Origin of the sequence: Micromonospora humi, assembly GCF_900090105.1 — a bacterium.
GTDB lineage: Bacteria > Actinomycetota > Actinomycetes > Mycobacteriales > Micromonosporaceae > Micromonospora > Micromonospora humi.
In genome coordinates this window covers 1-56140 of sequence record NZ_FMDM01000011.1, presented here as the reverse complement: position 1 = coordinate 56140, position 56140 = coordinate 1, and the positions used below count along the sequence as shown (strand labels likewise).

General features: G+C 73.9%; 53 protein-coding genes, 1 rRNA gene, 1 pseudogene and 1 riboswitch (1 of these 56 cut by a window edge). Of the genes and pseudogenes, 38 read left to right on the top strand and 17 right to left on the bottom strand.

The genetic code is table 11. From position 1 onward, the window contains the following. Positions 1-1013: the 3' portion of an RsmB/NOP family class I SAM-dependent RNA methyltransferase gene (locus tag GA0070213_RS20565; protein ID WP_091067096.1), read on the top strand. Its footprint begins 532 nt before the window's first position; only the last 1013 of its 1545 coding nucleotides appear in the window; its start codon lies beyond the left edge, outside the window; it ends in the stop codon at positions 1011-1013. 139 nt (positions 1014-1152) lie between these two features. Next, positions 1153-2904 carry a M28 family peptidase gene (locus tag GA0070213_RS20560; RefSeq protein ID WP_091067093.1) on the top strand — a complete coding sequence of 584 codons (1752 nt, stop codon included), beginning with the start codon at positions 1153-1155 and terminating at the stop codon, positions 2902-2904. A 43-nt stretch (positions 2905-2947) separates the two neighbouring features. Here the strand turns inward: GA0070213_RS20560 and GA0070213_RS20555 are convergent, their stop codons facing one another. Both GA0070213_RS20555 and GA0070213_RS20550 read right to left on the bottom strand, forming a co-directional pair. After that, the gene (locus tag GA0070213_RS20555; RefSeq protein WP_091067089.1) at positions 2948-3838 is read right to left on the bottom strand and encodes a septum formation family protein; all 891 of its coding nucleotides are present in this window, start codon (positions 3836-3838) and stop codon (positions 2948-2950) included. 75 nt (positions 3839-3913) lie between these two features. Next, the gene (locus GA0070213_RS20550; RefSeq protein WP_091067086.1) at positions 3914-4801 is read right to left on the bottom strand and encodes a septum formation family protein; all 888 of its coding nucleotides are present in this window, start codon (positions 4799-4801) and stop codon (positions 3914-3916) included. Positions 4802-5064: 263 nt separating this feature from the next. Here GA0070213_RS20550 and rpe point away from each other — a divergent pair, with 263 nt between their 5' ends. The 28 genes and pseudogenes from rpe (at position 5065) to argH (ending at position 34571) form a co-directional block, all read left to right on the top strand. Continuing rightward, positions 5065-5745 (top strand): ribulose-phosphate 3-epimerase, encoded by a 681-nt coding sequence (gene rpe, locus GA0070213_RS20545; protein ID WP_091067083.1) that lies wholly within the window; start codon positions 5065-5067, stop codon positions 5743-5745. Position 5746: 1 nt separating this feature from the next. Beyond that, positions 5747-6703 carry a GGDEF domain-containing response regulator gene (locus GA0070213_RS20540; RefSeq protein WP_091067081.1) on the top strand — a complete coding sequence of 319 codons (957 nt, stop codon included), beginning with the start codon at positions 5747-5749 and terminating at the stop codon, positions 6701-6703. 81 nt (positions 6704-6784) lie between these two features. After that, a riboswitch (FMN riboswitch) is annotated at positions 6785-6957 on the top strand. Positions 6958-7127: 170 nt separating this feature from the next. Next, positions 7128-8189 carry a bifunctional diaminohydroxyphosphoribosylaminopyrimidine deaminase/5-amino-6-(5-phosphoribosylamino)uracil reductase RibD gene (ribD, locus tag GA0070213_RS20535; protein ID WP_091067077.1) on the top strand — a complete coding sequence of 354 codons (1062 nt, stop codon included), beginning with the start codon at positions 7128-7130 and terminating at the stop codon, positions 8187-8189. Positions 8190-8191: 2 nt separating this feature from the next. Continuing rightward, positions 8192-8788, top strand: coding sequence for a riboflavin synthase (locus tag GA0070213_RS20530; protein ID WP_091067073.1), 597 nt, complete (start codon positions 8192-8194; stop codon positions 8786-8788). Next, complete coding sequence (pnuC, locus tag GA0070213_RS20525; RefSeq protein WP_091067070.1) at positions 8785-9483, top strand: nicotinamide riboside transporter PnuC; 699 nt, start codon at positions 8785-8787, stop codon at positions 9481-9483. The genes GA0070213_RS20530 and pnuC overlap by 4 nt, the downstream gene beginning before the upstream one ends. Then, positions 9480-10763, top strand: coding sequence for a bifunctional 3,4-dihydroxy-2-butanone-4-phosphate synthase/GTP cyclohydrolase II (locus tag GA0070213_RS20520; protein ID WP_091067067.1), 1284 nt, complete (start codon positions 9480-9482; stop codon positions 10761-10763). Before pnuC ends, GA0070213_RS20520 begins: the two co-directional genes overlap by 4 nt. Before the next feature lie 4 nt (positions 10764-10767). Then, entirely contained in the window at positions 10768-11265 is a 498-nt protein-coding gene (gene ribH, locus GA0070213_RS20515; RefSeq protein ID WP_091067063.1) for a 6,7-dimethyl-8-ribityllumazine synthase, read from the top strand. Positions 11266-11610: 345 nt separating this feature from the next. Next, positions 11611-11874: a phosphoribosyl-ATP diphosphatase gene (locus GA0070213_RS20510; RefSeq protein WP_043324932.1), complete on the top strand. Its 264-nt coding sequence runs from the start codon at positions 11611-11613 to the stop codon at positions 11872-11874. Between the two features lie 43 nt (positions 11875-11917). Next, positions 11918-12763 carry an ATP phosphoribosyltransferase gene (gene hisG, locus GA0070213_RS20505; RefSeq protein WP_091067059.1) on the top strand — a complete coding sequence of 282 codons (846 nt, stop codon included), beginning with the start codon at positions 11918-11920 and terminating at the stop codon, positions 12761-12763. Continuing rightward, a complete protein-coding gene (locus tag GA0070213_RS20500) occupies positions 12760-13722 on the top strand; it encodes a DMT family transporter (RefSeq protein ID WP_091067056.1) in 963 nt (320 codons plus the stop codon). The genes hisG and GA0070213_RS20500 overlap by 4 nt, the downstream gene beginning before the upstream one ends. Then, the gene (locus tag GA0070213_RS20495; protein WP_175441421.1) at positions 13719-14192 is read left to right on the top strand and encodes a PH domain-containing protein; all 474 of its coding nucleotides are present in this window, start codon (positions 13719-13721) and stop codon (positions 14190-14192) included. The genes GA0070213_RS20500 and GA0070213_RS20495 overlap by 4 nt, the downstream gene beginning before the upstream one ends. Before the next feature lie 325 nt (positions 14193-14517). Beyond that, the gene (infC, locus tag GA0070213_RS20490; RefSeq protein WP_091067051.1) at positions 14518-15168 is read left to right on the top strand and encodes a translation initiation factor IF-3; all 651 of its coding nucleotides are present in this window, start codon (positions 14518-14520) and stop codon (positions 15166-15168) included. Positions 15169-15186: 18 nt separating this feature from the next. Continuing rightward, complete coding sequence (gene rpmI / locus GA0070213_RS20485) at positions 15187-15381, top strand: 50S ribosomal protein L35 (RefSeq protein ID WP_007075851.1); 195 nt, start codon at positions 15187-15189, stop codon at positions 15379-15381. 32 nt (positions 15382-15413) lie between these two features. Next, positions 15414-15806 (top strand): 50S ribosomal protein L20, encoded by a 393-nt coding sequence (gene rplT, locus GA0070213_RS20480; RefSeq protein ID WP_030335718.1) that lies wholly within the window; start codon positions 15414-15416, stop codon positions 15804-15806. A gap of 31 nt (positions 15807-15837) precedes the next feature. Further along, the gene (locus tag GA0070213_RS20475) at positions 15838-16719 is read left to right on the top strand and encodes a TrmH family RNA methyltransferase (protein ID WP_091067048.1); all 882 of its coding nucleotides are present in this window, start codon (positions 15838-15840) and stop codon (positions 16717-16719) included. 174 nt (positions 16720-16893) lie between these two features. Then, a complete protein-coding gene (gene pheS / locus GA0070213_RS20470) occupies positions 16894-17955 on the top strand; it encodes a phenylalanine--tRNA ligase subunit alpha (RefSeq protein ID WP_091067045.1) in 1062 nt (353 codons plus the stop codon). 27 nt (positions 17956-17982) lie between these two features. After that, positions 17983-20532 carry a phenylalanine--tRNA ligase subunit beta gene (gene pheT, locus GA0070213_RS20465; protein WP_091067042.1) on the top strand — a complete coding sequence of 850 codons (2550 nt, stop codon included), beginning with the start codon at positions 17983-17985 and terminating at the stop codon, positions 20530-20532. A 385-nt stretch (positions 20533-20917) separates the two neighbouring features. Further along, complete coding sequence (locus tag GA0070213_RS20460) at positions 20918-21244, top strand: hypothetical protein (RefSeq protein ID WP_091067037.1); 327 nt, start codon at positions 20918-20920, stop codon at positions 21242-21244. Positions 21245-21306: 62 nt separating this feature from the next. Then, positions 21307-23415 carry an NB-ARC domain-containing protein gene (locus tag GA0070213_RS20455; protein ID WP_139128705.1) on the top strand — a complete coding sequence of 703 codons (2109 nt, stop codon included), beginning with the start codon at positions 21307-21309 and terminating at the stop codon, positions 23413-23415. Then, complete coding sequence (locus GA0070213_RS20450) at positions 23412-26357, top strand: hypothetical protein (protein WP_091067029.1); 2946 nt, start codon at positions 23412-23414, stop codon at positions 26355-26357. Before GA0070213_RS20455 ends, GA0070213_RS20450 begins: the two co-directional genes overlap by 4 nt. A gap of 73 nt (positions 26358-26430) precedes the next feature. Then, complete coding sequence (gene argC / locus GA0070213_RS20445; RefSeq protein WP_091067026.1) at positions 26431-27432, top strand: N-acetyl-gamma-glutamyl-phosphate reductase; 1002 nt, start codon at positions 26431-26433, stop codon at positions 27430-27432. Next, positions 27429-28283, top strand: a pseudogene (locus tag GA0070213_RS20440) (bifunctional ornithine acetyltransferase/N-acetylglutamate synthase); the annotation flags it as partial. The gene argC and the pseudogene GA0070213_RS20440, both read left to right, overlap by 4 nt. A gap of 23 nt (positions 28284-28306) precedes the next feature. Continuing rightward, a complete protein-coding gene (gene argB, locus GA0070213_RS20435) occupies positions 28307-29194 on the top strand; it encodes an acetylglutamate kinase (RefSeq protein WP_091067024.1) in 888 nt (295 codons plus the stop codon). Continuing rightward, complete coding sequence (locus GA0070213_RS20430) at positions 29191-30456, top strand: acetylornithine transaminase (protein WP_091067021.1); 1266 nt, start codon at positions 29191-29193, stop codon at positions 30454-30456. The genes argB and GA0070213_RS20430 overlap by 4 nt, the downstream gene beginning before the upstream one ends. Beyond that, positions 30453-31379 (top strand): ornithine carbamoyltransferase, encoded by a 927-nt coding sequence (argF, locus tag GA0070213_RS20425; protein ID WP_091067017.1) that lies wholly within the window; start codon positions 30453-30455, stop codon positions 31377-31379. Before GA0070213_RS20430 ends, argF begins: the two co-directional genes overlap by 4 nt. Beyond that, entirely contained in the window at positions 31376-31891 is a 516-nt protein-coding gene (locus GA0070213_RS20420) for an arginine repressor (protein ID WP_091067013.1), read from the top strand. Before argF ends, GA0070213_RS20420 begins: the two co-directional genes overlap by 4 nt. Beyond that, positions 31888-33099, top strand: coding sequence for an argininosuccinate synthase (locus tag GA0070213_RS20415; RefSeq protein ID WP_091067010.1), 1212 nt, complete (start codon positions 31888-31890; stop codon positions 33097-33099). Before GA0070213_RS20420 ends, GA0070213_RS20415 begins: the two co-directional genes overlap by 4 nt. A gap of 8 nt (positions 33100-33107) precedes the next feature. Next, positions 33108-34571 (top strand): argininosuccinate lyase, encoded by a 1464-nt coding sequence (argH, locus tag GA0070213_RS20410; protein WP_091067007.1) that lies wholly within the window; start codon positions 33108-33110, stop codon positions 34569-34571. Between the two features lie 40 nt (positions 34572-34611). Here argH and GA0070213_RS20405 read toward each other — a convergent pair whose 3' ends face one another. The 3 genes from GA0070213_RS20405 to GA0070213_RS20395 all read right to left on the bottom strand — a co-directional run bounded on the left by GA0070213_RS20405 (position 34612) and on the right by GA0070213_RS20395 (position 36307). Continuing rightward, positions 34612-34965 (bottom strand): MmcQ/YjbR family DNA-binding protein, encoded by a 354-nt coding sequence (locus GA0070213_RS20405; protein WP_091067003.1) that lies wholly within the window; start codon positions 34963-34965, stop codon positions 34612-34614. A gap of 66 nt (positions 34966-35031) precedes the next feature. Continuing rightward, on the bottom strand, positions 35032-35469 hold the full coding sequence (locus tag GA0070213_RS20400; protein ID WP_245716486.1) for a DNA-binding protein: 438 nt from the start codon (positions 35467-35469) through the stop codon (positions 35032-35034). A 223-nt stretch (positions 35470-35692) separates the two neighbouring features. Beyond that, positions 35693-36307: a DNA-3-methyladenine glycosylase gene (locus tag GA0070213_RS20395; protein WP_091066998.1), complete on the bottom strand. Its 615-nt coding sequence runs from the start codon at positions 36305-36307 to the stop codon at positions 35693-35695. Positions 36308-36546: 239 nt separating this feature from the next. On the opposite strand from GA0070213_RS20395, the gene GA0070213_RS20390 reads away from it, so the two are divergent. Together GA0070213_RS20390 and GA0070213_RS20385 are read left to right on the top strand one after the other, a co-directional pair. Beyond that, entirely contained in the window at positions 36547-37650 is a 1104-nt protein-coding gene (locus GA0070213_RS20390) for an LLM class flavin-dependent oxidoreductase (RefSeq protein WP_091066994.1), read from the top strand. Further along, positions 37647-38273, top strand: coding sequence for a CE1759 family FMN reductase (locus GA0070213_RS20385; RefSeq protein WP_091066991.1), 627 nt, complete (start codon positions 37647-37649; stop codon positions 38271-38273). Before GA0070213_RS20390 ends, GA0070213_RS20385 begins: the two co-directional genes overlap by 4 nt. 15 nt (positions 38274-38288) lie before the next feature. On the opposite strand, the gene GA0070213_RS20380 is transcribed toward GA0070213_RS20385, so the two are convergent. Beyond that, positions 38289-39173 carry a universal stress protein gene (locus GA0070213_RS20380; RefSeq protein WP_091066987.1) on the bottom strand — a complete coding sequence of 295 codons (885 nt, stop codon included), beginning with the start codon at positions 39171-39173 and terminating at the stop codon, positions 38289-38291. Positions 39174-39312: 139 nt separating this feature from the next. On the opposite strand from GA0070213_RS20380, the gene GA0070213_RS20375 reads away from it, so the two are divergent. After that, a complete protein-coding gene (locus GA0070213_RS20375; RefSeq protein ID WP_091066984.1) occupies positions 39313-39783 on the top strand; it encodes a cyclic nucleotide-binding domain-containing protein in 471 nt (156 codons plus the stop codon). A gap of 1 nt (position 39784) precedes the next feature. Here the strand turns inward: GA0070213_RS20375 and GA0070213_RS20370 are convergent, their stop codons facing one another. The 5 genes from GA0070213_RS20370 to ppdK form a co-directional block, all read right to left on the bottom strand. Next, the gene (locus tag GA0070213_RS20370; protein WP_091066980.1) at positions 39785-40066 is read right to left on the bottom strand and encodes a hypothetical protein; all 282 of its coding nucleotides are present in this window, start codon (positions 40064-40066) and stop codon (positions 39785-39787) included. A 29-nt stretch (positions 40067-40095) separates the two neighbouring features. After that, positions 40096-40869 carry a pyruvate formate-lyase-activating protein gene (gene pflA / locus GA0070213_RS20365; RefSeq protein ID WP_091066977.1) on the bottom strand — a complete coding sequence of 258 codons (774 nt, stop codon included), beginning with the start codon at positions 40867-40869 and terminating at the stop codon, positions 40096-40098. Then, positions 40866-43124: a formate C-acetyltransferase gene (pflB, locus tag GA0070213_RS20360; protein ID WP_139128704.1), complete on the bottom strand. Its 2259-nt coding sequence runs from the start codon at positions 43122-43124 to the stop codon at positions 40866-40868. Before pflB ends, pflA begins: the two co-directional genes overlap by 4 nt. A 208-nt stretch (positions 43125-43332) precedes the next feature. Further along, positions 43333-43779, bottom strand: a complete 447-nt coding sequence (locus GA0070213_RS20355; protein ID WP_091066971.1) for a hypothetical protein — start codon at positions 43777-43779, stop codon at positions 43333-43335. A gap of 12 nt (positions 43780-43791) precedes the next feature. Further along, on the bottom strand, positions 43792-46452 hold the full coding sequence (gene ppdK / locus GA0070213_RS20350; RefSeq protein WP_091066968.1) for a pyruvate, phosphate dikinase: 2661 nt from the start codon (positions 46450-46452) through the stop codon (positions 43792-43794). Between the two features lie 134 nt (positions 46453-46586). Between ppdK and GA0070213_RS20345 the strand changes: the two genes are divergently transcribed. Both GA0070213_RS20345 and GA0070213_RS20340 read left to right on the top strand, forming a co-directional pair. Further along, complete coding sequence (locus GA0070213_RS20345; protein WP_091066958.1) at positions 46587-47090, top strand: GNAT family N-acetyltransferase; 504 nt, start codon at positions 46587-46589, stop codon at positions 47088-47090. A gap of 10 nt (positions 47091-47100) precedes the next feature. Further along, positions 47101-47727, top strand: coding sequence for a YgjV family protein (locus GA0070213_RS20340; RefSeq protein WP_091066954.1), 627 nt, complete (start codon positions 47101-47103; stop codon positions 47725-47727). A gap of 6 nt (positions 47728-47733) precedes the next feature. On the opposite strand, the gene GA0070213_RS20335 is transcribed toward GA0070213_RS20340, so the two are convergent. Together GA0070213_RS20335 and GA0070213_RS32555 are read right to left on the bottom strand one after the other, a co-directional pair. Further along, on the bottom strand, positions 47734-49242 hold the full coding sequence (locus GA0070213_RS20335; protein WP_281182310.1) for an FAD-dependent monooxygenase: 1509 nt from the start codon (positions 49240-49242) through the stop codon (positions 47734-47736). Positions 49243-49330: 88 nt separating this feature from the next. Continuing rightward, complete coding sequence (locus GA0070213_RS32555) at positions 49331-49945, bottom strand: TetR/AcrR family transcriptional regulator (protein ID WP_217628642.1); 615 nt, start codon at positions 49943-49945, stop codon at positions 49331-49333. Between the two features lie 188 nt (positions 49946-50133). Between GA0070213_RS32555 and GA0070213_RS20325 the strand changes: the two genes are divergently transcribed. After that, positions 50134-51495 (top strand): hemolysin family protein, encoded by a 1362-nt coding sequence (locus tag GA0070213_RS20325; protein ID WP_091066945.1) that lies wholly within the window; start codon positions 50134-50136, stop codon positions 51493-51495. Between the two features lie 82 nt (positions 51496-51577). Here the strand turns inward: GA0070213_RS20325 and GA0070213_RS20320 are convergent, their stop codons facing one another. The 4 genes from GA0070213_RS20320 to GA0070213_RS20305 form a co-directional block, all read right to left on the bottom strand. After that, a complete protein-coding gene (locus GA0070213_RS20320) occupies positions 51578-51895 on the bottom strand; it encodes a hypothetical protein (RefSeq protein WP_091066941.1) in 318 nt (105 codons plus the stop codon). Next, on the bottom strand, positions 51882-52262 hold the full coding sequence (locus GA0070213_RS20315) for a hypothetical protein (protein WP_091066938.1): 381 nt from the start codon (positions 52260-52262) through the stop codon (positions 51882-51884). The genes GA0070213_RS20320 and GA0070213_RS20315 overlap by 14 nt, the downstream gene beginning before the upstream one ends. Beyond that, a complete protein-coding gene (locus GA0070213_RS20310) occupies positions 52259-53485 on the bottom strand; it encodes an NRAMP family divalent metal transporter (protein WP_091066934.1) in 1227 nt (408 codons plus the stop codon). Before GA0070213_RS20310 ends, GA0070213_RS20315 begins: the two co-directional genes overlap by 4 nt. 71 nt (positions 53486-53556) lie before the next feature. Next, entirely contained in the window at positions 53557-53940 is a 384-nt protein-coding gene (locus GA0070213_RS20305) for a PaaI family thioesterase (protein WP_175441427.1), read from the bottom strand. A 109-nt stretch (positions 53941-54049) separates the two neighbouring features. Here GA0070213_RS20305 and tyrS point away from each other — a divergent pair, with 109 nt between their 5' ends. After that, positions 54050-55333, top strand: coding sequence for a tyrosine--tRNA ligase (gene tyrS / locus GA0070213_RS20300; RefSeq protein ID WP_091067651.1), 1284 nt, complete (start codon positions 54050-54052; stop codon positions 55331-55333). A 608-nt stretch (positions 55334-55941) separates the two neighbouring features. Next, a 16S ribosomal RNA gene (locus tag GA0070213_RS20295) occupies positions 55942-56140 on the top strand; the annotation flags it as partial.

Sequence of the window (56140 nt, the reverse complement as noted above, 5' to 3'; positions counted from 1 at the left end):
GGTTCGCCAACGCGGTGCTGCGGGAGATCGCCGGCCGGGACGCCGACGCCTGGGTGGCGAAGCTCGCCCCGGCCGAGGAGACCGACCCGATCGGCCGTCTCGCGTTGACCTTCAGCCATCCGCAGTGGATCGTCCGGGCGTTCGCCGAGGCGCTCGGCGGCGACCTGGGGGAGACCACCCGGCTGCTGATCGAGGACAACGAGCGTCCTCCGGTGCACCTGTGCGCCCGTCCCGGCCTGGCCGACGCGGTGGAGCTGGCCGACGAGGTGGGTGGCGCGCCCGGCGCGTTCTCGCCGTACGCGGTCTACCTGCCCGGTGGCGCCCCGGGTGAGCTGGCGGCGGTGGCCGACGGTCGGGCGCACGTGCAGGACGAGGGCTCCCAGTTGGTGGCGGACGCGCTGGCGAACGCGCCGCTGGACGGTCCGGACGGCCGGTGGCTCGACCTGTGCGCCGGGCCGGGCGGCAAGGCCGGCCTGCTCGGGGCGCTGGCCGCGACGCGCGGGGCGCGGCTGACCGCGGTCGAGGTGGCCGAGCACCGGGCCCGGTTGGTCGAGCGGGCCACCCGGGGCCTGCCGGTGGCCGTGGTGCACGCCGACGGGCGGGCCGTGGGCGATGAGCCGAAGCTGCCGGAGGGTCACTTCGACCGGGTGCTCGTCGACGCGCCGTGCACCGGTCTGGGGTCGCTGCGCCGCCGGCCGGAGTCGCGCTGGCGGCGCCAGCCGTCGGATCTGCCGCCGCTGACCCGGCTGCAGCGGGAGCTGCTCACCGCCGCGTTGCGGGCGGTCCGCCCGGGTGGCCTGGTCGCGTACGTGACCTGCTCGCCGCACGTGGTGGAGACGCACGTGACGGTGACCGAGGCGTCCCGGCGGTGCGGCTTCCCGGTGGACTTCGTCGACGCCCGCCCGTTGCTGCCGGCGGGCATGCCGGGCCTGGGTGACGGGCCGACGGTGCAGCTCTGGCCGCACCGGCACGGCACCGATGCGATGTTCCTGGCGGTGCTGCGCAAGGGGTGACCTCGACGGCGGATGCATCCCTTGCGGGGGAGGGGGTTCGCGGGATGTGACAGCCCGTTGACTGTGCGATCGAGACATGTAACTGTTCCGATCACCGGTCCAACGGTCCGTCACCCCCGCGTTCCCACGAGGAGTCTCCATGAGACGCAGCACGCCGACCACGAGCCTCGCGCTCGCCCTCGTCGCCACCCTGACGACGGCGAGCCTGGCCGGCACCGCCTCCGCCGCTCCCGCTCCCGCCCCCGCCGCTCCCGCACCGGCCGCCGCCGCGCTCGCCGCCCCGGACGTCTCGCTGACCAACGTCCAGGCCCACCTCACCCAGCTCAACTCCATCGCCAGCAGCAACGGCGGCAACCGCCGGGCCGGCTCGGCCGGCTACGCCGCGTCGGTCAGCTACGTCAAGGGCAAGCTCCAGGCGGCCGGCTACACGGTCACCGAGCAGAACTGCACCACCTGCACCTACCCGGGCAGCAACCTGATCGCCGAGTGGCCCCAGGGCCCCGCCGACCAGGTGGTGATGTTCGGCGCCCACCTGGACAGCGTCTCCGCCGGCCCCGGCATCAACGACAACGGCTCCGGCTCGGCCACGCTGCTGGAGAACGCGCTGGTGCTGGCCGCGCAGAACCCGACCATGACCAAGCGGGTCCGGTTCGCCTGGTGGAACGGCGAGGAGCAGGGCCTGCAGGGGTCGAAGCACTACGTCAACCAGCTCAGCACCACCCAGCGGGGCTACATCAAGGGCTACTACAACTTCGACATGGTCGGCTCGCCCAACGGCGGCTACTTCATCAACCGGATCACCTCGGCCACCGCCGCGCCGCTGAAGGCGTACTGGGACACGTTCGGCATCCAGCCGGAGGAGAACACCGAGGGCCAGGGCCGCTCCGACGACTACTCGTTCGCCAACGCCGGCATCCAGACCTCCGGCTACGCCGCCGGCGCCAGCTACACCAAGACCGCGGCGCAGGCCGCGAAGTGGGGCGGCACCTCCGGCGCGGCGTACGACGGCTGCTACCACCGCTCCTGCGACACCACCAGCAACATCAACACGACGGTGCTCAACCGCAGCGCGGACGGCGTCGCGTACGCGATCTGGGCGCTCGCCGTCGGCGGCGGCACCCCGACCAACGACTTCTCCGTCGCGGTGAGCCCCACCTCCGGCAGCGTCGCCCGGGGCGGCTCCACCACCGCCACGGTCAGCACCGCCACCACCGCCGGCAGCGCCCAGACCGTCACGCTGTCGGCCAGCGGGGCGCCGAGCGGGGTCACGGTCGGCTTCAGCCCGTCGTCGGTCACCTCGGGCGGCTCCGCCACCATGACGGTCAGCGCCTCGTCCACGGCGACCACCGGCACGTTCACGATCACCGTCACCGGGACCGGCTCGGTCACCCGCACCGCCAGTTACACGCTGACCGTGACCGGCGGCAGCGGTGGCTGCACCGGCGGGCAGCTCATCGCCAACGGGGGCTTCGAGTCGGGCAACACGTCGTGGACCGCCAGCTCCGGGGTGATCACCAGCGACTCCGGCCAGGCGGCCCGCACCGGGACCTACAAGGCCTGGATGGACGGCTACGGCTCGTCACACACCGACACGCTGTCCCAGTCGGTGACCCTGCCGGCCGGCTGCGCCAGCTACACGCTGTCGTTCTGGCTGCACATCGACTCGGCCGAGACCACCACCACGACCGCGTACGACAAGCTGACCGTGCAGGTCGGGTCGACCACGCTGGCGACGTACTCGAACCTGAACAAGGCCACCGGCTACACCCAGCGCACCTTCAACCTGGCCGGCTACGCGGGCCAGACGGTCACGCTCAAGTGGACCGGCGTCGAGGACGCCTCGTTGCAGACCAGCTTCGTGGTCGACGACGTGACGCTCCAGGTCGGCTGAGCACACCCGGCGGGGCGGGCCGACGCCCGCCCCGCCCGGGGGCTCAGGTGATCGGCAGGGCCTTGCCGCCCGCGCCGCGGACCGAGCGGGTGAGCGTCCGCTCGGAGACCCAGAGGAAGCACTGCACGCCCCGGTCGCCGTCGCGCCACTGCTGCTCGAACGGGTGGTAGATGATCGTGCCGGCCCGGTACTGCATGTTGCCGTCGTTCGGCACCTCGGCGTACTTCGCGATCAGGCCCCGGCACGCCTTGTGCGCCCGCAGCGAGGTGCGCTGGAACTCGGCGTAGCTGATGTCGGGCGCCTGGTAGATCCCGACGAACTCGGCGTGGTGCCTCGTGGTGCAGGCGACCGGCCGCATCGCCTGCACCTCGTCCTTGCTCAGCTTCGGGTTGAAGCAGGCCAGCGCCAGCGGCGAACCGGGTTTCAGGGCGCCGCGCAGGCTGCCGGTGCGGGACGTCACGTTCCCCTCGTCCAGGCCGTTCACCTCGGCGACGTCGCAGCGGTACCAGCGGGCGCCGCCGGACCACGCCAGGGCCGAGGGGAAGACCACCGAGAGCTGCAACCGCCCGGAGCGCCAGTCCGCGCCGACCGCCCGGGTCACCTGCCGGGCGCACTCGGCGTGCGCGGTGCGGATGCCGGCCGAGCCGGCCCGCGGCGGCGCCGACCGTCCGGCGTCCGGGCCGGTCAACGTGCCGACGTGCAGCGTCTCCACCCGGTGCGCGGTGGCACAGTCGACCGGCTGGTAGCCGCTGAGATATCCCACGTCGGCGACGGTGGGGTGGCAGACGTCGGCCTCGGGCACGAAGCCGACCGGGGCGGCGAAGGCCGGCCACTCGTCGGTCAGGTCGCGGTCGACCCCGGCCGGCGCGCTGCAACCGCCGAGCGCCAGCACCGTCACCGCGCCCGCGGCGACCGCCGCCCACCATCGCCGCATCGCGACCGACCTCCCGCCGTCCGGAGCCGCCCGGCCGACCGGTACGCCTCGGCGAGGCAGCATACGGCACCCACATCAGATGACGGGGAGTCCCTCGGGGCCGGCGCCGCGCATCGAGCGGGTCAGTTTGCGGTCGTCGCTCCACAGGAAACACCGCACGCCCCGGTCGCCCTCCTCCCACTCCCGCTGCGACGGCGGATAGAAGATGGACCCGGCGCGGTAGGGCAGCTCGGCATTGTCCGGCACGCTGGCGAACGCGGCGATCAGCCGCATGCACCGCCGGTGCGCCGCCGGTGCGGCCCGGGCGAACTCCGCCCAGCTCATGTCCCGTTCGACGTAGACGCCGACGAACTCGGCCCGGTGCGGCTCGGTGCACAGCACCGGGGCCATGTAGTTGAGGTTCGCGCCGATCAGCTTCGGGTCGAAGCAGCGGTGCACCAGCGGGTTGTCGCCGACCAGCGCGCCGCGCAGGCTGCCCACCCGGTTGACCGGCCGGGTGTTGTCGATGCTGTCGGTCTCGGCCAGGTCGCAGCGGAACCAGCGGGCGCCGGACACCCACGCGGTCGCCGGCGGCAGCGCGATGTTCAGGGTGAGCCGGGCGGCGTGCCAGTCTCCGCCGATCATCTCGCGGGCCCGCTGGTCGCACTCGGCGCGGGCGGTGCGCAGCTCCGGTGACCCGGGCTCGGGGCGGGCGCCGAGCGCCGCCGGCCCGGTGAACGTGCCGACGTGCACCGCCTCGGCCAGGTGGCTGCGCGCGCAGTCCACCGTCTCGTACGTGGCCGCCTGCACCACCGCGGTCAGCCGGGGCAGGCACGCGTCGGTGGCCGGGACGAAGAGCCGGGGCGCCGGCAGCGCCGCCCAGTCGTCGATGAGGTCACCGTCGGCCCGGTGCGCCTGGACGCAGCCGGCGAGCGCCGCCGTCACCGCGCCGGCCAGCGCGAGCGCATGGAGCCACCGTCGCATCGTCCGCTCCTTCGCCGGAGAGATGGCAGCCGGTCGCCGCGGGCCCGTGCGGCGCCCCCCGCGGCCCGGGCGTGCAGCATATGTGACCGTCCCTGTAGGAGTTTCGTCATCTTTCAGTCGATCGGCCAGTGGCGGACGACTATTCGTGTCGATTTCCTGCCCGGACGGGTCGATGCTGCACCGGAGGTGACCGGAGCGTCACCGCCTGTACCTCGTGGTGCCGCGCCGCAGCCGGGAGGTGACCGCGTTCGTACACTGACCCCGTGACCGTACCGCCGCCCGTCGTCGCGCCCAGCATCCTGGCCGCCGATTTCGCCCGCCTCGCCGACGAGGTCCGCGCCGTGGAGTCCGCCGCCGACTGGCTGCACGTGGACGTCATGGACAACCACTTCGTCCCCAACCTCACCATCGGCCTGCCGGTGGTGCAGAGCCTGCTCGCGGCCACCGAGCTGCCGTTCGACGTGCACCTGATGATCGAGGACCCGCGCCGCTGGGCGCCGGGCTACGCCGACGCGGGGGCGTACAACGTGACGTTCCACGCCGAGGCGTGCGACGACCCGGTGGCGCTGGCGAAGGACCTGCGCTCGGCCGGCGCGAAGGCGGGGCTGGCGATCGACCGGGACACCCCGATCGAGCCCTACCTGGAGCTGCTGCCCAGCTTCGACACGCTGCTGATCATGACGATCAAGGCCGGCTTCGGCGGCCAGCGGTTCCTGCCGTCGCTGCTGGACAAGGTGCGTGCCGCCCGCCGGCACGTGGACGGCGGCCACCTGGAGCTGCGCATCGAGGTCGACGGCGGCATCGCCGCGGACACCATCGAGCAGGCCGCCGCCGCCGGGGCCGACGCGTTCGTCGCCGGCACCGCCGTCTACGGCGCCGACGACCCGGCCGAGGCGGTACGCCGCCTGCGCGGCCTGGCGGAACGTGCGATGACCGGGGCCTGAGATGGACCCGGCCGGCGACCGACCCGACGTCATCCTGGTCGTCGACGACGACGAGGACATCGCCCGCTTCGTCGAGTTCAACCTGCGCCTGCACGGCTTCGAGGTGCTGCACGCCGCCGACGGCCAGGAGGCGCTGGAGGTCATCGAGCGGCAACGGCCGGACCTGGCCGTGGTCGACCTGATGATGCCCCGGGTCGACGGCCTGGAGCTGACCCGCCGGCTGCGCGCCGACCCGATGACCTCCGCGCTGCCGGTGATCATGCTGACCGCCAAGGGGATGACCTCCGACAAGGTCAACGGCCTCAGCGCGGGTGCCGACGACTATCTGGTCAAGCCGTTCGACACCGCCGAGCTGGTGGCCCGGGTCAGCTCCACGCTGCGCCGCAACAAGGAGTTCCGGGAGGTGTCCCCGCTGACCGGCCTGCCCGGCAACAGCCGCATCCGGCGGGAGATCACCGACCGGGTGCGCAGCGGCGTCGACTACGCCGTCGGCTACGTCGACATCGACCGGTTCAAGAGCGTCAACGACCGGTACGGCTTCGTCCGCGGGGACGAGTTCATCTCGGCGCTGGCCCGCAGCCTGCACCGGGCGGTGGTGTCGATCGGGCTGCCACCGGCCTTCCTCGGCCACGTCGGCGGCGACGACTTCGTCATCGTCTGCGCACCCACCCAGGTCCGGCCGCTGACCAGCCGGGCGGTGGAGGACTTCGAGAAGGCCGCCGACGCGCTCTACGACCTGATCGACCGGGAGCGCGGCTTCGTCGAGCTGAAGGACCGGCGGGGCAACATCCGCCGGGCCGCGCTGGTCACCCTCTCCATCGGCGTGTCGCTGTCCGACAGCGGCAAGCGGTTCACCGACCCGCTGGAGGCCATCGCCGTGGCCTCCGAGATGAAGACGGTCGCCAAGAGCCAACCCGGTTCGTACGTGGCGGTCGACCGCCGTCGCGGCGTCACCTGATCCGGGGTCCGCGCCTGTGAGGTAGCTCGCCTCTGTGGCGCGCGTCGCGGCGGAACGTGTAAGACTTCCGGGGTACCCACCACGCGCTGGCGGGGCTCGGTGAAATTCCGAACCGGCGGTGATCCACGGTCCGACCGTGGTAAGCCCGCGACCCGGACGGCTTCGGCCGTGCGGTGGACCTGGTGAGAATCCGGGGCCGACGGTTGGGGTGCGGCTCGTCCGCCCCCAGAAAGTCCGGATGGGAGACAGCGCGCGGAACGGGGGAGGCCCCTGCCGGCCGCTGAGCACCCTCAGCCGCCGCGTGGGCTCCTCGGGGCCGGCCATGCCGTTCCCGGGTTCTCCGCCGCCGCGTGTCCGCGGCCACCGTGCCGCCGCTCCCCACCCCGCCCGCGCGTGACCGGCGAGCGGGAGGGCAGGGCAGGTCATGGCGAGCGTCTCCGTCGACGAGGCGATGCGTCGCGCCGTCGAGCTGGCCGCGCGCGGCCTCGGCGCCACCAGCCCCAACCCGGTCGTCGGCTGCCTGCTGCTCGACGCCGACGGCGAGGTCGTCGGCGAGGGCTTCCACGCGTACGCCGGCGGGCCGCACGCGGAGATCGTCGCACTGGCGCAGGCCGGCACGCGCGCCCGTGGCGGCACCGCGGTGGTCACCCTGGAGCCCTGCGACCACACCGGTCGCACCGGCCCCTGCAGCCACGCGTTGATCGCCGCCGGCGTGGCCCGCGTGGTGGTCGCCGTGCCCGACCCCAATCCGGTGGCCTCCGGCGGCGCGGCCACGCTGCGCGCCGCCGGGGTCCAGGTCACCCTCGGGGTACGCGGCGCGGAGGCCGAGGCGGGCAACATCGCCTGGCTCACCTCGATGCGCCGGGGCTGGCCCTACCTGATCTGGAAGTACGCGGCCACGCTCGACGGGCGGTCGGCCGCCGCCGACGGCACCAGCATGTGGATCACCTCGGAGGCGGCCCGGACCGACGTGCACGCGCTGCGCGGCACGGTCGACGCGGTGCTCGCCGGGGTGGGCACCGTGCTCGCCGACGACCCCCGGCTCACCGCCCGCAACCTGCGCGACGGCACGCTCGCCATCCGGCAGCCGCTGCGGGTGGTGGTGGACAGCTCGGGGCGTACCCCCCTCGACGCCCGGGTCCGCGACGGCGCCGCGCGCACCTGGGTGGCCACCGCCGCGGAGGTCGGCGCCGGCCCGGACGGCCGGGTCGACCTGGCGGCGCTGCTCGCCGAGCTGCACCACCGCGGCGTGCGGGCCGCGCTGCTGGAGGGCGGCCCCACGCTGGCCGGCGCGTTCCTCGCCGCCGGCCTGGTCGACCGGATCGTCGGCTACGTCGCGCCGAAGCTGCTCGGCGCCGGCCCCACCGCGCTGCTCGACGCCGGCGTGACGACCATCGCCGACGCCATCGACCTGGAGATCACCGACGTTACGCCGGTCGGTCCCGACCTGCGGATCACCGCGCTGCCCCGGAAGAGGGAGGCCTGAACATGTTCACCGGCATCGTCGAGGAGCTGGGCGAGATCGTCCGGAGCACCGAGACCGGAGGCGACTCGGCACTGGTCGCCATCCGTGGCCCGCTGGTCACCTCGGACGCCCGGCACGGCGACTCCATCGCGGTCAACGGGGTCTGCCTGACCGTGGTCGACGTCGACGGGGGCGTCTTCACCGCCGACGTGATGGGCGAGACGCTGCGCCGCACCGCGCTCGGGGCGCTGCGCCCCGGCGACCCGGTCAACCTGGAGCGGGCCGCCGCGCTGAACAGCCGGCTCGGCGGGCACCTGGTGCAGGGGCACGTCGACGGGGTCGGCGAGGTCGCCGCCCGGGAACCGGCGGCCCAGTGGGAGACGGTCCGGTTCCGGCTGCCGGCCGGGCTGTCCCGCTACGTGGTGGAGAAGGGCTCGATCACCGTCGACGGGGTGTCGCTGACCGTCGCGGAGGTGGGTGACGACTGGTTCTCGGTCGGGCTCATCCCCACCACGCTCACGCTCACCGTGCTCGGCGGCAAGCAGGTCGGCGACCCGGTCAACCTGGAGGTGGACGTGCTCGCCAAGTACGTCGAGCGCCTGATGGGCGGTGCCCGGTGACCGGCCCGCTCGGCTGGCTGCTCGACGCCCAGGTGCACGTCGCCGGCTCGCCGGTGCTGGTCCGGGAGATCGTCGGCAACGTCTTCGGGCTGGCGTCGGCGCTGCTCGGGTTGCGGCGGGTGGTGTGGGCCTGGCCGGTCGGCATGATCGGCAACGGGCTGCTGTTCACCGTGTTCCTCGGCGGCGTCTTCGCCACCCCGCAGGCGCACGACCTCTACGGCCAGGCCGGCCGGCAGGTGTTCTTCTTCGCGGTGAGCGTCTACGGCTGGTGGCGCTGGTCGCGCAACCGCCGCTCGGGTGGCGGCGCGGAGCCGGCCGTGGTGCCGCGCTGGGCCACCTGGCGGGAGCGGCTGGGCCTGCTCGTCGTGGCGGCGGTGGGCACCGCCGCCGCGTACCCGGTGCTGGCCGCGCTGGGCTCGTGGGGTCCGCTGCCGGACGCCTGGATCCTGGTCGGCAGCCTGCTCGCCACCTACGGCATGGCCCGCGGCTGGGTGGAGTTCTGGCTGGTCTGGATCGCCGTCGACGCGGTCGGTGTGCCGCTGCTGCTGCGCGGCGGCTTCTACCCGTCGGCCGCCATGTACCTGGTCTACGGCGCGTTCTGCGCGGCCGGCTTCTACACCTGGTGGCGCACGTCGCGGGCGGCCACGGCCGCGCGCACCCCGATTCCGCCGACATACTCGGAGGTCGTGGCATGACCAGCTTCGGTTCGATCGAACAGGCGGTGGCGGACATCGCCGCCGGGCGGCCCGTGGTCGTGGTCGACGACGAGGACCGGGAGAACGAGGGCGACCTGATCTTCGCGGCCGAGCTGGCCACCCCGGAGCTGGTCGCGTTCATGGTGCGCTACACCTCCGGCTACGTCTGCGTGCCGCTGACCGAGGCCGAGTGCGACCGGCTCGACCTGCCGCCGATGCACCACACCAACCAGGACCGGCGGGGCACCGCCTACACGGTGACCGTGGACGCCCGCGAGGGGGTCGGCACCGGCATCTCGGCCGCCGACCGGTCGCACACCATCCGGCTGCTCGCCGACCCCGGCACCGACCCGACCGACCTGGCCCGCCCGGGGCACGTGGTGCCGCTGCGCGCCCGCGCCGGCGGCGTGCTGCGGCGGCCCGGGCACACCGAGGCGGCGGTGGACCTGACCCGGCTGGCCGGCCTGCGTCCGGCCGGCGTGCTCTGTGAGCTGGTCAACGACGACGGCACCATGATGCGCCTGCCGGACCTGGAGAAGTTCTGCGCCGAGCACGGCCTCACGCTGGTCACCATCGCCGACCTGATCGCGCACCGGCGGCGCACCGAGAAGCAGGTCGAGCTGGCCGCCGAGGCGCGGATGCCCACCCCGTACGGCGTGTTCCGGGCGTACGGCTACCGCGCGGCACACGACCCGGCCGAGCACGTCGCGCTGGTCTTCGGTGACCTCGGCGACGGGCGGGACGTGCTGGTCCGGGTGCACTCCGAGTGCCTCACCGGGGACGTCTTCGGCTCGCTGCGCTGCGACTGCGGCCCGCAGTTGCAGGCCGCGCTGGCCCGGGTCGCCGAGGAGGGGCGCGGCGTGGTGCTCTACGTGCGCGGGCACGAGGGCCGCGGCATCGGCCTGCTGCACAAGCTGCAGGCGTACCAGTTGCAGGACCAGGGGCGCGACACCGTGGACGCGAACCTCGACCTGGGGCTGCCGGCCGACGCGCGCGACTACGGCACCGGCGCGCAGATCCTGTACGACCTCGGCGTCCGCTCGATGCGGCTGCTGACCAACAACCCGGCCAAGCGGGCCGGCTTGGAGGGGTACGGCCTCACCGTGACCGGCCGGGAGGGGCTGCCGGTGCGGTCCAATCCGGAGAACGTGCGCTACCTGCGCACCAAGCGGGACCGGATGGGCCACCTCCTGGACGGGCTGGACGAGGCGGGCGGGGCAGGCGAGGTGACCGAGGCGCCGATGGGGCGTCCGGTGGCCGGTGACGAGATCGGAGCGTAGGACGATGGCGGGTTTCGGGGAGCCGGGCGCGCCCGCGGTGGACGCCGCCGGGCTGACCGTCGGCGTGGTGGCGGCGCGCTGGCACGGCGAGCTGACCGACCACATGGCCGAGCGGGCGCGGGCGGCGGCCGAGGCGTGCGGCGCGCGCGCCGTGGTGGCCCGGGTGGCCGGCTCGGTGGAGCTGCCGGTGGTGGCCCAGGCGATGGCCCGGCGCTTCGACGTGGTGGTCGCGCTCGGCGTCGTGGTGCGCGGCGCGACCGCGCACTTCGACTACGTCTGCCAGTCGGTGACCGAGGGGCTGACCCGGGTGGCGCTGGACGAGGGCAAGCCGGTGGCGCACGGCGTGCTCACGGTGGACACCATCGAGCAGGCCCGGGACCGGGCCGGGCTGCCCGGCTCGGCCGAGGACAAGGGCTGGGCGGCCACCGTGGCGGCGCTGGAGGCCGCGCTGGCGATCCGCGGCCTCGACGCCGCCAGCGCCCACCGGGTGGGCTTCGCCTGACGGCCGTACCGCCCGGCGCGCCTGCCCGGCCTGTGCCGCCCGGCTCGCCTGTACCGCCTGGCGGCCGGCCAGGGTCCGGCGCAGCGCCACGTCGTTCCGGCCGTCTGGTCGCGGCCAGACGGCGGTCCGCGGAAGCCCGGGGGGTGCCGCACGGCTACGAACTTGATGGCGTGGATGAGTCGCCGGGCGGGGGGGCGGACCTGGGCCCGGCCCGGCCGTAGTGCCGCCAGCCGCCAGCCGCCAGCAGCTCGGGACCGGGCGGGCGAGCGGCCGGAGTGAGAGCCAGGCGACGCGGGTGGACCCGGTCGGTGTGCTCACCGGGGACGGCTGGAAGAATCGCCTTCCGTGAAGACGTTCGAGGAGTTGTTCGCCGAGCTGCAGGCCAAGGCCGCCGCCGGCACCCCGGGCTCGGGCACCGTCGACGCGCTCGCCAAGGGCGTGCACTTCATCGGCAAGAAGGTCGTCGAGGAGGCGGCCGAGTCGTGGATGGCGGCCGAGCACGAGGGTCCGGAGCGGGCCGCGGAGGAGATCTCCCAGCTGCTCTACCAGGCGCAGGTGCTGATGCTGGCCACCGGTCTCGAGCTGAAGGACGTCTACCGACATCTGTGAGTGCCCGTCCGCTGATCATCCGATCGAACGAAGGAGCACTCCCATGCTGCGTGTCGCCGTACCCAACAAGGGCGCCCTGGCCGAGAAGGCCGCCCAGATGCTGCGCGAGGCGGGCTACCGCCAGCGCACCGACCCGAAGGACCTGGTCTGCCGGGACGAGCCCAACGACATCGAGTTCTTCTACCTGCGTCCCAAGGACATCGCCACCTACGTCGGCTCCGGTGACCTGGACGTCGGCATCACCGGGCGGGACCTGCTGATCGACTCCGGCGCGCCGGCGGAGGAGGTGGTGGACCTCGCCTTCGCGCGGGCCACCTTCCGGTTCGCCGCCCGCCCGCAGGACGTGGACGACGTACGGGAGCTGGGCGGGCACCGGATCGCCACCGCGTACCCGGGTCTGGTCGAACGCCACCTGGCCGAGCTGGACGTCAAGGCCGAGGTGATCCGGCTCGACGGCGCGGTGGAGAACGCCATCCGCCTCGGCGTGGCCGACGTGGTCGCCGACGTGGTGGAGACCGGCGCCACGCTGCGCCAGGCCGGCCTGGTGGTCTTCGGCGAGCCGCTGCTGCGCTCCTCGGCGGTGCTGGTCCGCCGCTCCGGTGCGCCGGCCGGCGCCCAGCAGGGCCAGCTCGAACGCCGGCTGCACGGCGTGCTGGTGGCCCGCCGCTACGTGATGCTCGCCTACGACGTGCCGGCCGGGCTGCTCGACCGGGCCAGCTCGCTCACCCCGGGCATCGAGTCGCCGACGGTGTCGCCGCTGCACCGGGAGGGTTGGGTCGCGGTGCAGGCCATGGTGCTCCGCGACGACGTGCACCGGATCATGGACGAGCTGTACGAGCTGGGCGCCCGGGCGATCCTGGTCACCAACATCCACGCCTGCCGGCTGTGAGGCCGCTGCCGCTCCCGGCCGCGCTGGCCGTCGTCGTCCTGGGCGGCGTGGCCTCGGCCGCCCAGGGCGTGGTCAACGCCGAGTTGGGGGAGCGGACCGGTGATCCGGTGCTCGGTGCGGTGGTCAACAACCTGGGCGGCTGCCTGATCGTGCTGGCCGGGCTGGCCGTGGTGCCGTCCATGCGGGCCGGGCTGGCCGGGCTGCGCCGCGCCGGCCTGCCCTGGTGGTCCTACCTGGGCGGGCTCGGCGGCGCGGTGATCGTGCTGACCGCGCCGGTGGTGGTGCCGGTGCTCGGGGTGGCGGTGTTCACCATCGCCCAGGTGGCCGGCGGCAGCCTCGGCGGCCTGGCCGTCGACCGGGGCGGGCTGGCCGCCGGCGGCCGGCTGCCGCTCACCGTGCCCCGGGTGGCCGGGGCGCTGCTCGGCGTCGGCGCGGTCGCCCTCGCGCAGCTCGGTCGGCCGGTCGGCGAGCTGGCGGTCGGGCTGGTGCTGCTCTCGGTGGTCGGCGGGTTGGCGGTCTCGCTCCAGTCCGCGCTCAACGGTCGGGTGGCGGCCGGGATCGGGCCGGCCGCCGGCCTCGCGGTGAACTTCGTGGTCAGCACGACGGTGATCGGCGCGGTGGCGGTGGCGGCCGGCTCGCTGGCCGACCAGCCGCGCTGGCCCACCCAGTGGTGGCTCTACGTCGGCGGCGTGTTCGGCGTCGGCATCGTGCTCGCCCTGCTGGTCGGCGTACGCGCCGCCGGGGTGCTGCGGACCGGCCTGGCGCTGGTGGCCGGGCAGCTCGGCGGCGCGCTGCTGCTGGACCTGGCGCTGCCCGGCGGTCCCGGCGTCCGGTTGCCGGTGCTGGCCGGCGCCGTGCTGACGCTGCTGGCGGTGCTGGTGGCCGGGGTCCGACGGCGGGCACCGGCCCGTGTGGCGGTGGAACGCGAGCGCGACCCGGATGGCAGACTGGTCGGGTGAGCGATTCCGTGGTGACCGTGCGGCCCCGCCGCATCCGGGTGGTCTGCTGGGCGTCGGCGATCGCGCTGGTGGTGGTCTTCAGTCTCGTCGCGACGTCGCTGACCGGCGCCACCGGCGACGGCTACGGCTCGTTCCAACGCGGTGACCAGTTCGCCATGGTCGGGCTCGGCGTCTTCGGCGCGCTCGGGTTCCTGCTGTTCACCCGCCCCCGGGTGGTCGCCGACGCCAAGGGCGTGCGGGTGCGCAACGTGATCGGCTCCTACGAGCTGCCCTGGGAGGTGATCCGCGGGGTCCGGTTCGACCGTGGCGCGCCGTGGGCCAGCCTGGAGCTGCACGACGACGACCTGCTGCCGATGGTGGCGTTGCAGGCGGCCGACAAGGAGAGCGCGGTCGAGGCGGTCCGCGCGCTGCGTCGCCTGCACCAGGCGCACCTGGCCGCGCTCGCCGCCGGCCAGCCGACGCCCCGCTGACCTGCGGGCCCGGTTTGGGCCGGCCTGGGCCGAGGGTGTAGTGTTGCGGAGTCGACCAGACTGCCCCCGTCCCTGACGAGCGGGCGGTCGTGAAGCGGAGCGCCCGCTCCCACCCGAGTCGCCGTCGAGGCGTCCGGGTCCGGTCCCCGGTTTCGGGCACGTCCCGATCCCGGATGCGCGATCCTGTGATCGTGCCGACCGGTCGAGTGGGCCCTGGCATACGCCGGGGCCTTCTGCTTTCCGGGTCGGCTCCCGCCCGGGAGCCCACGGAGTCGGCACCGTAGGACACTCGACTCGAGGAGGCCACATCAGCGTCGAACCACGCGTGAACGAGCAGATCCGGGCACGTGAGGTCCGACTGGTCGGCCCTGAGGGTGAGCAGGTGGGCATCGTCCCGCTGGAGCGCGCCCTGCAGCTGGCCGCGGACGTCGACCTGGACCTGGTCGAGGTTGCGCCGATGGCGCGCCCGCCGGTGTGCAAGCTCATGGACTTCGGCAAGTTCAAGTACGAGAGCGCACTCAAGGCGCGCGAAGCGCGGCGTAACCAGCAGCAGACCGTCATCAAGGAGATGAAGCTCCGGCCGAAGATCGACCCGCACGACTACGAGACCAAGAAGGGTCACGTGGTGCGGTTCCTCAAGGCGGGCGACAAGGTCAAGGTGACGATCATGTTCCGCGGTCGCGAGCAGAGCCGCCCGGAGCTGGGTTACCGGCTCCTGCGCCGGCTCGAGTCCGAGATCACGGACCTGGGATACGTCGAGGCCGCGCCGAAGCAGGACGGCCGAAACATGATCATGGTTCTCGCTCCGCACCGGGCCGTCAAGGCCTCCGCGGTCGCCGCCACGGCGTCCCGCGGTGGTCCTCGGGACCGCGCCGCGGAGGAGTCGGCAGCCCCGGCAGGTGGCGAGGCCCCGGCGGCCGGCGAGACCGCAGCAGCCGGCGAGACCGGCCCGACCGCTGACACCAGCGGCCAGTAACAGGGAGAGACGTTCCACATGCCGAAGATGAAGAGCCACACGGGTATGGGCAAGCGGGTCAAGGTGACCGGCAAGGGCAAGATCGTTGCCCAGCAGGCCGGCCTCCGCCACAACCTGGAGAAGAAGCCCTCCACCCAGACCCGGCGGCTGACCGGCACGGTCGAGCTGGCCAAGGCCGACACCAAGCGCATCAAGAAGCTGCTCGGCCGCTGACGCGAGCCACCTGAACCGAAGAAGGAGTTGAGATGGCACGCGTCAAGCGGGCTGTGAACGCCCAGAAGAAGCGTCGTACCCTGCTGGAGACCGCGAGCGGCTACCGCGGTCAGCGCTCCCGGCTCTACCGCAAGGCCAAGGAGCAGGTGCTGCACTCGATGCAGTACGCCTACCGGGACCGTCGCGACCGCAAGGGCGACTTCCGGCAGCTCTGGATCCAGCGGATCAACGCCGGGGCCCGGGCCAACGGCATGACCTACAACCGGCTGATCCAGGGCCTGCGCCTGGCCGGCATCGAGGTCGACCGCAAGATCCTGGCCGACCTGGCCGTCAACGACGCCGCCGCGTTCGCGGCGATCGTCGAGCTGGCCCGCGCCGCCGTGGCGGCCGAGGGCACCGGTGGCGCCGCGGCCCAGGCCGCCTGACCCACCCGTACGGCAGATCGAGGCGTCTCCCATGCAGTCACCGTCGCAGGGGAGGCGCCTCGACGCCGTTCCCGGCCCGTTCACCCCGCGTACCCCGAGGGTCGCGGCGGCCCGCCGGCTGCACCGCCGGCGCGACCGCGAGCAGGCCGGCCGGTTCCTGGCCGAGGGGCCGCAGGCGGTCCGCGAGGCGCTCGACCGCGACGGCACGGTGGTCGAGCTGTTCGGCACCCCGGCCGCGCTGGACCGGTACGCCGACCTCGCCGCCACCGCCGCCCGCGCCGACGTGCCGGTCTCCGAGGTCACCGACGACGCCCTGGCGGCGCTCGCCGAGACCGTGGCCCCGCAGGGCCTGGTGGCGGTCTGCCGGCACCTCGACGTACCCCTGGCCGACGCCCTGGCGCGCGGGCCGCGCCTGGTCGCGGTGCTCGCCGGGATCCGTGACCCGGGCAACGCCGGGACGGTGCTGCGCACCGCCGACGCGGCCGGCGCGGGCGCGGTGGTCTTCGCCGGCGAGGCCGTCGACCCCTACAACGGCAAGTGCGTGCGCGCCTCCGCCGGCAGCCTGTTCCACGTCGACGTGGTCCGCGCCGACGACCCGCTCCGGGTGGTCGAGGCGCTGCGGGCCGCCGGGCTGGCGGTGCTGGCCACCACCGGGTACGGCGACAGCGACCTGGACGACCTCGCCGACGCCGGTCGGCTCGCCGCCCGCACCGCCTGGCTGTTCGGCTCCGAGGCGCACGGCCTGCCGGACGAGTTGACCGCGGCGGCCGACGCCCGGGTCCGGGTGCCGCTGCACGGGCGCGCCGAGAGCCTGAACCTGGCTGCGGCGGCGGCCGTCTGCCTGTATTCTTCCGCCAGAGCACTGCGCCGATCCACGACGACGCAGCACACAGCAGGGGAGTCCGCCTCGTGATGAACGCGCCACGGCGTTCGTTTAGCCAGCCCGCCGGTGTCGGCGGGCGGCAGGCCTGACCCTTCCTCCCTGCACGACTCCCACCGGCGGGCTGCGGCGAAGCCGCGCGTCCGTAGACTCGCCTGGCCGCCCTGTGCAAGGGCCGGCGCCGCCGTGAGGGAGTGCCCGTTCACCATGAGCTACCGCAACGATCCGTACGACCCGAAGCAGGTCGCCCTGCTCGACCCGGACGCCCTGGCCGGGGCCGTGGCCGACGCCGAGAAGGCGTTCGCCGCCGCCGCCGACCCGGACGCGCTGACCGCGCTGCGCCCCGCGCACCTGGGGGACCGGTCCCCGGTGTCCCTCGCGCGCCGGGAGATCGGCGCGCTGCCGCCGGCCGCGAAGTCCGACGCCGGCAAGCGGGTCAACGAGGCCCGCCGCGCCATCGAAGCCGCGTACGCCGCCCGGCAGGAGATCCTCGACCGCGAGCAGGCCGAGCGGGTGCTGGTCGAGGAGCGGGTCGACGTGACCCTGCCGCACGACCGCCGGCCGCGCGGCGCCCGCCACCCGCTGACCGTGCTGATGGAGCAGATCAGCGACCTGTTCATCGGCATGGGCTACGAGGTGGCCGAGGGTCCCGAGGTCGAGCTGGAGTGGACCAACTTCGACGCGCTCAACATCCCGGCCGACCACCCGGCGCGGGGCCTGATGGACACCTTCCACATCGCCCCCGAAGGCTCCGGCCTGGTGCTGCGCACCCACACGTCGCCGGTGCAGGCGCGCACCATGCTCAGCCGCAAGCCGCCGATCTACGTGGTGGTGCCCGGCCGGGTCTACCGCACCGACGAGCTGGACGCCACCCACGCGCCGGTCTTCCACCAGGTCGAGGGCCTGGTGGTGGACAAGGGCATCACCATGGCGCACCTGCGCGGCACGCTCGACCACTTCGCCCGGGCCATGTTCGGCGACGGCGCGAAGACCCGCTGGCGGCCGCACTACTTCCCGTTCACCGAACCGTCGGCGGAGTTCGACGTCTGGTTCCCGGAGCACCGGGACGGGCCGCAGTGGGTCGAGTGGGGCGGCTGCGGCATGGTCAACCCGCGGGTGCTGCGCGCCTGCGGCATCGACCCGGAGGTCTACTCCGGATTCGCGTTCGGCATGGGCATCGACCGGACCGTGATGGTCCGGCACGGGGTCAGCGACATGCGGGACATGGCCGAGGGCGACGTGCGGTTCACCCGCGCGTTCGGCGCCTGAGCTACGGGAAACGGCGGTAGAACAGTCATGCGAGTTTCTGTCAGTTGGTTGCGGGAGTACGTCGATCTCCCCGTCGACCTGCCCACCGGTGACCTGGAGCAGGCGCTGGTCGACCTCGGCATCGAGGTCGAGTCGATCGTGGACCTGCGGGGCACCGTGACCGGTCCGCTGGTCGTGGGCGAGGTCCTCGAGATCGAGGAGCTGACCGGTTTCAAGAAGCCGATCCGCTTCTGCCGGGTGGACGTGGGCGCCGCGAACGGCACCGGTGAGCCGCAGGAGATCGTCTGCGGGGCGCGCAACTTCGCCCCGGGCGACAAGGTCGTGGTGATCCTGCCGGGCGGCGTGCTGCCCGGCAACTTCGCCATCGGCGCGCGAAAGACGTACGGGCGCAACTCCCACGGGATGATCTGCTCGGCGCAGGAGCTGGGCCTCGGCGACGACCACTCGGGCATCATCGTGCTGCCCGCCGACGTCAAGGCCCAGCCCGGCGACGACGCGCGCCCGATCGTCGGCCTGGACGACGTGGTGGTCGACATGGAGATCACCCCGGACCGTGGGTACGCCCTCAGCGTCCGGGGCATCGCCCGGGAGCTGTCGCACGCGCTCGGCGTGCCGTTCCGCGACCCGGCCGACGCGCCGGCCACCGGGGGGACCGCCGAGCCGGCGTACCCGGTCGAGGTGCGCGACACGGTCGGCTGCGACCGGTTCGCCGCCCGGATGGTGCGCGGCGTCGACCCGACCGTGGAGACGCCCGGGTGGATGCGGCGGCGGCTCACCGCGGCCGGCGTGCGCAGCATCTCGCTGCCGGTCGACATCACCAACTACCTGATGCTCGAACTCGGCCAGCCGATGCACGCCTTCGACGCCGACCGGATCACCGGGCCGCTGGTGGTGCGCCGCGCCGAGCCGGGGGAGAAGCTGACCACGCTCGACGGGGTGAGCCGCAGCCTGGTCGCCGAGGACATGGTGATCTGCGACGAGACGGGGCCGATCTCGCTGGCCGCGGTGATGGGCGGCGAGACCAGCGAGGTGCTCGCCTCCACCACGAACGTGCTGTTCGAGGCCGCGCACTGGGACCCGGCGATGGTCGGCCGCACCGCCCGGCGGCACAAGCTGTTCAGCGAGGCCGCGAAGCGCTGGGAGCGGGGCGTCGACCCGACCCTGCCGCTGGTCGCGCTGGAGAAGGCGGTCCGGCTGCTCACCGACCTGGCCGGCGGCACGGCCGGCGCCGAGGTGCTCGACCTCGACCACGTCCGTCCGCTCCCGCCGGTCACGCTGCCGGTGGACCTGCCGGCGCGGCGGGTCGGTGTGTCCTACCCGGCCGACCGGGTGGTGGAGCTGCTGGAGCAGGTCGGGTGCGCGGTCGCCCGGGGCGGCGACCGGCTCGGCGAGGACCCCGGCGCCGCCGGGGTGGCCGCCGCCGGCGCCGGCGAGGTGCTGACCGTGACGCCGCCGAGCTGGCGGCCCGACCTGACCGACCCGGCCGACCTGGTGGAGGAGGTGGTCCGCCTCGACGGGTACGACCGGGTGCCGTCGGTGCTGCCCACCGCGCGCCCCGGCCGGGGCCTCACCGCGGCGCAGCAGCGCCGCCGCGCGGTGGCCCGCTCGCTCGCCGAGCGCGGCTGGGTCGAGGTGCTCTCCCAGCCGTTCGTCGCGCCGGAGCTGGTCGACCAGCTCGGCCTGCCGGCCGACGACCCGCGCCGGGCGGCGGTGCGGGTGGCCAACCCGCTGTCCGAGGAGGAGCCGCTGCTGCGCACCACGCTGCTCGGCCCGCTGCTCGGCGTCGTCAAGCGCAACGTCGGTCGCGGCCAGCGGGACGTGGCGGTCTACGAGATCGGCGCGGTCTTCCACGCGCGTCCCGGCGTCGGCTCCCCGCCGGCCATGGGCGTGGACCGTCGTCCCACCGACGAGGAGTTCGCCGCCGCCGACGCGGTGGTGCCGGCGCAGCCGCGGCACGTCGCGGTGGCGGTGTGCGGCGAGATCGAGCCGGCCGGCTGGTGGGGCGCGGGCCGCACGGCCGGCTGGGCGGACGCGGTCGAGGCGGGCCGGGCGGTGCTCGACGCCGCCGGCATCCCGGCCGACCGGGTCACCGTCCGGGCCGGCGAACGCGCGCCCTGGCACCCGGGTCGCTGCGCCGAGCTGCTCGTCGACGACGCCGTCGTCGGTCACGCCGGCGAGCTGCACCCGGCCGTGGTGGCCGCGTTGGAGCTGCCCCGCCGGACGAGCGTGATGGAGCTGGACCTGGACGCGCTGCCCGCCGCGCCGCTGGTGAGCGGCCCGGCCATCTCCACGTTCCCGCCGGCGCTGATCGACGTGGCGCTCGTGGTCGACGCGGCGGTGCCGGCGGCGGACGTGCAGCGGGCCCTGGTCGAGGGCGCCGGCGCGCTGCTGGAGGACGTGCGGCTCTTCGACGTCTACGCCTCGGAGCAGCTCGGCGCCGGGCGGAAGTCGCTGGCCTACAAGCTGACGTTCCGCGCCCCGGACCGGACGCTCGCCGGCGAGGAGGCGGTGGCCGCCCGCGACGCCGCCGTGGCGCTCGCCGCCCAGCGCTTCGGCGCCACCCTCCGCGGCGCCTGAGGTGTAAGGAGGGGCCCCCGCTTAACGCATTCGGTAGAGGCGGGGGCCCTTCTTAACACTGCGGCCGGGGATCCATGTCGCACATCCGACAGTCGTCGTGCATCGGCTCTCGGTGCGGTGCAAGGCCGGTGACCGCTCCCTCCCTGGGGCGAGGAGCTGCCCGGATGCCACCGTCATGGGCGGTGGATCGGTACCGTCGGCGTCGGCGAACCCGCGCGTAGGTCGGGCGCGTGGCCCGACGACCCAGCGGCCCTGGATCCTTTTGCCGGGCAACTCCAGTCGGTAATCTCGCAGGGCGGGGATCCGTCCTGTCGGCTGGTCATCGCGGGAGAGCGCCGGGCCGGGGTCGACCGGCCGGCGGCCGGTCCGTCCTGGGAGTAGCGCGATGATCGAGGCAGTCATCTCCGCGGCACTCGTCAAGATCGCCGAGGGGTCGGGCTCCGCGTTGGTCGAGGCGATCCGGCAGCGTTTTGCCCGGTCGCCCGAGCCGACCGAGGCGATCGGCACGTTGGACCGGGTCACCCGGGACGACCGGTCGCCGGCCGACGTGGAACGGCTGCGCGCACTGCTCGTCCGGTACGCCGCCGAGGATCCCGCGTTCCTCGGCCGACTCGCGCAGGAGACCCGGCCGGCCGGGGCGACGAACGTGGTGGCGGGCAGCAACGTGGGCAAGTTGATCCAGACCAACCAGGTCGGCGACGTGTCGATGTAGCCGCGTCGCCGTTCCGCACCGGCACCGGTGCCGTCGAAGACGAGCCGAAGGGGGTGACCGCCGTGAGCACCGGGTCCGACAACTCGTCGCACAACGTCGCGGCAGGGCTCGCGGCGAACCAGGTGCTCCAGGTCGGTTCGTCCGGCGCGATCTACATCCAGCAGCCGCGACCGGTGTCGACCTGGTCCCCGGAGCCACCCCACATGCTGCCCGGCGGGATCGGCCGGATCGTCGGCCGGACGCATCTGCTCCAGGAGATGGACGAGGCCATGGCCGGGCCGGGTTCGCGGTGCTGCATGTTGTGGGGGCTGGCGGGTTCCGGCAAGACCACGTTGGCGCTGTCCTGGGCCAGCTCCCGCATCGCGAACTATCCGGACGGCCAGTTCTTCGTCGACATGCGCGCCTATTCCGGCACTCCTCGGGTGGAGGCGGGCGACGCGCTCCGCACGTTCCTGGCGACCCTGGGCATCAACCGGGCCGACCTTCCGGAGAACGAGGCGGAGTGGGCCGGCGTGTTCCGTGCGGTCACGGCCGGCCGCCGATGCCTGGTGATCGTCGACAACGTGGGCTCCTACGACCAGGTCCGGGACCTGGTGCCGGGCCTCGGCTCGGCGCTGGTGGTGACCAGCCGTCGCGCCCTGCCGGAGATGAGCGTGCGGCACGAGGCGCGGGTGCTCAAACTTCCGTTGTTGACCATCGGCGAGGGCGTGGAGTTGCTCGCGGAGCGGGTCGGCTTCATGCGGGTCGAGCGGGAGGACGCGAGCGCTCGACGGATCGTCCAACTCCTGGAGGGGCACCCGCTGGCTCTGGCCATCGTCTCGGCGAAGCTGGCCGTCCACACCGGCTGGACGATCAGGGATGCCGCTCGCGGGATCGAGGCCGAACGGAGCCCGCTGCGCTTCCTCGACGACGCCGGCCTCGGCATCGAGGTGGGCCGGGTCATCTCGTGGTCGCTCGACGACCTCGACCCGGAGACCAGGTGGATCCTCTACGTGGCGTCGATGCTGCCCGGCACGGGGTGCTCCGCGCCGGTGCTTTGCCTCGTCACCGAGCAGACCGAACGCGAGTGCGACCGCGGTCTGCGCATCCTCTGTCTGGCATCGCTGATCGACGAAGTCGGCCCGGGCCTCTACCGGTTCCACGACCTCATGAAGGCCTACCTGGCCGAGACGCTCCCGACGGTCCTGGACGCGTCCGAGCAGGCGGCGACCGCACACCGGATCCGGGCCGTCTACCTGGGGCTCAGCCATGTCGCCGACCAGGCCATCGACCCCAACCGCACCGCGCCGCCGGCGGTCGGGGACGCGGCGGCGGTCGGGACCGTCCGCTTCACGGTCGCCGAGGCGCTCGCCTGGTTCGAGGCGCTCGTCCCCGCCGTCGACCAGTTGATCCAGGAGGCCGAACGAGCGGCGGATTTCACGTTCGTCACCCGCTTCGCTCGGTCGGTGAACACGTTCCTCTACTGGCGACAGGACGTCACACGGACCCTCTCCGTCCAGCAGCGGGCGGTCGCCGCGGCGCTCGCCGGGGACCGGCCGATGGAGGCGCTGTCCCGCCGCGCGTTGGGCCGGGCGTACGCCGACGCGGGGCAGCTCGACGCCGCGAAGCGGGAACTCCGGGCGTCCATGTCGCTGGATGCCGAACGCGGTGACGACAGCGGCCTGGCGTCGGCCCAACACGCGATGGCGGAACTCGCCCTGCGGTCCGGCGACCACACCGAGGCGGTCCGCTGGGGTCTACGCGCGGCGCGGGAGTCCCGGCGCGGCGGCAACGCGGTGCGCGAGGCACGCGGCTACTACGACGCGGCCCGAGCGCTGAACGAGTTGGGCCATCACCTCTGGGCAAAGGCGTTGGGGCTGGTCAGCCTGTCGATGTGCGAGGACCGCGGCAACGCCTACGGCCGGGCGCTGGCGCTTCGCCTGCTGGGTGCCGTCGGCCTGGCCGCGGGCGAGCTGGAGGAGGGCTGCAACTGGCTGGAGCGGGCGTGGCGGGTGGAGGAGTCGCTGGGCAACTTCCGGTCGGTGCGCTCCATCCTGACCCTGCTCGAGGACGCGTATGGCCGAGCGGGCGAGGCGGGCGCGTTGGCGGAGGTCCGGGCAGCCCTGGCTCGCCTCGAGAAATATCCCGACCTGACGCAGTCGACACTCGTGGTCGGGGTGCCGACGACATGAACGCCCGCCCCGCCTCCCTGGTCGCGGCCGAGGAACTGGTCAGCCCGTCGTCCTACCGTCAACTGGGCCGGCAGCGGACCGACCGGCGCTTCCGGCGCGAGGTGGAAGCGCTGGTGGCGGACGCCTGTCGGAGTGAGCCCGACGGTCGGCTCCTGTCCGACACGTTCCTCTCACTCACCGCGGCACTCGAAGCGGAGGGCGCGCTGAGTTTCGCCGGGCTCCTGTCCGAGGAGCGCTTCGCCGGCGCCAGGCAGGGGTACGACGCCGCGGTGCGGGCCAAGGGCAGCCGTGGTTCGCTCCACAACTACCTGAACGTGGTGGACACCGAGGACCTGCTCGACCATCCCGACTTCCGGGAGACGTTCGCCCATCCGCTTCTCACCGTCCTCGTGGCGTACGCGCTCGGCGGTCCGGTCCGGATCATCGACCTGCGGGCCAAGGACACTCACCCGGTCGACGTGGTCGCACGGGACAACACCCTGCACGTCGACAACAGCCCGTTCATGGACGAGTTCAAGGTGGTGGTCACCTGGCGGACGGGCACCGGTCAGGGGCCGTCCGGCCAGGGGCTCACCTACCTGCCGCGGACCAACCGTCTCCTGCGTCAATGCGTCGTCGACGACGACGGAAGCGTACGCAGCGACGAGGACAGTTGCATCTTCCCGTCGCAGGACCGGGTCGACGAGGCCCTCGCCGCCCAGGCGCGCTTCTTCGCCGACCGGCAACCGCGTGTGGTCCACCTCAGGGACCTGCCGGCCCCGTGCCACACGATCTTCGCCGCGAGTCGGCTGGTCCACCATCGTTACCGGACCTCGGCCGGTGGCCCGCGCAGCGCGTTGATGGCGTCGTTCCACCGGACGGACGAGGGCACCGGCGTGCTGGGGGTCGCGGACCGGACCGGTTCGGGACTCGATCGGTTCCTGCTGGGTGTGGAGGGCGGAGCGTCTTTCCTGGATCTCGTCCGGGCCGAGTCGCCGCGGATCGTGGCAGCGCTCGGTCGCGCCGCACGCCGGTCCGGTTTCGTCGTCGACCCGGAGCACCACCTGCTGCGGGGCGACGACCTGCGCGCCTGGTACGCGCGGCAGAGCGCCGGGGTCTCGCTCAACCGGCTCCGAGCCGCCGGGCTTGCCGACTCGCGGGATCAGGGCACCTCGGAGCTGCGGCGGCTCGTGCTGCGTATGCAGTACGACCTTCAGGGCGCGCTCAACATGCCGCTCTACGCCGACCTGCGGGAGGAAGTGCGGAAGCGGGCCCGGATCGTGATCCGGGAGATGGCGCCGGAGCACATCCACGAGATCCTCGCCCGACCGGAATACGCGCCGGTGCTGCGTGATCCACCGGCGCCGGGCCGGCGCACGATCGGCCAGTTGACCCAGGAACTGTCCGCGGAGCTTCGGACGCTGGAGGGGCTGACGTCCGACGCGCCGGCACGAGCGAGCGTCGGTCCGGTGTGGGGGGCGACCGGCGCCCCGGCGGCGATGTCGGCCCTGCGTCGCTTCGTCGTCGACCTTCGAGTGGCCGGCGAGGCGGTGACGGACCAGGAATCCCTCGTCACCGCGTTCGTGTTCGGCACCCTGAGCGCCGCGCTCGCGACCGACCTCTTCGGCCTCGGCGAGCCGGGCGACCATGTCGCCGCCCGGATGCTCGGCGCGTATCTGGGACTCGTCGGCCCGTCCCTGGGTGAGCGCGATGCGCCGCATCCGGAGCGGCATCGCCTCGACACCTACCGCGAGTCGGTCAACGAGACGATGCAGACCACGAAGTTGGCCTCGGAGGTCTGGTTCCACAGCGCTCCGGCGGAGACGATCGCCCGCAACGACAGGTTCGTCCGCTCTCTGGTGGGTCGCGTCCTCCCCGCGGTGACCGGGCGCCCGGACGCCGATGAGGTCGTGCCGTTCCGGGCCGAACCGGCCGATCTGCCGGCCCGCTACTGGCGACGGGTGGCGCCGGTGAAGCCGATCGCGGTGCGTTTCGGCGCGGCCGACCTGGACGGGGTGTACGACTACCTGGCGGTGGACGCGGACCGCGGCGTGGAGGCCGTGATGCGCCGGCTGCGCGGAGAGATCGCCCCGCTCTCACCGGCCGGCCTTCTCCTGAGCGGCATCGAGCGGGTGGCCGCAACACGGGGCGGTTCGCCGGCCGAGGCCTGCCGCTACCTGATGAGCCGGCTGGCGGCGGACTGGGGGCCGCTGGTCCGGCAGAGCCGGACGGCGAGCGTGGGCGGCGTGCCGACCGCTCACCAGGTGTTCGCCCAGCTCCACGATGTGCTCGGTGGCGACCGCCCGGCGGCGCGGGCACCGGGCCGCCCCGGGCGCGCCGTCGCGGCGGACGAGGTGCTGCTCAGCCGTACGGACGCGCGCGCGCTGGCCCGTGCGTACATGCCCGCCCGGCTGTGCTTCACCGACGCGGAGATCCGGATGGCCCAGCGGTTGGCGCGTGACCCGCGGGTTCGCCACGCCCTGCTCGCCACGCATCTGCACCTGGTCGACGGGTCGTCCGGCCGGGCCGGGGAACTGTTCGCGGAGTGGGGCGACGCGCGCGTGCTGCTGCCGTTCACGGAGGCGTTCGTGTGGCGCGGGCCGACCGGTGTCGACCTCGCGCCGAATCCGAAGCTGTTGACGGTGATGTGCAACAACCTGTTGCCGGCGGTGGCCGCCGAGGTGGCTGGTCGGGGCGGTCGTGGCGCCGGCGACCTCGATGCGGACGCACTGCGCGCCGGCGTCGACGCCGCGGTCCGTCGGGGTGTCTTCAGCGTCACCGTCGGGCTCTTTCGCCGTACCGCCCATCCCGACCTGGTCTCCCTCACCGGCTTCAGCCGGCGGGTCTGCCCGGCGGCGGGGTCGTTCAGCGCGTTCTGCCGACGATGGCTGCCGCGCTTCTTCGCCGACTGGGACGCCGGTGCCGCGGGTGAGCTTTCCTGCGGAGCCGCCACTGCAGCTTAATGCAGGGCACTGCATGAACTTGCATTGCGGCTCGACCCCCTGGTAATCTCTGCATATTAATGCGGAGGTGGGTATGGGCATTCGAACTGCGGTCGCCGGAGCGAGCGGATACGCCGGCGGCGAACTGCTGCGCCTGCTCGCCGGTCATCCCGAGTTCGACCTCGTGGCCGCCACCGCGCACAGCCAGGCCGGTCAGCCCGTCGCCGCCGTACACCCGCAGCTCACCGGCCTGGACCTGGTGCTCGGGGCGACCGAGCCGGCGGCCCTGGCCGACGCGGACCTGGTCTTCCTGGCGCTGCCGCACGGCCAGTCGGCGGCCCTCGCCGCGGCCCTGCCCGACACGGTCGCGGTGGTGGACCTCGGCGCCGACCACCGGCTGCGCGACGCGGACGCCTGGACCCGCTACTACGGCGGCGCGCACGCCGGCGCCTGGACCTACGGGCTGCCCGAGCTGCCCGGCGCGCGCAGCGCGATCGCGTCCGCCCGGCGGGTCGCCAACACCGGCTGCTACGCGGTCGCCACCACGCTGGCGCTGGCCCCACTGGTCGCCGCCGGCGCGGTACGCCCCGACGACGTGGTCGTGGTGGCCGCCTCCGGCACCTCCGGCGCGGGCCGGGCCGCCAAGGCCCACCTGCTCGGCAGCGAGGTGATGGGCGACCTCACCCCCTACAAGGTGGGCGCGCACCAGCACGTGCCGGAGATCAAGCAGGCCACCGGCGCGACCGGCCTGTCGTTCACGCCGGTGCTCGCCCCGATGCCGCGTGGGATCCTCGCCACCGTCACGGCGATGCCGACCGGTGACGCCGACCCGCGGGCGGTGCTGGCCGCCGCCTACGCCGACGAACCCTTCGTGCACCTGCTGCCGGAGGGGGTGTGGCCGCACACCGCCGCTACCGCCGGCTCGAACTCCTGCCACCTCCAGGCGACCGTGGACGTCGACTCCGGGCGGGTGATCGTGGTCGGCGCCATCGACAACCTGGGCAAGGGCGCGGCCGGCCAGGCCGTGCAGAACGCCAACCTGATGGTCGGCCTCCCGGAGGCCACCGGCCTGTCCGCGTTCGGGGTGGCCCCGTGAGCGTCACCGCCCCCCGTGGTTTCCGTGCCGCCGGTGTCGCCGCCGGCCTCAAGGCCTCCGGCGCCGACGTCGCGCTCGTGGTCAACGACGGCCCGGACGCCGGCGTCGCCGGGGTCTTCACCGCCAATCGGGTGAAGGCCGCCCCGGTGCTCTGGACCCAGCAGGTCGTCCACGGCGGCGTGGTCCGGGCCGTGGTGCTCAACTCCGGCGGTGCGAACGCCTGCACCGGCCCGGCCGGCTTCCAGGACACCCACGCCACCGCCGAACACACCGCCGCCGCGCTCACCGGCCGCAGCGCCCGGCTGATCGTCGGCGCCGGCGAGGTCGCGGTCTGCTCGACCGGGCTGATCGGCGAGCGGCTGCCGATGGCGAGGCTGCTGCCCGGCGTCCGCGACGCGGTGCGCAAGCTGTCGCGCGACGGCGGGCTGCCGGCCGCCGAGGCGATCATGACGACCGACACCCGGCCGAAGACCACCGTGGCCCGGGGCAGCGGCTGGACGGTCGGCGGGATGGCCAAGGGCGCCGGCATGCTGGCGCCGGTCATGGCCACCATGCTCTGCGTGCTCACCACCGACGCGGTGGCCGGCCCGGACGCGTTGGACGGCGCGCTGCGGGCCGCCACCCGCGTCACCTTCGACCGGGTCGACTCCGACGGTTGCATGTCCACCAACGACACCGTGCTGCTGCTGGCCAGCGGCGCCTCCGGCATCGAGCCGAGCGCCGCGGAGCTGACCGCCGCGGTCACCGCCGCCTGCCACGACCTGGCCCGGCAACTCCTGGTCGACGCGGAGGGCGCGACGAAGCGGATCGCGATCGAGGTGGCCGGCGCGGCGAGGCGGAGTCCCGCAGTCGCGAACGAAAGGCCAGCTCAAGCATGACGATGAGCCCTGATCTCAGCCGCGCGCAGGCCAAGGCCGCCACGCTGATCGAGGCGCTGCCCTGGTTGGCGCGCTTCGCCGGCGCCACAGTGGTCGTCAAGTACGGCGGCAACGCGATGGCCGACCCCGAGCTGCGGCGGGCCTTCGCCGCGGACATGGTCTTCCTCCGGTACGCCGGCCTCAAGCCGGTCGTGGTGCACGGCGGCGGCCCGCAGATCTCCGCCATGCTCGGCCGGCTCGGCATCGCCAGCGAGTTCCGCGGCGGCCTGCGGGTCACCACCCCGGAGGCCATGGACGTGGTCCGGATGGTCCTCGTGGGTCAGGTCGGCCGGGAACTGGTCGGCCTGGTCAACGCGCACGGCCCGTTCGCGGTGGGCCTCTCCGGCGAGGACGCCGGGCTGTTCACCGCGGTGCGCCGCCCGGCGTACGTGGACGGGGAGGCGGTCGACGTGGGGCAGGTCGGGGACGTGGAGTCGGTGAACGCCTCGGCGGTCACCGACCTGATCGCGGCGGGCCGGATCCCGGTCGTCTCCACTGTCGCGCCGGACGCCGACGGGGTGCTGCACAACCTCAACGCGGACACCGCCGCCGCCGCGCTCGCGGTCGCCCTGGAGGCGCGCAAGTTGGTCGTGCTCACCGACGTGCCGGGCCTCTACGCCGACTGGCCGGACACGTCCAGCCTGGTCAGCGAGATCACGGTGGACGACCTGGCGAAGCTGCTGCCGTCGCTGGAGTCCGGCATGGTCCCGAAGATGGAGGCCTGCCTGCGGGCGGTGCGCGGGGGAGTGCCCGCCGCGCACGTCGTCGACGGCCGGGTGGCCCACTCCACACTGCTCGAAGTGTTCACGTCGGAAGGGTTCGGAACGATGGTGACCGGGTCATGAGCACGCTCCTGCGGCGCTGGTCCGCGACCATGATGGACAACTACGGCACGCCGCCGCTGGCGCTCGTCGCAGGCAGAGGCGCCGTCGTGGTCGACGAGACCGGCCGGGAGTACGTCGACCTGCTCGGCGGCATCGCCGTCAACGCGCTCGGGCACGCCCACCCGGCCGTGGTGGCGGCCGTGTCGAAGCAGGTCGCCACGCTCGGGCACGTGTCGAACCTGTTCGTCGCCGAGCCGCCGGTGGCCCTCGCCGAGCTGCTGCTGGCCCTGGCCGGCCGGCCCGGCCGGGTCTTCTTCGCCAACTCCGGCGCGGAGGCCAACGAGGCCGCGTTCAAGCTCTCCCGGCGCACCGGGCGGCGTCACGTGGTGGCCACCCGGGGCGGCTTCCACGGCCGGACCATGGGCGCGCTGGCGCTCACCGGCCAGCCGGCCAAGGCCGACCCGTTCCGCCCGCTGCCCGGCGACGTCACCCACGTGCCGTTCGGCGACGCGGACGCGCTGGCCGAGGCGGTCACCGACGCCACCGCCATGGTGATCGTCGAGCCGATCCAGGGCGAGAACGGCGTGGTCGTCCCGCCGCCCGGCTACCTCACCGCGGCCCGGCGGATCACCGCCGCGCACGGCGCGTTGCTGGTGCTCGACGAGGTGCAGACCGGCGTGGGGCGGACCGGGCACTGGTTCGCCCACCAGGCCGAGGGCGTCGAGCCGGACGTGGTCACCCTGGCCAAGGGGCTGGGCGGGGGCCTGCCGCTCGGTGCCTGCCTGGCCTTCGGCCCGGCCGCCGACCTGCTCACCCCCGGCTCGCACGGCACCACGTTCGGCGGCAACCCGGTCAGCTGCGCCGCCGCGCTCGCGGTGATCGGCACGATCGCGAGCGAAGGGCTGCTCGACCACGTCAAGCGGGTCGGCGAGCGGCTGCGGCGCGGCGTGGAGGCGCTCGGGCACCCGCTGGTGCGCGAGGTGCGCGGCGCCGGCCTGCTGCTCGGGATCGCCCTCGACCGGCCGGTGGCCGGCGTGGTGACGACCGCGCTGCGGGAGGCGGGCTTCCTGGTCAACCCGGTGCAGCCCGACGTGGTCCGGCTGGCCCCGCCGCTGATCCTCACCCCGGCGCAGGTCGACGCGTTCCTCGCCGCGCTGCCCGCCGCCCTCGACGCCCCGCCCGCCGAGGCTGCCCCACGCGCCGAGACCGCCCTGCCGACCGGGCACGCCGCGCCCGCCGCTCCGGCGCCCACCCCCGCAACCCGCACGGAGGCCCCCGCATGATCCGCCACTTCCTGCGTGACGACGACCTCACCCCCGCCGAGCAGGCCGCCGTGCTCGACCTCGCCGCCCGGATGAAGGTCGACAGGTACGCGCACCAGCCGCTCGCCGGACCCAGGTCGGTGGCGGTGCTGTTCGACAAGAAGAGCCTGCGCACCCGGATCTCGTTCGACGCCGGCATCGCCGAGCTGGGCGGGCACCCGCTCGTGGTGGACACCCAGGTGACCCACTTCGGTCGCGGTGAGTCCCTCGGCGACGCCGGGCGGGTGCTGTCGCGCTACGTCGCCGCGATCGTGCTGCGGACCTACGGCGACGACCGGATCGCCGAGGTGGCCGAGCACGCCACCGTGCCGGTGGTCAACGCGCTCACCGACACCTACCACCCCTGCCAGCTGCTGGCCGACCTGCTCACGGTGCGGGAGCGGTTCGGCGCCACCGCCGGTCGGATCCTCGCCTACGTCGGTGACGCGGCGAACAACCTGGCCCACTCGTACCTGCTGGCCGGCGCGACGGCCGGGATGCACGTCCGGGTCGCCGGCCCGGTCGGGTTCGCGCCGGATCCGGCGATCGTGGCCCGCGCGGCGAAGATCGCCGCCGGCACCGGCGGTTCGGTCGAGGCGCTCACCGACCCGGTCGAGGCGGTACGCGGGGCGCACGTGGTCGCCACCGACACCTGGACGTCGATGGGTCAGGAGGACGACGGGTTGGACCGGATCACCCCGTTCCTGCCCTACCAGGTCGGCGACGCCCTGCTGGCGCACGCCGCGGCCGACGTGATCGTGCTGCACTGCCTGCCCGCGCACCGGGGCGAGGAGATCACCGGCGAGGTGCTCGACGGCCCGCGCAGCGCCGTGTTCGACCAGGCGGAGAATCGGCTGCACGCCCAGAAGGCGCTGCTGACATTTCTCCTGGAGGCCTCCGCATGACCGCCCCGCTGACCCGCGCCGCGCGGCACGCCCGCATCGTCGAGCTGATCCGCGACACCGCCATCCACTCGCAGACCGAGCTGGCCGACCTGCTCGCCGGCGACGGCATCCAGGTCACCCAGGCCACGCTCTCGCGTGACCTCAAGGAACTGGGGGCGGTGACCGCGCGCGGCGGCGACGGGCGGGGCGTCTACCTGATCCCGGAGGACGGCCACCGGCCGCTGCGCGACGCCGAGGGCGCGCCGGCCCGGCTGGTCCGGCTGCTGCACGAGCTGCTCAACGGCGTCGACGCCAGCGGCAACATCGCCGTGCTGCGCACTCCGCCGGGCGCGGCGCACTACCTGGCCAGCGCGTTGGACCGGGCCGGCCTGTCCGAGATCGTCGGCACCATCGCCGGCGACGACACCATCCTGGTCGTCGCCCGTGAGGCCGACGGCGGCGCCGCCCTGGGTGACCGGCTCGCCGGTTGGGCCCGTCGGGGGGAGCACGTCGACGGGAACGCCACACCATGAGCGAGCGGGTCGTCCTCGCGTACTCCGGGGGTCTGGACACCTCCGTCGCCATCCCCTACCTGGCCGAGCGGACCGGCGCCGAGGTGATCGCGGTCGCGGTCGACGTCGGCCAGGGCGGCGAGGACATGGAGGTGATCAGGCGGCGGGCGCTGGACTGCGGCGCCGTCGAGGCCGAGGTGGTCGACGCGCGGGACGAGTTCGCCGCCGACTACTGCCTGCCGGCGGTCCGGGCCAACGCGCTCTACATGGACCGCTACCCGCTGGTCTCCGCGCTGTCCCGGCCACTGATCGTCACCCACCTGGTGGCCGCCGCGCGGCGGCACGGCGGCACGATCGTGTCGCACGGCTGTACCGGCAAGGGCAACGACCAGGTCCGCTTCGAGGTCGGCCTGAACGCGCTCGCGCCCGACCTGACGGTCGTCGCGCCGGCCCGCGACGTCGCCCGGACCCGGGACAAGGCGATCGCCTTCGCCGAGGAGAAGGGCCTGCCGATCGACGTGACGGCCCGGTCGCCGTACTCGATCGACCAGAACCTGTGGGGTCGGGCCGTGGAGACCGGCTTCCTGGAGGACATCTGGACCGCCCCGGTCGAGGACCTCTACGCGTACACCGAGGACCCGGCGGAGCAGCGCGACGCCGACGAGCTGGTCCTCACGTTCGACGCCGGCGTCCCGGTCGCGATCGACGGCGAGACGGTCACGCCCTACCAGGCGATCCGCGAGCTGAACCGGCGCGCCGGCGCCCAGGGCGTGGGCCGGCTCGACATGGTCGAGGACCGGCTGGTCGGCATCAAGAGCCGCGAGGTGTACGAGGCGCCCGGCGCGCTCGCCCTGGTCACCGCGCACCGGGAGCTGGAGGCGGTGACGGTGGAGCGGGACCTGGCCCGGTTCAAGCGCGGCGTCGAGCAGCGCTGGGTCGAGCTGGTCTACGACGGCCTCTGGTTCAGCCCGCTGAAGCGCTCGCTGGACGCGTTCATCGACGACGCGCAGCGGCACGTCAGCGGCGAGGTGCGGCTGACCCTGCACGGCGGCCGGGCGGTGGTGACCGGCCGGCGTTCCGAGGCGAGCCTCTACGACTTCGGTCTGGCCACCTACGACGCCGGCGACACGTTCGACCAGACGCTGGCGAAGGGCTTCGTGCAGCTCTGGGGCCTGCCCAGCACGATGGCCGCGGCGCGGGACGCCCGGTGGGAAGGGGTGCGGTCGTGACCAGCACAATGGGTGGGGTGGACGACAAGAGCCTGACCGAGAACAGCGCCGCCACCAACCGGACGAGCCTCTGGGGAGGCCGGTTCGCCGGCGGCCCCGCCGAGGCGCTCGCGCGGCTGTCGGTGAGCGTCCAGTTCGACTGGCGCCTCGCCCCGTACGACATCGCCGGGTCCCGGGCGCACGCCCGGGTCCTCGCCGGCGCCGGCCTGCTCGACCCCGACGAGCTGGGGCGGATGCTGGCCGCGCTGGACGACCTGGAGGCCGCCTGCGCCTCCGGCGCGTTCCGCCCCACCGTGGACGACGAGGATGTGCACACCGCCCTGGAGCGCGGCCTGCTGGAGCGGCTGGGCAGCCTGGGCGGCAAGCTGCGCGCCGGCCGGTCCCGCAACGACCAGGTCGCCACCGACCTGCGGCTCTATCTGCGCGACCACGCCCGGGGCGTGGCCGCCCGGCTGGTCGAGCTGGCCGAGGCGCTCGTCGAGCAGGCGGAGCGGCACGTGGACACCGCCGCGCCCGGCATGACCCACCTGCAGCACGCGCAGCCGGTGACGTTCGGGCACTGGCTGCTGGCGCACGTGCAGCCGCTGCTGCGCGACCTGGAGCGGCTGCGTGACTGGGACGAGCGGACGGCGATCAGCCCGCTCGGCGCCGGCGCGCTGGCCGGCTCCGGGCTGCCGCTGGACCCGGTGGCGGTCGCTAAGGAGCTGGGCTTCCGCACCTCGTTCGCCAACTCGATGGACGCGGTGGCCGACCGGGACTTCGTGGCCGAGTTCCTCTTCGTCACCGCGCTGACCGGCGTGCACCTGTCCCGCCTCGGCGAGGAGGTGGTGCTCTGGACGTCGCAGGAGTTCGGCTGGGTCGAGCTGGACGACTCGTTCGCCACCGGCTCGTCGATCATGCCGCAGAAGAAGAACGCGGACATCGCCGAGCTGGCCCGGGGCAAGTCCGGCCGGTTGGTCGGCGGTCTGATGAGCGTGCTCACCATGCTCAAGGGCCTGCCGATGACCTACGACCGGGACATGCAGGAGGACAAGGAGCCGGCGTTCGACGCTGTCGACACGCTGGAGCTGCTGCTGCCCGCGCTGGCCGGGATGATCTCCACGATGACGGTCCGGGTGGACCGGCTCGCGGCCACCGCGCCCTCGGGCTTCTCGCTGGCCACCGAGGTCGCCGACTGGCTGGTCCGGCGTCACGTGCCGTTCCGCGACGCGCACGAGATCACCGGCCGGCTGGTGGCGCTCTGCGCGGCCCGCGACTGCGCGCTGGACGAGGTGTCCGACACCGACCTGGCCGCGGTGAGCGAGCACCTGGACCCGTCGGTGCGCGACGTGCTCTCGGTGCGCTCGGCGCTCGCCGCCCGTACCACCCCGGGTTCGACCGGGCCCGGGCCGGTCGCCGACCAGCTCGCCGCCGCCGCGGACCGGCTGGCCGGCTGGCGGGACTGGGCCGCCGAGCAGGTCGTGCCCCGCTGACCCGCACGCCCCGCGTGGTGGCCCGGCCGCCGCGCGGGGCTCACACCGTCGGCCGCTCCCGCTTCGGGAGCTTGGCCACCACCGCGTCGTACGACCCGTCGGCCGCGTCGACCAGCTCGTCGTCGGGGATGCCGCCGGTCAGGCGCAGCGTGTTCCACCCGGACCGGCCGATGTAGGGCGAGGGCCGGGCGTCGTCGGGGAACCGGTGAAGCCACTCGTCGGCCACCTCCCGGGACGGCCCGCACTTGACGCCGAGCCGCGCCTCGCCGTCAGGGGAGCCGAGGAACGCGAAGATCCGGCTGCCCACCTTCACCACCTCGTCGCCCTCCCAGGGGCGGTCCAGCCAGGCGCCCGGCTTCGCCAGGCAGTAGGCCAGCATCTCGTCGCGCGTCATCGCGTCCTCCCGTGCCGTCGTCGTCCGGCACAGTCTCGCCCGCGGCTGTGACAGGGGCGAGCGGGCTCAGTCGCCGGTGCCGGTGCGCACGGTGAGGCGCTCGAAGCGCTGCCGGGCGGCCTGGGCGCTGCCGAGGCCCAGCCCGAAGGCGATCGCCTGCCAGGTCATGCCCCGGCCCCGGGCCACCTGGAGCAGCCCGGCCTCCAGCACGTCCACCTCGGCCCGCACGTGCGGAATCAGGGTCAGCGCGGCCATCAGGTCGGCCTGGTCGACCGGTTCCTCGCCCGCGTCCAGCTCGGCAGCGCCGCCGGCGAGCGCCATCACCAGCGTGGCCGCCTCGTAGGCCTCGGGCACGTCGGGGTGCGCGTAGCGCCGACGGCGGGAGTTGGTGCCGGCGTGCCGCTCGGCGATCCGCAGCAGCGCCGCGTAGTTGCGGTGGGCCCGGGCCTGGGCAGCATCCGGAGCGGCGAACGGGTCGTTGTCCACGGTGACCATGCCGTCCATCAGACACCCGGGAATGGCATGTTGTCAACACCTCGTTGAAAGTCATTCGTACGCCAAAGCCCGGGTTCTCCCCTGTGAGACGTGCCGGCACGACGCCCCGGTTGCCGAACCCTCCCCACCGGTCCCGCCCCCGCCCGCCCGGGGCCGGGTGATCAAGGAGTTCGCGTCGCCCGTGGCGCCTTCCCCGACACAAACGCCTTGATCGACGGTGCGGGTGCGGGGGTCAACGCGGCGTGGGTCGGGGGCGCGGGGTGTGCCGGCGGTAGACGCTCACGCTCGGCTCGTCGGCCAGCCAGAAGCGCCACGGCAGGTCGTGCGCCGCGGCGACGCCGACGCGGGGGCCGGCGGCGATCCGCGCCGGGTCGACCGGGTCCGCCGGCGGGGTCAGGAGCAGCGGTCCGGTGCCGTCGACGGCCGAGGTGCCGTTGGCGTCGCGATCGAGCCCGAGCGCGGTGACCAGCCGGGCCGGCCCCCGGGCCAGGTCCCGGTCCGAGGCCCGGGGGCGCCGCTCCCGCGCGGTCCCGATTCCGTCGACCACCTCGCCGGCGCGCAGCAGCACGGCTGCCGCCTCGCCGTCGCGACCGCAGACGATGTTCGCGCACCAGTGCATGCCGAACACGAAGTACACGTAGACGTGCCCGGCCGGCCCGAACATCACCCGGTTGCGCGGGGTCGGCCCCCGGTGGGCGTGCGACGCCGGATCCTCCCCGGTGCCCGCGTACGCCTCGACCTCGGTCAGCCGGATCCGTACGCCGTTCGCCGAGACGGTCCAGCCGAGCAGGGTCCGCGCGGTCGCCGCGACGTCCGCGGCCGGCGCGTCGAGCCAGGGGTACGTCATGGCCGGCAAGGCTAGTCGCCGAACCCGGTTCCGTCCCTCCGCGATCTTGCAGTTTCGGCCCTCCGACAACGGGACGAACAAGACATCGCGGGGGCCGCAACTGCAAGATCGACGCATCGTGGTCGGGGTGAGCCGGGCCACGCTGGGGGTGCCGGGCGGCGGAATAGTTGACTCGTCAAATAGGTTGTGCGGGACGATGCCGGGCCGACCGGTCCGGATCTCACCCCGAGGAGCTGGTCATGCAGTTCGGAATCTTCACCGTCGGTGACGTCACCGTCGACCCGACCACCGGGCGGCTGCCGTCCGAGCGTGACCGGATCAAGGCCATGACCACCATCGCGCTCAAGGCCGAAGAGGTCGGCCTGGACGTCTTCGCCACCGGCGAGCACCACAACCCGCCGTTCGTGCCGTCGTCGCCGACCACCATGCTCGGCTGGATCGCGGCACGCACCGAGCGCCTGCTGCTCTCCACCTCGACCACGCTGATCACCACCAACGACCCGGTGAAGATCGCCGAGGACTACGCGATGCTCCAGCACCTGGCCGACGGCCGGGTGGACCTGATGATGGGGCGCGGCAACACCGGCCCGGTCTACCCGTGGTTCGGGCAGGACATCCGCAACGGCATCCCGCTCGCCATCGAGAACTACGACCTGCTGCACCGGCTGTGGCGCGAGGACGTGGTCGACTGGAAGGGCAAGTTCCGCACGCCGCTGCAGTCGTTCACCTCGACGCCGCGCCCGCTCGACGGCGTGCCGCCGTTCGTCTGGCACGGCTCGATCCGCAGCCCGGAGATCGCCGAGCAGGCCGCCTACTACGGCGACGGCTTCTTCGCCAACCACATCTTCTGGCCCAAGGAGCACACCCAGCGGATGGTCGGCCTCTACCGCCAGCGCTGGGCGCACTACGGCCACGGCACGCCCGAGCAGGCGATCGTCGGCCTGGGCGGGCAGGTCTTCATGCGCCGCAACTCGCAGGACGCGGTACGCGAGTTCCGGCCCTACTTCGACAACGCGCCGGTCTACGGGCACGGCCCGTCGCTGGAGGACTTCACCCGGGAGACGCCGCTGACCGTCGGCAGCCCGCAGCAGGTCATCGACCGCACGCTGGGCTTCCGCGAGTACGTCGGTGACTACCAGCGGCAGCTCTTCCTGATGGACCACGCCGGCCTGCCGCTGAAGACGGTGCTGGAGCAGCTCGACCTGCTCGGCGAGGAGGTGGTTCCGGTGCTGCGCAAGGAGTTCGACTCGATGCGTCCGGCGCACGTGCCCGAGGCGCCCACCCACGCCAGCCTGCTCGCCGCCCGCGAGGCCGGCACGACCACCGAGGAGGAGAAGCGATGACCCGGCGTACCCTCGTGGTCGTCTCGGCCGGTCTCGGCCAGCCCTCGTCCACCCGCCTGCTCGCCGACCAGCTCGCCGCGGCCGCCCGCGGCGAGTTGGCCGGGCGCGGCGCGGACGTCGACCTGCGCCCGGTGGACCTGCGCGAGCACGCCCACGACGTGGTCAACCACCTGCTCACCGGCTTCGCGCCGGCCGCCCTGCGCGAGACGCTGGACGCCGTGGCGGCGGCCGACGGGCTGATCGCCGTCACGCCGATCTTCAACGCGTCCTACAACGGGCTGTTCAAGTCGTTCTTCGACGTGGTGGACCGGGACGCGCTGGCCGGCACGCCGGTGCTGCTCGGTGCGACCGGCGGCACCGCCCGGCACTCGCTGGCGCTGGAGCACGCGGTCCGGCCGATGTTCACGTACCTGCGGGCGGTGACGCTGCCGACGGCGGTGTTCGCGGCACCGGAGGACTGGGCCGGCGACGACGGCGACAGCCCGCTGCGGGCCCGGATCCGCCGGGCCGCCGCCGAGCTGGCCGAGCAGGTGGACCGCCGCCCGCCGGCGACCGGTCCGGTCGACCCGTTCGCCCTCACCACCGACTTCGCCGACCTGCTCGCCGGCCGCGCCCCGTCCTGATCCGGGGCGTCGGGCTCAGTCGTCGGCCGGCTCCGGCCGGTGGGCGATCAGCACCGGGCAGTGGGCGTGCTGCACCAGGGCCTGGCTGACCGAGCCGAGCAGCATCCCGGCGAAGCCACCCCGGCCCCGCGAGCCGACCACCACCAGCGACGCCTGCGCGCTCGCCTCCCGCAGCGCGGTCTCCGGGGACGCGGCGACCTCGGCGCGTTCGGTCACCCGCAGCCCGGGGTGCGCTGCCCGGACGCGCGCGGCGGCGACGCCCAGCAGCTCGGCCGCCTCGGCCCGCTCGGCGGTGCTCGCCTCGGCCGCCACCTCCGGCGCCGCCGCCCCGCGCTCCGGCGCGCGCACGTGCGTCAGCACCAGCTCGACGTCGCGGCGGGCGGCCTCGTCCGCGGCGAGGTCGACGGCGTACGCCGCCGCGTCGGAGCCGTCCACGCCCACCAGCACCGGACCGTCGACCGGGATCGGCTGTTCCTCGGGGCGGACGACGAGCACCGGGCAGTGCCCGTGCTGGGCGAGCTGCCCGCCCACCGACCCGAGCAGCAGCCCGGCGAAGCCGCCCACGCCCCGGCTGCCCACCACCACCAGCTCGGCCCGCCGCGACTCCTCCACCAGCGCCGCGCCCGGGCCGCCGGCGACCTGCCGCACCGCCACCCGCAGCCCGGGGTGCCGGTCGGTCAGGTCGGCGGCGACCCGTTCGAGCATCTTCTCCGCCTCCTCGGTCGGCGCCGGCACCCCGAGGTCGTACGGATTGAGCGGCACGCCGTAGCCGAGCGGGTGCAGGTAGCCGTGCACCAGCAGCAGCGGCCGGGAGCGGGCCACGGCGACCGCGGCGGCCTGGTCGGCGGCGGTCAGGCTGGACGGCGATCCGTCCACCCCCGCCACGACGGGTCGGTTCATCGGCTGCGTCCCCTCCGGTCGGCTCGCCCCATTGTGGCCTCTCCCGTAGCCCCGGGCCGGGACCATCGGCCCTGCCGCGCCGGCACCGGAGCGGGTGGGATGGAACCACGGCTTCCTGCCGCCGATCCGTGGAGGCGTGATGACCCCGCTGGAGATGCTGCGTGTGCACCCGTTCCTGGCCGGACTGCCAGACGGGTGGCTGCCCCGACTCACCGGCTACGCCCGCCCGGTGGCCTGGCACCCGGGGCACCGGCTGTTTCGCGCCGGCCAGCCGGCCGAGCGGTTCTGGCTGGTCCGGGGCGGTCAGGTGGCGTTGGACTTCCCGGTCCCCGGCCGCGGGGACGTGGGCATCGAGACGATCGGCGCCGGCGGGGTGCTCGGCTGGTCCTGGCTCTTCCCGCCCTACCGCTGGCAGTTCGGCGCGGTGGCCACGCTGCGCAGCACCGCGGTCGAGTTCGACGCGGAGGGGGTGCGGCGGTTGATGGAGTCCGACGACACGCTGGGTCGGCAGCTCACCGCCCGGTTCATGAGCGTGGTGGTGGACCGTCTCCAGGCGTCCCGGGTGCGCCTGCTCGACCTCTACGGCTATCCGACGAGCGCGGCGAGCTGACTCATCCCCGGTCGCCGTGCCGGACGACCAGCTCGTCCACCTCGAGCCGGCCGATGCGCAGCTCGCGGATCACCGCGCGGCGCACCGCCAGCCGGCCGATCACTAGCGCGCCCACCGACACCGCGCCGAGCGCGAACGCGCCCAGGGCCAGCGCGCCCACGGCCGTGGCACCGAGCGCCCGGGCGCCGGTGGCCTGTGCCCCGGTGGCCTGCGCGCCGGTCGCGCTCGCGAGCCGGGCCCGGACGGGCGAGGCCCGGCGACGGCGTAGCCGTGGTGTCGACATGACCCCATGCTAGTGCGGCCCGCGCCGCCTCAGGTGACCGTCAGACCCCGGGCGGCGAACTGCCCGCGCACCCGGGCCAGCAGCTCCGCGTCCGGCGGCGCGGTGTCCGCCAGCGGGAAGGCCAGGCCCAGCTCGGCGTACTTGTGCGCGCCGAGCCGGTGGAACGGCAGCACCTCGACCCGTCGCACGCCGGTGAGTCCGGCGGTCACGTCGGCCACCCGGGCCACCTCGTCGGCGGCGTCGGTCAGGCCCGGCACCAGCACGTACCGGATCCACATCGGCGTGCCCCGCTCGGCCAGCCGGCGGGCGAAGCGCAGCGTCGGCGCGAGCCGTCCGGTGCCGGTGACCCGGCGGTACGTCGCGGGGCTGCCCGCCTTCACGTCCAGCAGCACCAGGTCGGTGGCGTCGAGCAGGGCGTCGTCGGCGCGGTCGCCGAGGAACCCGGAGGTGTCCAGCGCGGTGTGCAGGCCGAGCGCGTGGCAGCGGCGCAGCAGCTCCCGGGTGAACGCCGGTTGGAGCAGCGGCTCGCCGCCGCTGACCGTGACGCCGCCGCCGGCGACCCGCAGGAACCGGCGGTACCGCGCGGCCAGGGCGACCATCTCGTCGACAGTGCGGCGCCGGCCGCTGCGGCCGTACCAGGTGTCCGGGCTGTGGCAGTAGCGGCAGCGCAGCGGGCAGCCGGCGAGGAACACCACGAGGCGGGTGCCCGGCCCGTCCACCCCGATCGACGTGTCCCAGGAGTGCACCGACCCGTCCGGGACCGGCGGCGCCGACCTCGGCGCCGCCGGGGTCCGGCCGGTCACAGCGACCCGTGGAACGTCCGGGACACCACGTCCCGCTGCTGCTCGGGCGTGAGCCGGACGAAGTTCACCGCGTATCCGGAGACCCGGACGGTGAGTTGCGGATAGCGCTCCGGGTGGGCCATCGCGTCGAGCAGCGTCGCCCGGTCCAGCACGTTGACGTTGAGGTGGAACCCGCCGGCGTCGGTGTAGCCGTCGAGCACCCCGGCCAGGTTGGCGATCCGTTCCGCGCGGGTGTGGCCCAGGCCGTCCGGGGTGACCGTGCCGGTCAGCGAGATGCCGTCGCGGGCCGCGTCGTACGGCAGTTTCGCCACCGACAGCGCGGAGGCGACCAGGCCGTGGGTGTCCCGCCCGTTCATCGGGTTCGCCCCGGGCGCGAACGGCTCGCCGGCCCGCCGGCCGTCCGGGGTGTTGCCGGTGTGCCTGCCGTAGACCACGTTCGACGTGATGGTGAGCACCGACATGGTCAGCTCGGCGTCGCGGTAGGTGCGCTGGCGGCGCAGCTTCGCCGCGAACGTCTCGACCAGCCGGACGGCGATCTCGTCGGCCCGGTCGTCGTCGTTGCCGTAGGTCGGGAACTCGCCCTCGACCGCGTAGTCGACGGCCAGCCCGGTCTCGTCGCGCAGCACCTTGACCCGGCCGTACCGGATGGCCGAGAGGCTGTCCACGGCGACCGAGAGGCCGGCGACGCCGGTGGCCATGAAGCGGCGCACCGGGTGGTCGTGCAGCGCCATCTCCAGCCGCTCGTACGCGTACCTGTCGTGCTGGTGGTGGATCACGTTGAGCGCGTCCACGTACGTCTCGGCCAGCCAGTCCAGCGTCCGGTCGTACGCCGCGAGCACCTCGTCGTAGGCGAGCGTCTCGCCGCCGACCGGCGTGCGCGGCGGGGCCACCTGCTCGCCGGTCAGCTCGTCCCGGCCGCCGTTGATCGCGTAGAGCAGCGCCTTCGCCAGGTTCGCGCGGGCGCCGAAGAACTGCATGTCCCGGCCGACCCGCATGGCCGACACGCAGCAGGCGATCGCGGTGTCGTCGTCGTACGCGGGCCGGATCAGCTCGTCGTTCTCGTACTGGATGGCGCTGGTGTCCAGCGACACCTGGGCGCAGAACCGCTTGAACCCGTCGGGCACCCGGGGCGACCAGAGCACGGTCAGGTTGGGCTCGGGCGCCGGCCCCAGGTTGTAGAGCGTCTGGAGGTAGCGGAACGTGGTGCGGGTGACCAGCGGCCGGCCGTCCGCGCCCATCCCGCCGAGCGACTCGGTGACCCAGGTCGGGTCGCCGGAGAAGAGCTGGTCGTACTCGGGGGTGCGCAGGAAGCGGACGATCCGCAGCTTGATCACGAAATCGTCGACCAGCTCCTGCGCGCCGGTCTCGTCCAGCCGGCCCTCGTCGATGTCCCGCCGCAGGTAGACGTCGACGAAACCGGCGGTGCGCCCGAGCGACATGGCGGCGCCGTTCTGTTCCTTGGTGGCCGCCAGGTAGGCGAAGTAGAGCCACTGGATCGCCTGCCGGCCGGTCGCGGCGGGGCGGGAGATGTCGAAGCCGTAGGTGGCGGCCATCTCCTTCAGCTCGCCGAGCGCGCGGATCTGCTCGGCCAGCTCCTCCCGGTCGCGGATCACGTCGTCGGTGCTGCGCCGGCCGTCCAGCGCCGCCCGGTGGGCCCGGCGCTCGGCGATCAGCCGGTCCACCCCGTACAGCGCCACCCGGCGGTAGTCGCCGATGATCCGGCCCCGCCCGTAGGCGTCCGGCAGGCCGGTGATCACGTGCGAGCGCCGGGCCGCCAGCACCGCCTCCGGGTACGCGTCGAAGACGGCGTCGTTGTGGGTCCGGCGGTGGCGGGTGAAGATCTCGTGCACCCGCGGGTCGGGTTCGCGCCCGTACGCCCGCAGCGCGGTCTCCACCATCCGCAGCCCGCCGGCCGGCATGATCGCGCGGCGCAGCGGCGCGTCGGTCTGCAGCCCGACGATCAGCTCCCGCTCCCGGTCGACGTAGCCGGGCGCGTGCGAGGTGATGGTGGACGGGGTGGCCGCGTCCACGTCGTACACGCCGCGCCGCCGCTCCTCCGGGAACATCTCCCGCAGCCGGTTCCACACGGCGAGGGTCCGCGCGGTCGGTCCGGTGAGGAACGACGCGTCCCCGATGTACGGCTCGTGGTTGCGCCTGACGAAGTCCGCGACGTCGACCGTCTCGCGCCACGCCCCGTCCCGAAATCCTCGCCACGGATCCACGACGCGCTGGTTGCCGCCCATGTCCACTCCCATCGTCGTCCCCTTCACCCCCGAGCCTTCCGCCCTCCACCCCACCCCGGGCAGTGCCGCACGATCCGCTTCCCCAGGACCTCCGCCCCTGCCCCCCGCCCTGCCCCCCGCCCCCCACCCCCGCCCCGAGCGACGTGTCGACCATGAAGTTGGCGGCAGGATCGGAGATCGACATCGCCGCCAACTTCATGATCGGCACGAGAGGGGCGGGTCAGGTGCGGGGGAGGGGGTGGGCGCGCAGGAGGCGGGCCCACCAGGGGCGGTGGTCGGGGTGGGGGGCCGGCAGGCCGCGCAGGCTCAGCCAACCGCCGGGGCCCATCGTCACGGTGCCGACCGCGGGTGGGCGGCGGCGGGACCAGACGGCCACGGCGGCGGTGAGGGCGGCCACCGCGAACGCGCCGGTGGCGGCCGCGACGAGCTGGTCCGGGTCGACCACCCGCCGGTAGCGGACCTCGCCGCCGACCAGGACGAACGCGCCCACCGGGCGGCCCTTGACGGTCACCGGCACCAGCGCGGCGTCCGGTGCGCCGGGCAGCTCCAGCACCGGGCCGACCGGCCCGGGGTCCGCCGGGGCCGGGGTCGCCGCGCCGGCGGGGGTCGCGGGCCGGGGAACCGGGGGTACGGTGTTCAGCCCGGTCGGGTTGAAGATGGCGGTCATGGCGCTGCCCTCCTATCGGGAGTCGGACGAGTCGGTGCCGGCCTCGACCGCGGCCCGGCCGGCGGCCAGCCGCGCCACCGGCAACCGGTACGGCGAGCAGGAGACGTAGTCGAGTCCGGCCGCGGCGAAGAACGCGATCGAGTCGGGGTCGCCACCGTGCTCGCCGCAGACCCCGACGGTCAGCTCCGGGCGGGCGGCCCGCCCCTCCGCGACGGCCAGCTGGACCAGTCGCCCCACCCCGGTGACGTCGAGGCTCTCGAACGGCGAGACCGGGAAGATCCCCCGGGCCAGGTACGCGGGGAAGAACGACCCCTCCACGTCGTCGCGGGAGAACGCCCAGGTGGTCTGCGTCAGGTCGTTGGTGCCGAGGGAGAAGAACCGGGCCTCCACGGCGATCTCCCCGGCGGTCAGCGCGGCCCGGGGCGTCTCGACCATGGTGCCGATCGGGATCTCCGGCGCACCGTCCACCTCGGCCAGCACGCGGCGTGCCTCATCGGCCACGGCGACGAGTTCCCGCACGTCCCCGACCAGCGGCACCATGATCTCCGGCCGGGGATCGCCGCCGGCGTGGGCCCGCTGGGCGGCCGCCTCGGCCAACGCCCGCACCTGCATGGCGAACAGCCCCGGCACCACCAGTCCCAGTCGTACGCCCCGCAGCCCGAGCATCGGGTTCGCCTCGTGCATCCGGCGCACCGCGGCCAGCAGCGTGGCGTCGCGGCCCGGGTCCGCGCCGCGCGCCCGCGCGGCGGCCACCCGGGCGGTCAGCTCCGCCAGCGGGGGCAGGAACTCGTGCAGCGGCGGGTCGAGCAGCCGGACCGTCACCGGCAGCCCGTCCATCGCGGCGAGCAGCCCGACGAAGTCGGCCCGCTGCAACGGCAGCAGCGCGTCCAGCGCGGCGGCGGTCTCCGCCGGCCCGTCGGCCAGGATCAGCCGCTCGACGAGCTCCCGGCGCTCGCCGAGGAACATGTGCTCGGTCCGGCACAGCCCGATGCCGGCGGCGCCGAGCCGGCGGGCCCGGCGGGCGTCGTCCGGGGTGTCGGCGTTGGCCCGGACGCCGAGCGTCCGCACCGCGTCCGCGTGCGCGAGCAGCCGGTGCACGGCGGCGGTCAGCGGGTCGGACTCGGGTCGCAGCTCACCGGCGAGGTAGCGGGCCACCGGGGACGGCTGCACCGGCACCTCGCCGAGCCAGACCCGCCCGGTGGCGCCGTCGATCGAGATCAGGTCGCCGGCCCGCACCACCCGGTCGCCGACGGTGAACTCGCCGCGCTCACCGTCGATGCGCAGCGCGTCGGCCCCGCACACGCAGGTCCGGCCCATGCCCCGGGCCACCACTGCGGCGTGCGACGTCTTCCCGCCGCGCGAGGTGAGCACGCCGGCCGCGGCGATCATGCCGGGCAGGTCATCGGGGTTGGTCTCCGGCCGGACCAGGATCACCGGTCCGTCGGCCGCCGCCGCGGCCGCGGAGTCGAAGACCACCCGGCCGACCGCGGCGCCCGGCGAGGCGCCGACCCCGACGGCGAGCGGTTCGGGCGCGGCGGCGGCGTCGAACGCCGGGAACATGAGCTGGGCGAGCTGCGCCCCGGTGACCCGGGTCAGCGCCTCGTCGGCGGTGATCACCCCTTCCTCGGCGAGCTGCGCGGCGATCACGAACGCGGCGGCGGCGGTGCGCTTGCCGACCCGGGTCTGCAGCATCCACAGCCGGCCGCGCTCGATGGTGAACTCGACGTCGCACAGGTCGCGGTAGTGCCGCTCCAGCGTCGCCATGATCTGCCGGAGCCGGTGGTAGCTCGTCGGGTCCAGCCGGGCCAGCTCGGTCAGCGGCACCGTGTTGCGGATCCCGGCCACCACGTCCTCGCCCTGGGCGTCGGTCAGGTAGTCGCCGTAGACGCCGGGCACGCCGGTGGCCGGGTCGCGGGTGAACGCCACCCCGGTGCCGGAGTCCGGGCCGAGGTTGCCGAACACCATCGCCATCACGGTGACCGCGGTGCCCAGGTCGTCCGGGATCCGTTCCTGCCGCCGGTAGACCCGGGCCCGCTCCGAGCGCCAGGAGGAGAAGACCGCCCGGACGGCGAGGAAGAGCTGCTCGTGCGGGGCCTGCGGGAAGTCGTGCCCGACGTGCCGGGCGAAGATCTTCTTGTACGTGTCCACCAGGTCGCGCAGCTGCCCGGCGCTCGGCCCGCCCGGCCCGGCGGTGGCCCGCACCGCGGCCAGCTCGTGCTCGAACTCCTCGGCCGGGACGCCGTGCACGGTGCGACCGAACATCTGGATCAACCGGCGGTACGAGTCCCAGGCGAAGCGCTCGTCGCCGGCGTGCGCGGCCAGCCCGGCCACCGTCGCGTCGTTGAGCCCGATGTCGAGGATCGTCTCCATCATCCCCGGCATCGAGTACCGGCCGCCGGAGCGCACCGCGAGCAGCAGCGGGTCACCGGGGTCGCCGAGCCGCCGGCCCAGCCGCGCCTCGACCTCGCGCAGGTGCGCGTTGATCTCCTCGTACAGCCCGTCCGGTGGGGTGCCGGTGGCCAGGTAGGCGCGGCACGCGTCGGTGGTCACGGTGAACCCGGGTGGCACCGGCAGCCCGAGCCGGGTCATCTCGGCCAGGTTGGCGCCCTTGCCGCCGAGCAGGTCGGCCCGGTTCCGGTCACCCTCGATGAAGTCGTAGACGTACCTCGGCATGGTCCGGCCTCCTCGACTGCGTCGTTCCTCCTTCTTCGTACCGGCGTGGCCGGCCGGGCCGGCAGGGCCGACCGGGGCACCGGCCGGGCCGGAGGTCCCGTCCGGTGTCGGTGGGTCCGCGTAGGGTCTCGGCCGTGACCCCCGAGGTGGAACTCCGTCCGGTACGCGACGACGACCTGCCCGCCTTCTTCGCCCACGAGCAGGACCCGCAGGCCAACTGGATGGCCGCGTTCGGCCCGAAGGACCCGTCGGACCGGGCCGCGTTCGACGCGCACTGGGCGCGCATCCGTGCCGACGAGCGCATCGTCAACCGCACGATCGTCGCCGGCGGCGAGGTGGTCGGGCACGTGGCGGCGTTCCCGGTCGACGAGCAGACCGAGGTCAGCTACTGGATCAACCCGGAGCGTTGGGGGCGCGGCTACGCCACCGCCGGGCTCACCGCGCTGCTGCGCGAGGTGCGGCAGCGGCCGGTGCACGCCCGCGCCGCGAAGGACAATGGCGCCTCCCTCGCGGTGTTGCGCAAGTGCGGCTTCGTCGTGGTCGGCGAGGACTCGGGATTCGCCGTCGGCCGCGGCGTCGAGGTCGAGGAGTGGGTGCTGGAGCTGCCCGCCGAGGCGACTGACCAGGGCGACCACTAGTCTCCCCGGGGTGAACTGGCTGGAACTCGTCGGCTGGGCCGGCTCCGCGCTGCTGGTCTGGTCCCTGCTGCAGACGCGCATCCTGCGGCTGCGCGCGCTCAACCTGGTCGGCTGCCTGATCCTGATTGGCTACAACGCCGCGGTGCACGTCTGGCCGATGGTCGGGCTGAACGTGGTGCTCGCCGTGATCAACGTGTGGTACCTGCGCAAGATGCTGGCGACCCGGCACGACGAGCAGACCTACCAGGTGGTGGAGGTGGGCACCGGCGACGCGTTCCTGGCCCACACCCTGCGGGTGCACGCGGCCGACATCGCCCGGTTCAACCCGGCCTTCCGGTGGGACCCGACCGCCGCCGACCGGTCGGCGTTCCTGGTGGTGCGCTCCGACGAGGTGGTCGGCGTGATGGTGTCGCACGCCGAGGCCGGCGGGGTCGCCCAGATCGACCTGGACTACGTGACCCCGCCGTTCCGCGACTTCACCCCCGGCGAGTTCGTCTACCGGCGCAGCCGGCTCTTCACCGACCGGGGCTTCCGCCGGGTGGTCAGCCCGCCGGGCATGGTCGCCCCCTACTACCAGCGGCTCGGCTTCCGCCCGGAGGGCGGGGCGTACGTGCTCGACCTGCCCGAGCCGGCCTGAGCCCGGTCAGGTCCGGGGCGGGCCGAACCAGCGGGTGAGCGCCGCGCGCAGCCCGTCGGAGTCCGGGGCGTCGTCGGCGGAGGCCCAGGCCAGATAGCAGTCCGGCCGCAGCAGCAGCGCGGTCGACGAGGTCCCGGCCAGCCGCCCGCCGATCACGTCCACCCGGTCCCGCCACGGCGCGGCCGCCGGGCCGAGGGTGCCGGTGCCGTCGAGCAGCAGCGGGCGCGCGTCGCGGGTCAGTTCGGCCAGCCGCACCGGCCCGGCGTCGCCGTGCACCACCAGGTCCGGCGCCCAGGTGCCGACCGGTGGCCCGTCCGGTCCCGGGTCGTAGCGGACGTCCGCGCCGGCCATCAGCGCGGCCACGTGCGCGGCGTTCTCCGGCCGGGCGAGCAACTCGCCGACGAGTTCCCGCAGCGCGGTGACCTCGCTTCCCGGGGCGATCAACGCGGTCTGGGCCTGGGTCGACACGGTGACCCGCCGGGCCGCCGGGCGGCGCTCCGCCTCGTAGGTGTCGAGCAGTCCGTCCGGGGCCCGGCCGCGCACCTCGGCGGCCAGCTTCCAGCCGAGGTTCACCGCGTCCTGCAGACCCAGGTTGAGCCCCGGGCCGCCGATCGCGGAGTGCACGTGGGCGGCGTCGCCGAGCAGCAGCACCCGGCCGTCGCGGTAGCGCTCGGCCAGCCGGGTGTTGCCGCCGACCAGGCGACGCAGCACGTGCGGCCCGGTGCCGGCGGGCGGGTCGAGCGGCACCTCGACGCCGAGCACCCGGGCCACGCTGGCCCGCATCTCGGCGAGCGTCATCGGCGCGTCCGGCCCCGGCGCGTCCGGCCACTCGGTGGTGCTGACCAGCGGCGGTCGGTCCGGGAACGGCGCCCAGACGATCAGCCCGCGCTCGGTGCGGGTGTGCCGGAACGGGCCGACGACCCGGTGGCCGGGAACGGCGAGGCCGCCGGTGACCGGGTCGATCGCCTCCGCCGGCACAGCGACCTGGGCGGTACGCGAGACGGACCGGTCGGTGGTCACGCCGGGGAAGGCGATCCCGGCGAGCTTGCGGACCGTGCTGCGCCCGCCGTCCGCGCCGACCAGGTACCGGCAGGTGACAGTGGTCCCGTCGGCGAAACGGACCTCCACCGCGTCGGCGCGCTGCCGCAGCCCGGTCACCTCGCATCCCCGGCGGATCGGTACGCCCAACTCGGCGGCGCGGTCGGCGAGCACCCGTTCGATCTGCCGTTGCGGGACCGGCAGGCCGTGCAGCGGATTGTCCGCGACGCCGCGCAGGTCCAGCGGCAGCGCACCGAAGACGAATTCGGGTGCCGGCCGCGGCGGCGCGGTGTCGCCGGTGAGGCGCTGGTGCAGGCCGCGCCGGTCGAGCATCCGGACCACCTGGCCGACCAGCCCGTTGGCCCGGTTCTCGGTGGTCGGCGCGGCCAGCCGGTCGCAGACCACCGGCCGGACCCCGGCGAGCGCCAGCTCGGCGGCGAGCATCAGCCCGTTCGGGCCGGCCCCGACAATCAGCACGTCGATCACAACATCCTCCAGGACCGAAGGCGGGGCCCCTTGTCAACGCCTCGGGTAGAGAAGGGGCCCCTTCTCACGGTGGGTCACGTCAGCGCGGCGGCGGCAGGCCGGCGGCGAGTTGGGTCAGCGCGTCGGAGAGCATCCGGTGCACCGGCTCCGGCCGGTCGGCGCGGAGGAAGTGTCGCGTCGCCGCGCCGGCGGCCGCGCCGACCGCGGCGGCCACCAGGTGCGGGTAGAGGTCGTGGGCGGGGTCGGTGCCGGTGCGTGCGGCGACCGCCTCGGCCAGCTCGGCCTCGGCGAGCGCGCCGGCCCGCAACATCTCGCCCTGCAGGGCCGGTTCGGCGAGCATCACCCGCAGCCCGGCGACCCACTCGTCGTGGGCGTCCGGGGGTGACTGCTCGACCTCGGGGCCCGGCGCCCACGCGAAGAGGACCGCCGCCTCGACCGCGGTCCAGAGCGGCTCACCGGCCGGGCGGGCCCGCAGCGCGTCCGCCACCCGGCGGCTGCGGTCCAGGTGCCTTGCCGCGATCGCCTCGGCCTTGCTGGCGAAGTAGTTGTTGAACGTGCGGGGAGACACCCCGGCGGCCCGGGCGATGTCCTCCACCAGCACCGCGTCGTAGCCGCGGGCCACGGTCAGCCGGATGGCGGCCCAGCTCAGTGCCGCCCGGGTCGCGGCCTTCTTGCGCTCCCGCAGTCCGCTCACCTCCCCACCGTAGCGAAAAATGCGTGGCACGCAAAGATGCGTGCCACGCAGTTTTCTGGTGACCTCAGTGTGTACACAGGATTCAGGCACGCGCCGGCGGGGCACAGAGGGGCCACGCCGACCGGATCTGCCGGCCGGCGAGTCGGCCATTGGCCGACCCGGATCGGGCCCGAGGGAGAGAACCGCTCGTGCAGAGCTACTGGAGCCAGTTGGCCCTGGTCGGTGTGCTGGTGATCGTCAACGCGGCCTTCGCCGGCAGCGAGATGGCCCTGGTCTCGCTGCGGGACAGCCAACTGCAACGGCTGGAACGCAGCAGCCGCGCCGGCCGGACCCTGGCCCGCCTGGCCAAGGACCCGAACCGCTTCCTGGCCACCATCCAGATCGGCATCACCCTCGCCGGCTTCCTCGCCTCCGCCGCGGCGGCGGTGTCCCTGGCCCGCCCGCTCGTACCGCTGCTCGGGGTGTTCGGCAACGCCGCCGAGACGGTCGCCATCGTCGCCGTCACCCTGGTGCTCACGTTCGTCACGCTGGTCTTCGGCGAGCTGGCGCCCAAGCGCATCGCCATGCAGTCCGCCGAGCGGTGGGCGCTGCTCGTGGCCCGGCCGCTCGACGTGCTGGCCAGCGTGACCCGCCCGGCGGTCTGGCTGCTCGGCGCCACCAGCGACATGGTGGTCCGCCTCTTCGGCCTCGACCCGAAGCACGAGCCGGACGAGATCGGCCCCGACGAACTGCGCGACATCGTGGCCGGGAACCACGGCTTCACCAAGGAACAGCGCACGATCATCGCCGGCGCGGTGGAGATCGCCGACCGGCAGTTGCGTGCGGTCCTCGTACCCCGGTTGCAGGTCTTCACGCTCGACAGCGGCACCACCGCGGACGCCGCGCGGCTCGTCCTCGCGGCGACCGGCCACTCCCGGGCGCCCGTGGTCCGCCACGGCGGCCTGGACGACGCCGTCGGCGTCATCCACCTGCGCGACCTGGTCGGCGTCCCCGACGACCGGCCGGTCGACGAGATCGCCCGCCCACCCATGCTGCTGCCCGACTCGCTGCCCGTGGTCGACGCGCTGCGCCAGTTCAAGGCCGAGCGGCAGCACATCGCCCTGGTGGTGGACGAGCGCGGCGCGGTCGACGGGATCGTGACGCTGGAGGACATCCTCGAGGAGATCGTCGGCGAGATCTACGACGAGACCGACCGGGACCTGCAGGCGGTCCGCACCGAGGCGGACGGCACCCTGGTGCTGCCCGGCACCTTCCCGGTGCACGACCTCACCGACCTCGGGGTGGAGCTGCCCAACCGGCCGGCCGGCGACTACACCACTGTCGCCGGGCTGGTGCTGATCTGCCTCGGGCACATCCCGACCGTGGCGGGGGAGCAGGTCACCGTCGACGGCTGGGAGCTGTCGGTCGCCGGCGTCGACCAGCGCGCGATCACCGAGGTGCACATCCGGCGGCGCCCCCGCCGCGAGCGGACCGACGGCGACGACGACGCGGCCGACGTCGATCCCGCCGACTCGGCGGACACCCCGGAACTCGACGACGCGCGCCGCTGACGACAGCGCGCCGAAACGGTCGTCGCCCGACCGTTCGGCGACGCCTGGCGCGGGCGCGAAGGGTGAGCCGGGCCGAGCGGACTCAACGCCGGCCGGCGGGCGGCCCGAACGGGAAGCCGGGCACCGGCGGGTGCAGCCGCACCGCGTCGGCGGGCACCTGGTGGGTGCTGCGCCCGATCAGCCGGGCGACCGCCCGCAGCAGCCATGGCCCGGCCGGGTGCAGCTCCGGCCCGATCAACCGGCTGGTCACCCGGGTCCACCAGTGACCGGCCACGATCACGTCGGTGACCCGCAGCCGCTCCGGCGGCCAGCCACCGCGCACGACCACGTCCACCACCCGGCCCAACCGCCGCCCGTGCAGGTCGTACGCGGTGCGTCCGAGCAGCTCACCCGCTCGCACGGTACGACCCCGGGATCCGCTCGATCAGGTGCCGGCGCAACCACGTCTCCACCGGTGACGGCGGCAGGTCCGCCGCCCGGCACCGCAGCCGCACCGCGCTGTCCACCCGGGCCACGGCCGCCAGCGGCACGCGCAACGGCGGCACCGGCGGATCGTCGGTGAACCGGTCGGCGACCGCCACCAGCAGCCGCCCGATCCGCCCGCCGATCCGCTGCCCGAGCGCGCCCTGACCGGTGAGCAGCCCGTCCACGTACGGGTAGCCCTCGTCGTCCACCGCGAACGCGACGTCGTCGACCCGCCCGACGAGCCGACCCTCGACGTCGACGATCTGCCGGTCGAGCAGCTGCCTGGCGAGCTGGACCCTCATCGCCCCATCCCCGTCACGATCGCCAGCGGGATCGCCGCCACCGAGGCGGCGACGATGAGCAGCAGGAACACCGCGCCGAGCAGGTTGTTCCACCACCCGTTGACCCGGTCACCGAGGTAGGTGCGGTCGTTCGCCACCACCAGGATCGGCAGGTAGGTCAGCGGCAGCACCACCGCGCTCAGCACCAGCATGTACTCGGTCAACCGCACCGGGTCAACGGTCGTCATCAGCATCACCACACCGAGCAGCAACCCGACCAGCAGGACGCTGTGGAACCGGGCGGCCTCGCGGGGGCTGACCCGCTTACCCCACTGCCAACCGAAGTACTGCGCCGCCGCGTACGCCGCGGACAGCCCGGTCTCCAGCGCCGCGCCGAACGTCACCGCGAAGAACGCCAGCACGGCGGCGGCCAGGCCGGCACCGCCGAGCGCGGTCGCCACCGGCCGGGCCACCTCGCCGAGCGAGCCCAGGGACGCGTCGGACGGGTGGTAGGCCACCGTCGCCACGGCGATCAGCGACAGCGCCAGGAACCCACCGACCGGAAAGCCGATCAACACGTTCGACCGGGCCCGCGCCAGGTCCGCCGCGCCCCAGCGCTCCTCCACCCCACCGGAGGAGAAGAAGAAGACCTCGTACGGGCTGACCGTGGAGGCGAACAGGGCGACCGCCACGAACCAGTACAGCGGCCACCCGTGCCCGGCGGAGCTGACCTGCCAGGCGCCCTGCCCGAGTTCCGCCCAGTCGGTCGGCAACGCCACCAGCGCGACCGCGAAGACCAGCAGCGCCAGCCCGGCCAGGCCGAAGACGCGCTCCATCAGCTCGAACCGCATCCGCCACAGCACCAGCCAGACCGCCAGCGCGGCCAGCGGCACCCAGAGCAGGTGGCTCACCCCGGTGGCCAGGTGCAGCGCCAGCGCCACCCCGCCCAGCTCCGCGGCCAGCGTGACCACCGTGACCAGCCACGACGCGACCAGGTTGAGCAGCGCCACCCGCGGGCCCAGCCGCTCCCGGACCAGGTCGAACACCGCCCGGCCGCTCACCGCCGCGATCCGGCCGGCCATGTCGGCGTACGCGCAGATGCCCACCACGCCGACCAGCAGCACCCAGGCGTGGGCCATGCCGAACAGCGCGCCGGCCTGACTGGCCGCCACCAGGTCGCCGATGTCGACGAACCCGCCGATGGCCGACAGCACGCCCAGGGTGGCGGCGAGGAGCTTCCTCACGTCGGGTCGGGAACGGGTGGCCTCATCGACGCGACGATATCGGCGTCAGCGCCCGGTTTCGGGCGAATGCCTCAGCCGGCGGTGAGGTTCTGCAACCGCACCTGCCCGCGGGCCACCAGCCGGGCGTCGCCGTCGGTGATCTCCACCAGCCACAACTGCTGGCTGCGGCCCCGGTGCACCGGCGTGCCGACCGCGGTCAGCTCGCCGTCGCGCACCGCACGCAGGAAGTCGGTCTGGTTCGACACCCCGACCACGGTGCCCCGGTCGCCCAGCCAGAGCGCGCCGCCGACACTGGCCACCGTCTCCACCACCGAGCAGTAGACCCCGCCGTGCTGGATCCCGTACGGCTGCAGCAGCTCCGGGCGGACCTGCCAGCGGATCACCACCCGGTCACCGCCGACCTCGTCGAACGTCAGCCCCAGCAGGGCCGCGAAGCCCCCGGTCAGGTCCGGCATCTCCACCGTCGTTCCTCCTCGCGCTCGGCGGAGCCGCCAGCCTAGTCGGCGGGCGGTGCCGGCAAACCCGGTACGGCCCCGGGCCGGGGATGGGGGAGAATGGGTGACCGTGACCGACAGCAACCTCCCGCAGGGGCGGGACTCCCTGACCGAAGACCTGCTGTGGCGGGGCCTGATCCAGGACTCGACCGGCCCCGACGAGCTGCGCGCGCTGCTCGACGGCCCGAGCGCCACGTTCTATGTGGGCTTCGACCCGACCGCCCCCAGCCTGCACGTCGGCAACCTCATGCAGGTCGTCATGGCCCGCCGGCTCCAGCTCGCCGGGCACCGGCCGCTCCTGCTGGTCGGCGGTGCCACCGGCCAGATCGGTGACCCGAAGGAGAGCGCCGAGCGGACGCTCAACCCGCCGGAGGTCATCGCCGGCTGGGTCCGGCGCATCCGGGACCAGCTCTCGCCGTTCGTCACCTACACCGGCGACAACGCGGCGCAGATGGTCAACAACCTGGACTGGACCGGCGAGATGTCGGTGGTGGAGTTCCTCCGGGACGTGGGCAAGCATTTCCCGGTGAACAAGATGCTGGCCCGCGAGGTGGTCAAGGCCCGGCTGGAGAGCGGCATCAGCTACACCGAGTTCAGCTACCAGCTGCTCCAGGCCAACGACTTCTTCGAGCTGCACCGCCGGCACGGCTGCCAGCTCCAGTACGGCGGCTCCGACCAGTGGGGCAACATCACCGCCGGGGTGGACTACGTGCGCCGGCGCGGCGCCGGACCGGTGCAGGCGTTCACCACCCCCCTGGTCACCAAGTCGGACGGCACCAAGTTCGGCAAGAGCGAGACCGGCGCGGTCTGGCTCGACCCGGAGATGACCAGCCCGTACGCCTTTTACCAGTTCTGGCTCAACGCGGACGACCGCGACGTCACCCGCTACCTGCGCTACTTCAGCTTCCGCTCCCGCGAGGAGCTGGAGGAGCTGGAGAAGGCCACCGCGGAACGCCCCCAGGCGCGCACCGCCCAGCGGGCCCTGGCGGAGGAGCTGACCGCGCTGGTGCACGGCGAGCGCGAGACGGCGCAGGCGGTGGCGGCCAGTCAGGCGCTGTTCGGCCGGGGAGCGCTCGACGACCTCGCGCCGGAGACGCTGCGGGCGGCGCTCACCGAGGCCGGGCTGGTCCGCGTCGGCGAGCTGCCGGACGTCGCCGGCCTGCTCAAGGAGTCGGGCCTGGTGCCGAGCATGAAGGAGGCCCGGCGGGTGATCGCCGAGGGTGGCGCCTACGTCAACAACACCCGCGTCACCGAGGTGGACGCGACGGTCTCCGCGGTGGACCTGCTGCACGGGCGCTATCTCGTGCTGCGCCGGGGCAAGCGGTCGTTCGCGGGCGTTGAGCTGGGCGAATAGTCGACTGTCGACGATGTGATGCGGGACGCGCCCGGCGGATTTGACGATCAATCCGCCGGGCGCGTAACTTTCTCTCTGCCAGCGCGGAACGGACGAACAGGGCGAAAGACCTGAGCGGCCGGAGCGCAGGACCTGGGACGCGGGCGGTGCCCCCGGATCCGCCGGGAGGCGGATTTGGAGAGGCGGAACCGACCGGGTAAGGTTATCGGCCGGCAGGGAAACGGACGGGCCAGCGGGAAACCGCGATCGGCCGTCCTGCCGAAATCCTCGAAGCTACCGGCGCGAGTCGGATGCTGCGCGGTGTGCCCGGCAAAAGGGTGATGCACGACAAACCGGGAAACACCGGTTTGACACGGCAGAAACCAGCGGGTAACGTAGTAAAAGTGCCCGGCGCGAGAGCGGCGGGGATGTGGACGAGATACCCCGGGTCGGGGGCCTCCTGGTGGGGTTTCCGGTGTGGTGTGTGGTTGTTCTTTGAGAACTCAACAGGGTGCTTGATAAGCCAGTGCCAATTGTTTTATACCCCGGACTGGTCAGGCTTTGGTCTGTCTGGTTGGGATTCCTTTGGCAACACTTTTGTTGCCAGGACATTGTGTCCGACAAAGTTTTTGTTGGAGAGTTTGATCCTGGCTCAGGACGAACGCTGGCGGCGTGCTTAACACATGCAAGTCGAGCGGAAAGGCCCTTCGGGGTACTCGAGCGGCGAACGGGTGAGTAACACGTGAGCAACCTGCCCTAGGCTTTGGGATAACCCCGGGAAACCGGGGCTAATACCGAATATGACCACATGTCGCATGGTGTGTGGTG

Bases quoted from the DNA above. Each gene is read 5' to 3' on its own strand.
- GA0070213_RS20560 (WP_091067093.1), top strand. From the start codon at position 1,153: ATGAGACGCAGCACGCCGACCACGAGCCTCGCGCTCGCCCTCGTCGCC.
- GA0070213_RS20555 (WP_091067089.1), bottom strand. From the start codon at position 3,838: ATGCGGCGATGGTGGGCGGCGGTCGCCGCGGGCGCGGTGACGGTGCTG.
- GA0070213_RS20550 (WP_091067086.1), bottom strand. From the start codon at position 4,801: ATGCGACGGTGGCTCCATGCGCTCGCGCTGGCCGGCGCGGTGACGGCG.
- GA0070213_RS20540 (WP_091067081.1), top strand. From the start codon at position 5,747: ATGGACCCGGCCGGCGACCGACCCGACGTCATCCTGGTCGTCGACGAC.
- ribD (WP_091067077.1), top strand. From the start codon at position 7,128: ATGGCGAGCGTCTCCGTCGACGAGGCGATGCGTCGCGCCGTCGAGCTG.
- GA0070213_RS20530 (WP_091067073.1), top strand. From the start codon at position 8,192: ATGTTCACCGGCATCGTCGAGGAGCTGGGCGAGATCGTCCGGAGCACC.
- GA0070213_RS20520 (WP_091067067.1), top strand. From the start codon at position 9,480: ATGACCAGCTTCGGTTCGATCGAACAGGCGGTGGCGGACATCGCCGCC.
- ribH (WP_091067063.1), top strand. From the start codon at position 10,768: ATGGCGGGTTTCGGGGAGCCGGGCGCGCCCGCGGTGGACGCCGCCGGG.
- hisG (WP_091067059.1), top strand. From the start codon at position 11,918: ATGCTGCGTGTCGCCGTACCCAACAAGGGCGCCCTGGCCGAGAAGGCC.
- rpmI (WP_007075851.1), top strand. From the start codon at position 15,187: ATGCCGAAGATGAAGAGCCACACGGGTATGGGCAAGCGGGTCAAGGTG.
- rplT (WP_030335718.1), top strand. From the start codon at position 15,414: ATGGCACGCGTCAAGCGGGCTGTGAACGCCCAGAAGAAGCGTCGTACC.
- GA0070213_RS20475 (WP_091067048.1), top strand. From the start codon at position 15,838: ATGCAGTCACCGTCGCAGGGGAGGCGCCTCGACGCCGTTCCCGGCCCG.
- pheS (WP_091067045.1), top strand. From the start codon at position 16,894: ATGAGCTACCGCAACGATCCGTACGACCCGAAGCAGGTCGCCCTGCTC.
- pheT (WP_091067042.1), top strand. From the start codon at position 17,983: ATGCGAGTTTCTGTCAGTTGGTTGCGGGAGTACGTCGATCTCCCCGTC.
- GA0070213_RS20460 (WP_091067037.1), top strand. From the start codon at position 20,918: ATGATCGAGGCAGTCATCTCCGCGGCACTCGTCAAGATCGCCGAGGGG.
- GA0070213_RS20450 (WP_091067029.1), top strand. From the start codon at position 23,412: ATGAACGCCCGCCCCGCCTCCCTGGTCGCGGCCGAGGAACTGGTCAGC.
- argC (WP_091067026.1), top strand. From the start codon at position 26,431: ATGGGCATTCGAACTGCGGTCGCCGGAGCGAGCGGATACGCCGGCGGC.
- argB (WP_091067024.1), top strand. From the start codon at position 28,307: ATGACGATGAGCCCTGATCTCAGCCGCGCGCAGGCCAAGGCCGCCACG.
- GA0070213_RS20430 (WP_091067021.1), top strand. From the start codon at position 29,191: ATGAGCACGCTCCTGCGGCGCTGGTCCGCGACCATGATGGACAACTAC.
- argF (WP_091067017.1), top strand. From the start codon at position 30,453: ATGATCCGCCACTTCCTGCGTGACGACGACCTCACCCCCGCCGAGCAG.
- GA0070213_RS20420 (WP_091067013.1), top strand. From the start codon at position 31,376: ATGACCGCCCCGCTGACCCGCGCCGCGCGGCACGCCCGCATCGTCGAG.
- GA0070213_RS20415 (WP_091067010.1), top strand. From the start codon at position 31,888: ATGAGCGAGCGGGTCGTCCTCGCGTACTCCGGGGGTCTGGACACCTCC.
- argH (WP_091067007.1), top strand. From the start codon at position 33,108: ATGGGTGGGGTGGACGACAAGAGCCTGACCGAGAACAGCGCCGCCACC.
- GA0070213_RS20405 (WP_091067003.1), bottom strand. From the start codon at position 34,965: ATGACGCGCGACGAGATGCTGGCCTACTGCCTGGCGAAGCCGGGCGCC.
- GA0070213_RS20400 (WP_245716486.1), bottom strand. From the start codon at position 35,469: ATGGACGGCATGGTCACCGTGGACAACGACCCGTTCGCCGCTCCGGAT.
- GA0070213_RS20395 (WP_091066998.1), bottom strand. From the start codon at position 36,307: ATGACGTACCCCTGGCTCGACGCGCCGGCCGCGGACGTCGCGGCGACC.
- GA0070213_RS20390 (WP_091066994.1), top strand. From the start codon at position 36,547: ATGCAGTTCGGAATCTTCACCGTCGGTGACGTCACCGTCGACCCGACC.
- GA0070213_RS20385 (WP_091066991.1), top strand. From the start codon at position 37,647: ATGACCCGGCGTACCCTCGTGGTCGTCTCGGCCGGTCTCGGCCAGCCC.
- GA0070213_RS20380 (WP_091066987.1), bottom strand. From the start codon at position 39,173: ATGAACCGACCCGTCGTGGCGGGGGTGGACGGATCGCCGTCCAGCCTG.
- GA0070213_RS20375 (WP_091066984.1), top strand. From the start codon at position 39,313: ATGACCCCGCTGGAGATGCTGCGTGTGCACCCGTTCCTGGCCGGACTG.
- GA0070213_RS20370 (WP_091066980.1), bottom strand. From the start codon at position 40,066: ATGTCGACACCACGGCTACGCCGTCGCCGGGCCTCGCCCGTCCGGGCC.
- pflB (WP_139128704.1), bottom strand. From the start codon at position 43,124: ATGGGAGTGGACATGGGCGGCAACCAGCGCGTCGTGGATCCGTGGCGA.
- GA0070213_RS20355 (WP_091066971.1), bottom strand. From the start codon at position 43,779: ATGACCGCCATCTTCAACCCGACCGGGCTGAACACCGTACCCCCGGTT.
- ppdK (WP_091066968.1), bottom strand. From the start codon at position 46,452: ATGCCGAGGTACGTCTACGACTTCATCGAGGGTGACCGGAACCGGGCC.
- GA0070213_RS20315 (WP_091066938.1), bottom strand. From the start codon at position 52,262: ATGAGGGTCCAGCTCGCCAGGCAGCTGCTCGACCGGCAGATCGTCGAC.
- GA0070213_RS20305 (WP_175441427.1), bottom strand. From the start codon at position 53,940: ATGCCGGACCTGACCGGGGGCTTCGCGGCCCTGCTGGGGCTGACGTTC.